The sequence below is a fragment of the Verrucomicrobiia bacterium genome (genome assembly GCA_035574275.1).
GTDB lineage: Bacteria > Zixibacteria > MSB-5A5 > DSPP01 > DSPP01 > DSPP01.
In genome coordinates this window covers 1-51,291 of the sequence record DATLYY010000020.1, presented here as the reverse complement: position 1 = coordinate 51,291, position 51,291 = coordinate 1, and the positions used below count along the sequence as shown (strand labels likewise).

At 56.9% G+C, this 51,291-nt stretch carries 53 protein-coding genes and 1 tRNA gene; 4 read left to right on the top strand and 50 right to left on the bottom strand.

What is annotated here, in order from left to right:
• Positions 1-662: 662 nt before the first annotated feature.
• On the top strand, positions 663-2,348 hold the full coding sequence (locus VNL73_03405) for an AAA family ATPase (protein ID HXF48459.1): 1,686 nt from the start codon (positions 663-665) through the stop codon (positions 2,346-2,348).
• A 108-nt stretch (positions 2,349-2,456) separates the two neighbouring features.
• On the opposite strand, the gene VNL73_03400 is transcribed toward VNL73_03405, so the two are convergent.
• The gene (locus tag VNL73_03400) at positions 2,457-3,476 is read right to left on the bottom strand and encodes a deoxyhypusine synthase family protein (protein HXF48458.1); all 1,020 of its coding nucleotides are present in this window, start codon (positions 3,474-3,476) and stop codon (positions 2,457-2,459) included.
• Between the two features lie 362 nt (positions 3,477-3,838).
• On the opposite strand from VNL73_03400, the gene VNL73_03395 reads away from it, so the two are divergent.
• On the top strand, positions 3,839-5,770 hold the full coding sequence (locus VNL73_03395; GenBank protein ID HXF48457.1) for an aconitate hydratase: 1,932 nt from the start codon (positions 3,839-3,841) through the stop codon (positions 5,768-5,770).
• 87 nt (positions 5,771-5,857) lie between these two features.
• Here the strand turns inward: VNL73_03395 and VNL73_03390 are convergent, their stop codons facing one another.
• The 33 genes from VNL73_03390 to VNL73_03230 form a co-directional block, all read right to left on the bottom strand.
• The gene (locus VNL73_03390) at positions 5,858-6,253 is read right to left on the bottom strand and encodes a hypothetical protein (GenBank protein HXF48456.1); all 396 of its coding nucleotides are present in this window, start codon (positions 6,251-6,253) and stop codon (positions 5,858-5,860) included.
• Between the two features lie 11 nt (positions 6,254-6,264).
• A complete protein-coding gene (locus VNL73_03385; GenBank protein ID HXF48455.1) occupies positions 6,265-7,584 on the bottom strand; it encodes an ammonia-forming cytochrome c nitrite reductase subunit c552 in 1,320 nt (439 codons plus the stop codon).
• Between the two features lie 8 nt (positions 7,585-7,592).
• Positions 7,593-8,042, bottom strand: coding sequence for a cytochrome c nitrite reductase small subunit (nrfH, locus tag VNL73_03380; protein ID HXF48454.1), 450 nt, complete (start codon positions 8,040-8,042; stop codon positions 7,593-7,595).
• Between the two features lie 7 nt (positions 8,043-8,049).
• On the bottom strand, positions 8,050-9,186 hold the full coding sequence (locus tag VNL73_03375; protein HXF48453.1) for a hypothetical protein: 1,137 nt from the start codon (positions 9,184-9,186) through the stop codon (positions 8,050-8,052).
• Positions 9,183-10,559, bottom strand: coding sequence for a cytochrome ubiquinol oxidase subunit I (locus tag VNL73_03370; protein ID HXF48452.1), 1,377 nt, complete (start codon positions 10,557-10,559; stop codon positions 9,183-9,185). Before VNL73_03370 ends, VNL73_03375 begins: the two co-directional genes overlap by 4 nt.
• A gap of 25 nt (positions 10,560-10,584) precedes the next feature.
• Entirely contained in the window at positions 10,585-11,652 is a 1,068-nt protein-coding gene (locus tag VNL73_03365; GenBank protein HXF48451.1) for a hypothetical protein, read from the bottom strand.
• Positions 11,653-11,711: 59 nt separating this feature from the next.
• Complete coding sequence (locus tag VNL73_03360) at positions 11,712-12,155, bottom strand: hemerythrin domain-containing protein (protein ID HXF48450.1); 444 nt, start codon at positions 12,153-12,155, stop codon at positions 11,712-11,714.
• A gap of 21 nt (positions 12,156-12,176) precedes the next feature.
• On the bottom strand, positions 12,177-12,875 hold the full coding sequence (locus VNL73_03355; GenBank protein HXF48449.1) for a redoxin family protein: 699 nt from the start codon (positions 12,873-12,875) through the stop codon (positions 12,177-12,179).
• A gap of 36 nt (positions 12,876-12,911) precedes the next feature.
• The gene (locus VNL73_03350) at positions 12,912-13,979 is read right to left on the bottom strand and encodes a multicopper oxidase domain-containing protein (protein HXF48448.1); all 1,068 of its coding nucleotides are present in this window, start codon (positions 13,977-13,979) and stop codon (positions 12,912-12,914) included.
• Positions 13,976-14,497, bottom strand: coding sequence for an Rrf2 family transcriptional regulator (locus VNL73_03345; protein HXF48447.1), 522 nt, complete (start codon positions 14,495-14,497; stop codon positions 13,976-13,978). Before VNL73_03345 ends, VNL73_03350 begins: the two co-directional genes overlap by 4 nt.
• 152 nt (positions 14,498-14,649) lie before the next feature.
• Positions 14,650-16,620, bottom strand: coding sequence for a cytochrome c3 family protein (locus tag VNL73_03340; GenBank protein ID HXF48446.1), 1,971 nt, complete (start codon positions 16,618-16,620; stop codon positions 14,650-14,652).
• Positions 16,617-19,412 (bottom strand): cytochrome c3 family protein, encoded by a 2,796-nt coding sequence (locus VNL73_03335; protein ID HXF48445.1) that lies wholly within the window; start codon positions 19,410-19,412, stop codon positions 16,617-16,619. Before VNL73_03335 ends, VNL73_03340 begins: the two co-directional genes overlap by 4 nt.
• Before the next feature lie 22 nt (positions 19,413-19,434).
• Positions 19,435-20,871, bottom strand: coding sequence for a NapC/NirT family cytochrome c (locus tag VNL73_03330; GenBank protein ID HXF48444.1), 1,437 nt, complete (start codon positions 20,869-20,871; stop codon positions 19,435-19,437).
• Positions 20,872-20,992: 121 nt separating this feature from the next.
• Positions 20,993-22,270: a cytochrome c3 family protein gene (locus VNL73_03325; GenBank protein ID HXF48443.1), complete on the bottom strand. Its 1,278-nt coding sequence runs from the start codon at positions 22,268-22,270 to the stop codon at positions 20,993-20,995.
• Positions 22,267-23,346, bottom strand: coding sequence for a cytochrome bc complex cytochrome b subunit (locus VNL73_03320; GenBank protein HXF48442.1), 1,080 nt, complete (start codon positions 23,344-23,346; stop codon positions 22,267-22,269). Before VNL73_03320 ends, VNL73_03325 begins: the two co-directional genes overlap by 4 nt.
• A 1-nt stretch (position 23,347) precedes the next feature.
• A complete protein-coding gene (locus VNL73_03315; GenBank protein HXF48441.1) occupies positions 23,348-23,791 on the bottom strand; it encodes a Rieske (2Fe-2S) protein in 444 nt (147 codons plus the stop codon).
• 114 nt (positions 23,792-23,905) lie between these two features.
• Positions 23,906-24,313, bottom strand: a complete 408-nt coding sequence (locus VNL73_03310) for a cytochrome c (protein HXF48440.1) — start codon at positions 24,311-24,313, stop codon at positions 23,906-23,908.
• A 35-nt stretch (positions 24,314-24,348) separates the two neighbouring features.
• Positions 24,349-26,559 (bottom strand): MtrB/PioB family decaheme-associated outer membrane protein, encoded by a 2,211-nt coding sequence (locus VNL73_03305; protein ID HXF48439.1) that lies wholly within the window; start codon positions 26,557-26,559, stop codon positions 24,349-24,351.
• 10 nt (positions 26,560-26,569) lie between these two features.
• Positions 26,570-27,481: a DmsE family decaheme c-type cytochrome gene (locus VNL73_03300; GenBank protein ID HXF48438.1), complete on the bottom strand. Its 912-nt coding sequence runs from the start codon at positions 27,479-27,481 to the stop codon at positions 26,570-26,572.
• Positions 27,482-27,656: 175 nt separating this feature from the next.
• Complete coding sequence (locus VNL73_03295) at positions 27,657-28,424, bottom strand: glucose 1-dehydrogenase (protein HXF48437.1); 768 nt, start codon at positions 28,422-28,424, stop codon at positions 27,657-27,659.
• Positions 28,425-28,727: 303 nt separating this feature from the next.
• Entirely contained in the window at positions 28,728-29,186 is a 459-nt protein-coding gene (locus VNL73_03290; protein ID HXF48436.1) for a universal stress protein, read from the bottom strand.
• Positions 29,187-29,188: 2 nt separating this feature from the next.
• Positions 29,189-29,920, bottom strand: coding sequence for a dienelactone hydrolase family protein (locus VNL73_03285; GenBank protein ID HXF48435.1), 732 nt, complete (start codon positions 29,918-29,920; stop codon positions 29,189-29,191).
• Positions 29,917-30,798, bottom strand: a complete 882-nt coding sequence (prs, locus tag VNL73_03280) for a ribose-phosphate diphosphokinase (protein HXF48434.1) — start codon at positions 30,796-30,798, stop codon at positions 29,917-29,919. The genes VNL73_03285 and prs overlap by 4 nt, the downstream gene beginning before the upstream one ends.
• A complete protein-coding gene (locus VNL73_03275) occupies positions 30,795-31,445 on the bottom strand; it encodes a phosphoribosyltransferase family protein (protein ID HXF48433.1) in 651 nt (216 codons plus the stop codon). Before VNL73_03275 ends, prs begins: the two co-directional genes overlap by 4 nt.
• A 59-nt stretch (positions 31,446-31,504) precedes the next feature.
• Complete coding sequence (locus VNL73_03270) at positions 31,505-31,630, bottom strand: hypothetical protein (protein HXF48432.1); 126 nt, start codon at positions 31,628-31,630, stop codon at positions 31,505-31,507.
• A gap of 11 nt (positions 31,631-31,641) precedes the next feature.
• Positions 31,642-32,118: a CBS domain-containing protein gene (locus tag VNL73_03265; GenBank protein HXF48431.1), complete on the bottom strand. Its 477-nt coding sequence runs from the start codon at positions 32,116-32,118 to the stop codon at positions 31,642-31,644.
• Position 32,119: 1 nt separating this feature from the next.
• On the bottom strand, positions 32,120-32,656 hold the full coding sequence (locus tag VNL73_03260; GenBank protein ID HXF48430.1) for a universal stress protein: 537 nt from the start codon (positions 32,654-32,656) through the stop codon (positions 32,120-32,122).
• An 18-nt stretch (positions 32,657-32,674) separates the two neighbouring features.
• On the bottom strand, positions 32,675-32,977 hold the full coding sequence (locus tag VNL73_03255; GenBank protein HXF48429.1) for a CBS domain-containing protein: 303 nt from the start codon (positions 32,975-32,977) through the stop codon (positions 32,675-32,677).
• Positions 32,978-32,988: 11 nt separating this feature from the next.
• Entirely contained in the window at positions 32,989-33,192 is a 204-nt protein-coding gene (locus tag VNL73_03250) for a hypothetical protein (protein ID HXF48428.1), read from the bottom strand.
• Between the two features lie 116 nt (positions 33,193-33,308).
• Positions 33,309-33,779 (bottom strand): CBS domain-containing protein, encoded by a 471-nt coding sequence (locus VNL73_03245; GenBank protein ID HXF48427.1) that lies wholly within the window; start codon positions 33,777-33,779, stop codon positions 33,309-33,311.
• Between the two features lie 62 nt (positions 33,780-33,841).
• A complete protein-coding gene (locus tag VNL73_03240; GenBank protein HXF48426.1) occupies positions 33,842-34,288 on the bottom strand; it encodes an Hsp20/alpha crystallin family protein in 447 nt (148 codons plus the stop codon).
• Positions 34,289-34,297: 9 nt separating this feature from the next.
• Positions 34,298-34,888 (bottom strand): hemerythrin domain-containing protein, encoded by a 591-nt coding sequence (locus VNL73_03235; protein ID HXF48425.1) that lies wholly within the window; start codon positions 34,886-34,888, stop codon positions 34,298-34,300.
• 22 nt (positions 34,889-34,910) lie between these two features.
• Positions 34,911-35,402 (bottom strand): hemerythrin domain-containing protein, encoded by a 492-nt coding sequence (locus VNL73_03230; GenBank protein ID HXF48424.1) that lies wholly within the window; start codon positions 35,400-35,402, stop codon positions 34,911-34,913.
• On the opposite strand from VNL73_03230, the gene VNL73_03225 reads away from it, so the two are divergent.
• Positions 35,388-35,522, top strand: coding sequence for a hypothetical protein (locus VNL73_03225; protein HXF48423.1), 135 nt, complete (start codon positions 35,388-35,390; stop codon positions 35,520-35,522). The genes VNL73_03230 and VNL73_03225 overlap by 15 nt on opposite strands.
• A gap of 320 nt (positions 35,523-35,842) precedes the next feature.
• Here VNL73_03225 and VNL73_03220 read toward each other — a convergent pair whose 3' ends face one another.
• The 16 genes from VNL73_03220 to VNL73_03145 form a co-directional block, all read right to left on the bottom strand.
• Complete coding sequence (locus VNL73_03220) at positions 35,843-36,307, bottom strand: Rrf2 family transcriptional regulator (protein HXF48422.1); 465 nt, start codon at positions 36,305-36,307, stop codon at positions 35,843-35,845.
• Positions 36,308-36,553: 246 nt separating this feature from the next.
• Positions 36,554-36,627 (bottom strand) — tRNA-His (locus tag VNL73_03215).
• Positions 36,628-36,795: 168 nt separating this feature from the next.
• Positions 36,796-37,578 (bottom strand): cytochrome c oxidase subunit 3, encoded by a 783-nt coding sequence (locus tag VNL73_03210; GenBank protein ID HXF48421.1) that lies wholly within the window; start codon positions 37,576-37,578, stop codon positions 36,796-36,798.
• A gap of 30 nt (positions 37,579-37,608) precedes the next feature.
• Positions 37,609-37,761, bottom strand: coding sequence for a hypothetical protein (locus VNL73_03205; protein ID HXF48420.1), 153 nt, complete (start codon positions 37,759-37,761; stop codon positions 37,609-37,611).
• Positions 37,758-38,282 (bottom strand): cytochrome c oxidase assembly protein, encoded by a 525-nt coding sequence (locus VNL73_03200; protein HXF48419.1) that lies wholly within the window; start codon positions 38,280-38,282, stop codon positions 37,758-37,760. The genes VNL73_03205 and VNL73_03200 overlap by 4 nt, the downstream gene beginning before the upstream one ends.
• 27 nt (positions 38,283-38,309) lie before the next feature.
• A complete protein-coding gene (locus VNL73_03195) occupies positions 38,310-39,182 on the bottom strand; it encodes a heme o synthase (GenBank protein ID HXF48418.1) in 873 nt (290 codons plus the stop codon).
• Positions 39,163-40,266 (bottom strand): COX15/CtaA family protein, encoded by a 1,104-nt coding sequence (locus VNL73_03190; GenBank protein ID HXF48417.1) that lies wholly within the window; start codon positions 40,264-40,266, stop codon positions 39,163-39,165. Before VNL73_03190 ends, VNL73_03195 begins: the two co-directional genes overlap by 20 nt.
• Positions 40,266-41,828 (bottom strand): cytochrome c oxidase subunit I, encoded by a 1,563-nt coding sequence (gene ctaD / locus VNL73_03185; GenBank protein HXF48416.1) that lies wholly within the window; start codon positions 41,826-41,828, stop codon positions 40,266-40,268. The genes VNL73_03190 and ctaD overlap by 1 nt, the downstream gene beginning before the upstream one ends.
• A 1-nt stretch (position 41,829) precedes the next feature.
• Positions 41,830-42,570 carry a cytochrome c oxidase subunit II gene (coxB, locus tag VNL73_03180; GenBank protein HXF48415.1) on the bottom strand — a complete coding sequence of 247 codons (741 nt, stop codon included), beginning with the start codon at positions 42,568-42,570 and terminating at the stop codon, positions 41,830-41,832.
• A gap of 1 nt (position 42,571) precedes the next feature.
• The gene (locus VNL73_03175; protein HXF48414.1) at positions 42,572-43,507 is read right to left on the bottom strand and encodes a c-type cytochrome; all 936 of its coding nucleotides are present in this window, start codon (positions 43,505-43,507) and stop codon (positions 42,572-42,574) included.
• Positions 43,508-43,518: 11 nt separating this feature from the next.
• Entirely contained in the window at positions 43,519-44,676 is a 1,158-nt protein-coding gene (locus VNL73_03170; GenBank protein ID HXF48413.1) for a hypothetical protein, read from the bottom strand.
• Positions 44,677-44,721: 45 nt separating this feature from the next.
• The gene (locus VNL73_03165; protein HXF48412.1) at positions 44,722-45,333 is read right to left on the bottom strand and encodes a cytochrome c; all 612 of its coding nucleotides are present in this window, start codon (positions 45,331-45,333) and stop codon (positions 44,722-44,724) included.
• A complete protein-coding gene (locus tag VNL73_03160; GenBank protein ID HXF48411.1) occupies positions 45,326-45,835 on the bottom strand; it encodes a DUF3341 domain-containing protein in 510 nt (169 codons plus the stop codon). Before VNL73_03160 ends, VNL73_03165 begins: the two co-directional genes overlap by 8 nt.
• Entirely contained in the window at positions 45,828-47,210 is a 1,383-nt protein-coding gene (nrfD, locus tag VNL73_03155) for an NrfD/PsrC family molybdoenzyme membrane anchor subunit (GenBank protein ID HXF48410.1), read from the bottom strand. Before nrfD ends, VNL73_03160 begins: the two co-directional genes overlap by 8 nt.
• Complete coding sequence (locus VNL73_03150; protein ID HXF48409.1) at positions 47,207-50,305, bottom strand: TAT-variant-translocated molybdopterin oxidoreductase; 3,099 nt, start codon at positions 50,303-50,305, stop codon at positions 47,207-47,209. Before VNL73_03150 ends, nrfD begins: the two co-directional genes overlap by 4 nt.
• Before the next feature lies 1 nt (position 50,306).
• Positions 50,307-50,813, bottom strand: a complete 507-nt coding sequence (locus tag VNL73_03145) for a cytochrome c3 family protein (protein ID HXF48408.1) — start codon at positions 50,811-50,813, stop codon at positions 50,307-50,309.
• A gap of 281 nt (positions 50,814-51,094) precedes the next feature.
• Here VNL73_03145 and VNL73_03140 point away from each other — a divergent pair.
• Positions 51,095-51,291: hypothetical protein (locus tag VNL73_03140; protein HXF48407.1), on the top strand; the 197-nt coding region annotated here is incomplete at its 3' end.

Below are 51,291 nucleotides of genomic sequence, written 5' to 3'. Positions count from 1 at the left end.
TGGGTTCGCGGGATTTGGGCGGCATGTGAAGGGGAGGCGCCACCTTCCCTTCAGTTCTATTGGGTTGGCTGCCTTCAAAGAGGCAGCTGCCCTGCGCCGCTTGCGCGGCGCTTTGGTGTTCTATTCCGGCTTTTTTTGGTTGGGCCGTCCGCCCCAAGCCCGGAACGGGCGGCGGCTTTTGCAGACGGGCCTTTTGGGCGCGTCTTATGGTGGCAAGCCGATGGAATGGCTTGGCCTCAGGGGCCGGGTGGAACTGCCGCACTCCCCCGCCCTGATGGGGGAGGGGCTTTTTGGCTTTTCGCCCCCTTTCGTCAAAGGGGGCTTGCGTGGTGTATCATGCTACGCCTTTGGGCCTTGGGGGGAGCCGGTGTGCACACCGGCTCTTTCTCCGAGGCTAAATCCCGCGTCTCACAAATACAGGGATCAGGGATTGGGGATTATGGATTAGTGAAAATCCTTAAAACCCGCCCACGTCCCTCTACTAAAGGCCCACCCTGCGAAATTCACTCTGAAGTTGTTGTGAATTTGTAACCCACCCCCGGGGAGGTTGATTTTTGGGAAAGCGAAAGATAATTTGGCGATAATGGATAACATTGACGGAAAGCTTAAAAGATTGCTCAAAGTGGCTTACGGTTTGATGGGATAGGGCGTAGAGCGATTGAATGAAGATTAACAAGCTTAAAATTAGAAATTATAGAACCCTTGAAAACTTAGATCTTCATTTTTCTACCTACTACTGTGCTATTTGCGGCAAGAACGACTGCGGAAAAACGAATATTGTGCGAGTTCTCCGTGGTTTTATGAAAGAGGAAGACCCTTACAGCTTCCGTTATCAACAAGAGTTGTCAGTAAAGGAAGACTTTTGCAGATGGATAGAAGCTGAACCAAAGCAGCGGAAAATTACAATAGCCATAGAAGTAACCGTTGATAAGAGTGCAGACACGGGTTTGTATGAATTTCTTGCTACCCAGCTCAAACTGGAAAGTCCACCTGATGGCATAACGTTGTGTTTACAACTGGTTTACGGTGGCGAAAGAAATGAGCAGGAAGTTACAGTTCAGATCGGGGAAAAAAAGTTTGAGGGTCTAAATGCACAGGAAGTTTTGAGGAAGTTCCAAACTTCTCGAACTTTTCTATTTTACAATTCAACTGAGTTAGACCCCCGATTTAGATATTGGCGCGAATTTGGCGGTTTTTTCCCTGAGCTATCTGGTCAACATGCAGGCCAGTTAGAATCCATAAAATTATCTATGAACAAGAGGCTGCGCAAAATAGCTAAAGACAGGCAGGAAGAGCTCACAAAACTACTCGGTCGTCTCGAAGAAAAATATAAAGTCAGTTTGTCGATTGAACAATTTGACTTAGATTACTTGCCCTTTAGCTTAACGTTGAGGTCCGGGATTGTCGACGTCAGTCTTAATGATTGGGGAAGCGGAACCCGTAACCGCACGTTAATTCTACTAACGTTGTTTTTGGCAAAGGAAATTAGCCAATCTGTGAAGTCGGCATCAAAAATTACACCAATAATTGTAATTGAAGAGCCGGAGAGCTTTCTCCATCCGTCAGCACAAGCCGAATTCGGGAAAATCATTCAGGATCTCAGCGAAGAATTCAAGGTACAAGTAATTACTACCACACATAGCCCTTACATGCTAAGTCAAGAAAAACCTGAATCCAATATCTTGCTGAAACGTAATGTCTATTACAAACAACTAAAGGAAAGTGTAGTAGTCGATACCTCTGGGGCCAATTGGATGGAACCTTTTGGGCTTGCGCTCGGTGTCGAAAATCAGGAATTTGAACCCTGGCGAAAACTCTTCTTTAGTAAGAAAGATTCAGTTCTTCTAGTTGAGGGAGACATTGATAAGGAATATTTCGAGCTCTTACGCGATCCAGTTCATGGGACTGGACAACTTAAGTTTGAAGGTGAAATTTTTCCATATGAAGGAAAAGGAACTTTGAGCCAGCCGGTAGTTTTGAAATTTATCAAGGACAGGTGCAAGAAAATATTTATTACCTACGATCTAGATGCTGAGCCAGACATTGAAAGGTGTTTAATAGGTTTGGGTTTTGAGAGAAATACACATTATTCTGCATTAGGGCAGAATCTCGCTGGAAAGAAAAATATAGAGGGATTATTGCCAGATCAGGTCACTAGCAAGGTTTTGGGTGAGAACCCGGGCTTGGTTCAACAAGCCATGAACGGTACTTCCGAGGAGAAAAGAACGGCAAAGCAGCGACTTAAGAGATTGCTCTTGGAAGAGTTTAAATCTGTTGCAGTGCCTGGAAATGAGTTTTTTGGGAAATTTTATGAAGTAACAAAAATTATAAATAAAGCAAACCGTTAATTGAATACTTGCGTGACAGAGTCACCTTTTTGCTTTAACTAAAAACTCCGGCACGTCTTTGCCGGGGCGGTAGTGGGGACAAAAGAAGAATGAGGTCGGGTTCTGACGCTATTCGCTTAAAAGGTAGGCGAACATCAAGGGGGCGACGATGGTGGCGTCTGATTCGATGATGAAGCTGGGGGTCTCCTTGGCAATCTTTCCCCAGGTGATTTTTTCGTTGGGGGTGGCGCCGGAGTAGGAGCCGTAGGAGGTGGTGCTGTCGGAAATCTGGCAGAAGTAGGCCCATTTTTTGACGTTTTCGCGGAACAAATCCTGCTCCAAGAGGGGCACCACGCAGATGGGAAAATCGCCGGCGATGCCGCCGCCGATTTGGAAAAAGCCGATGGGGGCTTTGGCCGAAGTTTGCTCGTACCAGTCGATTAAGACATCCATGTATTCGAGGCCGGATTTGACGACGGAGATTTTTTTGATGTTCCCTTTTTTGAAATCCGCCACGAACTTGTTGCCGAGCGTGGAATCCTCCCAGCCGCCGACGAAGATGGGGAGGTTTTTTTCGGCGGCGGCGACCATCCAGGAATCGCGCGGGTCGATTTCGTACAGTTTTTCCAGCGCGCCGTCTTTTATCATCCTGTACATGTATTCGTGGGGGAAAAACCGCTCCCCTTTTGCTTCGGCCTTGCGCCAGTATTCGAGGATGATCCGTTCGATCCGGCGCATCGCCTCTTCTTCCGGGATGCAGGTGTCGGTGACGCGGTTTAAATGGCGATCCAAGAGTTTTTCCTCGTCATCCTTGGTCAAGTAGCGGTAGCCGGGAACCCGTTCGTAGGAATTGTGCGCTACCAAGTTGAAAATATCCTCTTCCAAGTTGGCGCCGGTGGTGGAGATGGCGTGGATTTTTCCTTTGCGAATCATTTCGGCCAGCGTGATGCCGAGCTCGCCGGTGCTCATCGCCCCGGCCATGGCCAAAAACATTTTTCCGCCGCCCGCGAGAAGCTGTTCGTAGGAGCGGCAGGCGTCTTTTACGACGGCGGCGTTGAAATGCTGAAAATTCCGGTCGATGAAGGCGCGGACGGCGGTGAACTGGCTGACTTGGGAAATTTGCGGTTCTTTTTCCAACACGCGTTTCATTTTCGTGGTATAGTTTAACACACCCAAAAGGAATTTGCAAGAATTTTGCGGTTATGCGGCGTGTTTAACCTCCCCTTAATCCCCCCCTTCGTAAGGAGGGGACAGAAAAAACGGGCAGGCACGGGGCCTGTCCCTGCAAAAACAAACAAGGGCGACCACGGGGAGTCGCCCCTACAAAAGACGACCTAACCACTGGTCCCTTCCCGATGCGGGAAGGGGTGGGCGCATTGCAATGCGCCCCTGCAAATACACTTCTTCGCCCTCTGCCAAACCTCAATTGACAGAAACAATCTTCCGATGTAAGATGTTAGACGGTATGGCTGGAGAGATGGAATATTTGAGGCCCGTTGAAAGGATATAAAATGAAGCGGAATTTGGTGCAAAAGATTATCGAAGCGCATTTGGTCGAAGGGGAAATGAAACCCGGCCGGGAAGTGGCCATAAAAATCGACCAGACCCTGACCCAGGACGCCACCGGCACGATGGCCTATCTGCAGTTCGAGGCGATGGGAATTCCAAAGGTGAAAACGCGGCTTTCGGTTTCCTACGTGGACCACAACATGCTGCAGACCGGGTTTGAAAACGCCGACGACCACCGCTATTTGCAGAGCGTGGCGGCGCGCTACGGAATTTATTTTTCCAAACCGGGGAACGGGATTTGCCACCAGGTGCATCTGGAACGGTTCGGCGCGCCGGGGGCGACTCTGCTCGGCTCCGATTCGCACACGCCGACTTCCGGCGGCATCGGCTCTTTGGCCATCGGCGCGGGGGGGCTGGACGTGGCGGTGGCGATGGCGGGGGGGCCTTTTTATATGACGATGCCCAAGATTGTGCGGGTTTTGCTCTTGGGAAAACTGCGCCCGTGGGTGACCGCGAAGGATATTATTTTGGAAATGCTGCGCCGCCTGACCGTCAAGGGGGGCGTGGGAAAGATTTTTGAATACGTGGGGCCGGGGGTGAAATCTCTGACCGTGCCGGAGCGGGGGACGATTACCAACATGGGGGCGGAGCTGGGGGCGACGACTTCCATATTTCCCTCGGACGAAAACACGCTGGCGTATCTGAAGGCGCAGAAGCGGCCGAAGGGATACAAGCCCTTGGGGCCGGACAAGGACGCGGAATATGACGATGAAATTGTCATCGACTTGAACAAGCTGGAGCCCTTGATTGCCCGGCCGCATTCGCCGGATAACGTCGTTCCCGTAAAAGAAGTGGAGGGAACGAAGGTGGACCAGGTCTGCATCGGCTCCTGCACCAATTCCTCGTTCCATGATTTGTCCGTGGCGGCCAAGATTTTGAAGGGGAAAAGGATTTATCCCGGGCTGGACATGACCGTCACCCCCGGCTCCAAGCAGGTTTTTTACAACGTGGACAAATCCGGGGCGCTTTCCGATTTGATTGCCGCCGGCGCGCGCATACTCGAATCGGCCTGCGGCCCCTGCATCGGGATGGGGCAGGCGCCCCCTTCCGGCGGGGTTTCGGTGCGCAGCTTCAACCGGAATTTTGAAGGGCGCTCCGGCACCAAGGATGCGCAGGTGTATCTTTCGAGTCCGGAGACGGCGGTGGCCTGCGCCTTGAAAGGGGTGATTACCGACCCGCGCAAGCTGGGGAAGGGATTCCGCACGCCCACGCCCAAATCGTTTGTCGTGGATGACCGGATGATTTTGGCGCCGGTGAGAAAGCCGGAGGGGGTGGAGATTTTGCGCGGGCCGAACATCAAACCCTTGCCGACCCGCGGGGCGATGGAAGAGACAATTACGGGCGAAGTGCTAATCAAATTGGGAGACAACATCACCACGGATCATATCATGCCGGCGGGGGCCAAGATTCTGCCCTTGCGCTCCAACATCCCGGCGATTTCGAAGTTCGTCTTTTTCCGGGTGGATGAAAAGTTTGTGGAGCGGGCCCAGCAAAAAGGGGGCGGGGTGATTATCGGGGGGGACAATTACGGGCAGGGGAGCTCCCGCGAGCATGCCGCCCTGGCGCCAATGTATCTGGGAATCAAGCTGGTTTTGGCCAAAAGCTTCGCCCGGATTCACTGGACGAATCTGATAAACTTCGGCATCGTGCCTTTGACATTTGCCGACCCCAAGGATTACGACTGGCAGGAGCAGGGGGACAAGCTGGAGGTGGCCGGGCTGACCAACTTTTTGTCCAGTTCGGCGGAGACGATTGAAGTTCGCAACGCCACCAAGCACCGGAACTTCCAAGCAAAGCACGGCTTTACGGAAAGGCAGAAGCAGATACTTTTGGCCGGCGGACTGTTGAATTTCACCAAGGGGCAAGCGGCCTAAAATTGTAAGGGCGAGGCATGCCTCGCCCCCACGGAACACCCCCGGCCCTTCGGGCCCCATCCCCCCTGGCAAGGGGGACAAAAACGACTATTGAGAAAATCCGCGCATGCGGGCAGCAGCATACGGAGCAAACAGGGTTGCAAGCAGCACAAGTATCCAGACGCGCCCCTTGAAAACGTCGTAGTCCGCCAAGAGTTTTTCCCACGGGTTTTTGAAGAGGTAGTGCCCCGCGCCGAATTCGAACAAGACCGTCAGCACCAGCCAGAAAAAGCCAAGCCCCAAGGCCTGCTGCGCGGAAGCGGGATGAATCCAGCCGATAAAAAACCAGGCCACGGCAAAAATCAAAATGCTTAAAGTGACGCTGCTGATAATGTGGGCGGCGCCGTTCCCGACGAGCGGCACCAAGAGGTAATTGCGCACCGTTCCGTTGAGAATGGCCAGCGGAACGAGGATGAGCCAAATGGCAAATGCGCGGAGAAGCATCGGCCGGCCCCTTACCTGACCTGCCGGGCGGCAATCTCCCCCTGCCGGGCGTAGTCGATCGCTTCGGCCAGAATGCGCGCCGCTTCCTGCGGGGCGTGGAAGCCCATCGAGTTTTCGGCGTTGATGAAATCGAGCCGCCACTGGGCCTTGCGGTGAAAAGCCAAGGCCTCCTGCAAGCGGGCATCGGGAACGCCCCGCCCCTTGGCCGCTTTTACGGCATCCATCATCTGCAAAAGCGCCGCCTCGGCCCGGGTCATCAAGTCCCGCGTCCGTTTTTGAATCGTTTCGGCCCGGTCCAAAATCTCCTTCTCCGGGTAATTGTGGCATTGCTGGCAGGCGCGGGAGACATTTAACAGCGGACTTTTGACATGGTGGTCGCTGATTTTTACCGCCCCTTCCCTTTTGTACGGCATATGGCAATCGGCGCAGGCCACGCCGCTTCGGGAATGAATCCCCTGGTTCCAAAGTTCGAATTCGGGATGCTGGGCTTTTAGCACTTGCGCGCCGGTTTCCGGATGCAGCCAGTCCTTCCAGCCCACCTCGTCGTAGTAGGCCTCAATCTGCTCCACGCGCAAGCCGTTCTGCCAGGGATAGGTCACGAGCTTCTTCTCCCCTTTGAAATAGTATTCAACGTGGCACTGGCCGCAGACAAAGCTGCGCATTTCCTGACGGGTGGCATCCCGGTTCGGGTCGTAATCCTTTATCCCTTGACTGGCCTTCAGCGCTTTGATGCCGTTCAAAAAGCCCGGGCGGGTAACGCGAAGCTGCATCGTTTTCGGGTCGTGGCAGTCAACGCAGGCCACCGGATGGCTGACCAATTTGCGGGCTTCAGCCAGAGGCATGGCGCAGATTTTCTCAAACCCGGCCATCAAGTCACCGTTTCCGGCTTGGCGGTACACTTCCGCCATCCCCCCTGCGTGGCACTGCAGACAGGCACCGGGCTGTTTGAATTTTTTGGTCCGCTCGGTCAAATCCTGGTCGGTAAGGGAAAAGAAATGCCCCCGCTCCTCGCGGTAATCGACGCCGAAGGGGTAGCCGGCGAAAATGCGCCTTAACCCCGGGTCGGCCTCCAGCTTTTGAAACGCCTCGCTGCCGCCGTAGCGGGTGCGGGCGGTGTCCACGGTGCGCTTGTAGCCGTCGTACTGGCGGGGGAAATTCTTCCCCCAGAGCGCCGGGTCGACATCCCTTTCGGAAAGTTCGGCCAGCTCAAAAAAATGTTTTTCCGCCTCCCGTTTGCGCTCGTTGATGCTCATCAGAAGCCCGACGACCACAATCGTCGCCAAGGCCACCAGCGCGGTGACGCCGATATAACTCCATTTCGACCCGTTCATTTTTCCTCCTACTTTCGTCCCCCGTGCCCCACCGTGGTGTGACAGCGGACGCACAAAACGCTTTGTTCTTCGGTTTCATCATGCTCGGCAATGTCCTGCACCGTTTTTTCGTGGCAGCTGATGCAGTTGCGCTGCAAGACCATGGCATTGGCCGGTTTGATTCGTATCGGCTCGGGGAAATCCATAAAGGTAAACCCCTTGGAATGGTTGTAGCCGTTTCGCAATTTGGTGACCAGTTTGGGAACGAGGGAATGCGGCACGTGGCAGTCGTTGCAGGTGGCGGCGGCATGGTGGTTTCCCTTCTGCCAGGAGTCGTAGTTGTCCCGCATCACGTGGCAGTTCACACAGGCACGGGGGTCGTTGGACAGGTAGGAAAGCCCCTCGGCGTAGTGAAAGGTGAAAGCGGAGAGCCCCAAAAAAACGCCGGCGAGCATGGCGAGGAGAATCCTTTTTCCCATTGAAAGATTACGAACCGGCCGCCGCCGGTTTTCCCTCCACGGCGATGATTTTTCGCACCATCCAGACCACCACCCCTACGCCGAAGATGAACAAAAGCAGGAACAACGCGATTGGCGAAAGCTGCATTTTGACCGGTTCGGCGGTGACGTCCAGAAATTGCTTCAATTCCAGATTCTGAACCAACTGACGGCTTACGGCATTCAGCGCCAAAACAACTAATTGCATGAGCGCAACCAGCAGGGCCGCGCGTTTGCTTACCGATTTGCGGAACAGCCACAGGCAAACCCAGACCAGCCCCGGGCCGATGGCGGTAAGCAGGGTCAAGATTCCGAGCGGAATTGCAAACATGGTTGCTTTGATTTCCGGATGCCAGGTGCCGAAAACATACCAAGAGCCGAAGAGGGCGAACCAGACGGTGCCAATCGTGTAGATTACCAGCGCGAAAGAACCGGCCCACATTCTATAAGCGTCCGATTCTTTACGGGCAAAAACTCCCGCATCCACGAAGGCGTAGGCGCCGGTGGTGGTCAGGGCGAGCCCGAACATCATGAGCCAGCGGGGCAAAAGGGTGGCGTCGGCCGTGTTCAAAGCCGTTCCCAAAACGGCCCCCGCAACGCCGGTCTTTTCCGCCAATTCGGGCCAGCCGCCCAGATTGGTCATCAAGCTGAAGGCGTTGGAAAACAAAAAACCGATGGCAATAAAGAAAATTGCGGAAATCCATCCCGACGCCTGACGGAAGGGGGTGAGGGTTTGTCCCTCCTTCAAGCCGTAGGCGTAGATGTAGACGCCGTAATAGGCCAGAGTCAAAAGAAGAATCACGGAAAGCCAGAACCAGGCCATCAAAATGGTGGCGGGATAAAAAACCTGGTAATAGGATACCTGCGTGAACAATAAGGGAACAATGCCGAAATTGACCCCCAAGGCCACCCAAAGGGGCATTTGCTTCATCAAGCGGGCCGACCAGATACGGCCGTTCTCCCCCCGTTTCCAGCGCATCAACAGGGCGAGCAAAATTCCGGCATACCACAGGCTCATTGGAATCATATGTAAAATGAATCCCAACACCTTGAAGAAAACCAAAAACCAGTACGGCGCGGGGGAACCGAGGGAACTCGTGGGGCCGATTAGATCGGCGGGATTCACTTTTCCTCTCCGAAATACATCCCGGCCGGATGGGCCGGGGCGATGGAGATCAGGTATCGGGTCAGAAGCTCCGATTCCTCCGGCGTTCCGGCCCAGGGGGGCATAAAGAAGTGCATTTTTTCCGGCTCGCGGGAGACCGTGCGAATCATCTCCACCGTCCAGCCCCGCATCAGGTGGGAGGCCGCCGACATGCCGTTTTTGGCGGCGTGGCAGTTGTTGCAGGCGTACTGGAAGAGCATTTCACCCAGTTCGACTTGGTTTGATTTGGGAAGTTCAAGTAATTTTGCCTCGTTGATTTTTCCATCTTCGAGTGTTTGCGGAAAGCGGGCCGCCACATGCGCGCGCAGCCAGTTGCCGCTTTCGAGATAGCCGTTGGCCTTCAACGCCGGGACTTCCTCGGCCAGAACCTGATTTCCCAAGACGACGTTATAGACAATGAACGGCTTGCGCACCGCTTCGCGCACGAACTCGCCGGTGGAAAAAGCGGCAAGCCCCATCACGAAGAGCACGATGGCAAAACCGGGGGTGAGCCAGCCCGGATTTTTGTACGGCCCGAAGTAAAGCAAAAGAAAAACCCCGATGGTCAAGGCGAAAATTATCGCCATCATGATGTTGAGCGTGCTGGCGGCCGCCAGGGCCGCCTGGGCCGATTCCGGCAGGTAGAGAAACCAGCCGATCCCGCCGAGGACAATCAGGATTGAACCCAACAGGGCCGGGCGGGCGGAGCGGGCGGCAATCAGGTCCCGCATCGCCGGGTCCTTTACTTTAAAAGCGGCGTGCAGATAGACATAGAGGGAGGCCAAGAGGAACGACCCGCCCGTGCGGGAGAGAACCTGCGGCACAAACTGCGGGTTGAAAAAGCCGGTCCAGAAGTCCTTGTCCTGCGGCCAGCTTCCGGGATGGAGCATAAAGGCGGTGATGCCGGTGATTAAGACCAAGCTTATCCAAGCCGAAGCGGCGTAGATCCAGCCGACTTGAGTGTGCGTTTTGGCATCCAGCCGCCCCCAGTAGTAGAAGAAAATGAACGCCGAGACAACTTCCAGAACGAAGAAAACATACTCCATCGCCCAGCCGAAAACAAAAGCGTGAATGAGCGTTTCGGTGGCCAGAGGAGAAGCCAGCCCGATGGTCCACCAGATGCCGACGCCAGTGATGGCGCCGTACACCACGGTGATTAGAATGAAAAACCAGGCATGCTGGCGCAGATAGGAAAGATAGTTGGTGTTTTTGGTCTTGTAGGCGAAGCTGGTTTCCACCGCCAGAAAAAGCCCGCCGCCGACGGCGTAGTGGGAAACCAAAACGTGCAGGACGGCAATTATGGCGATGAGCATCGGCGCATTGAGGAACGGAACATACCACCAGGGGTAATGCACGCTTACTTCTCCCTCCGCGCCGGCATCACTCGTATATATAATAAAAGGTCAGCCGCAAGGCCACATCCGCATCCTTTTTCAAGCCGGCCGGGCTTTTGTCCGAGAAACTGTTCAGCCAGAAATTCGGCATGAAATGGACGTTTTTGACCGGCATGAAATCCAGCCCGGTAACAAAGAAGTATTCATTGAAGCCGGAATCGGTCACCTGCGTGTTCGGATTGAAAAAATCGAAGCGGCCAAAGGCGGCGAGCTTTTCAACCAAGGGGACGGGTCCCCGGGCAAAAAAAGCGATGCCGAAGGGGGTTTTGTCAGCCCCGGCACTGCCTGCATTTTCCTGGGTTTGATACACCGCCTCCACCCCGCCGGTCAAACGGGCCGTTTCATAGGCCGCAAACCCCTTCAAGGTGGAAATATTTTTATCCGCCGCCGGCTCGTAGTCGCCGTACGCCTCCAGAACCATCCCTTTTACCGGCTTGGCGGAGAACGCCCCGTAAAATTTTTTGTACTTGTTGGTCTCCGCTTTCTGCCCCGTGCCGTTGCCAATCATAAAGCCGTAGCCGTAGCGGCCGGCGGCGTCAAAATTCCCGCGCAGCACGATTCCCAAATCCGAAGCCCCGCCCAACCCCCCCATACCGCGAAAGTCGGCTATGGTTTTTTCCACCGAGCGGTAGTTCCAGACCTTTTCCGTAAGCCAGCTCCAGGTCGGCGCCGGATACAGGCCGATGGCGGCGTTGCACCTTGGGATGATGTTTTTCCACTCGACGTAGGCGGCCTTTAAAAAATCGCCGAATTTCCCGTCGGGCATCGGCGATTTGTCGTTCACTTCCAGCATGAAGCGGGAGAAAAACTTTTCGCTCAAAGTATGGTCGTAATAGAGCTGCAACCGGCGGAACTGGAAGGCCTGAAAGTCCTTGGCCACCGTGGAATACTGCGAAGGGGAGGCCTCGACAGCATTGCCGTGCAGTTTGTAAAAATAATCTCCGAAGGCGTATCCCCAAACTTTTCCGGCCGGTTTTTCCTGTGCCCAAAGAGATGGGCAGGCAAACAGGCCGAGAAGGATTACCACTGTAAATTTAAACCAACGCGCAGGCATAGAGCGCTCCTTTCTTTTGTAAGGCAAGATATTCAAGATTACCGATCGGGAAAGCTTTTTTAGAGAACGGCCACTCCCCGCGCTTCGGCCCAGCGGCAGGTGAGCTTGGCCAACTGTTTTTCGTCCAACACCTGCCGGGCGCGGGGGAAAAGGATGCGCTCCTCCTTGGCAAAATGTTCGCGGGCCGATTCGATGGCGGCCAGCACCTGGTCCAAGGCCTCCGTTTTCCGCGTGCAGGACTCCACCCCCAGAAGAGCCCCTTCGATCCCCCTGTGCTCCCGCTCCATCACCTGCAGGGGGCGCCGCAGGAACCGATCCGATTCCAGCAGGGGAAAAAGGAGTTTGTCTTCGAGTTTGGCGTGGGAGATGAGGGCATCGGCCAGCGGCCGGGCCAGCTTCTGCACGTCCTCGAGCGTCCGGGCTTGACGGGTCGATTTTTCGTACCAGTCAAACAGCGCGTAAAAAACGCCGTGTTCTCCCAACAAGCCGTCAATGATATCCATCCCGTTTCTCTTTTTCCAAACCTACCGGTTGCGCACAATCCAGCATCCGCTTCCCTCCGCGCGCGGAACGGTGACGGGCCGCCCTTCGGCCAGCTCCAGCACGGCGTTTTTCAAATAGGCGTTTTTGATTTGCCCCAAATTTTCCACCGAATCGTCAATCGGGCCGGAATAAACCACCCGTCCTTTTTCATCCACCAAAAAAACCTCCGGCGTTTTTCGGGCGCCGAATTTTTTCACCAGCCGGTTGGTGGAATCGACGATGTAATCCAGCTTGAAGCCGATTCCCTTGAAGAAGTGTTCAATCAGTTCCACCGACTCCCCCTTATTGGGGAAGACCGCCACCAGCTTGATATTCTTTTTGGGGGCCAGCGACATCAGTTCCATAATGGAGTGCTTGTGGGCGTCCGTGCAGGGGCAGAGGGAACCCAAAAAGAAGTAGACCGTTCCCTTCCCCTCTTTTGCAAGCTGCTTCTCCCCTGGCCGGACAACCGCCTCCGACTGGAAAGAAGCGGGCCGATTCTGAAGCGGGAAACTGACGGCTTTGGGATTGCCGCAGCGGTCGATGCTGTCGCCTTTAAGCGAATCAGCTGCCCCGGCCGCTCCGCCCGCCACAGCCGTTGTTGCAAACACAACCAAAACCAAAAGGAAAAGAAGAAAAGGCCGGCGATGCCGTTGTCTTCCGGAAGAGTCCCCCTTCCCGCATCTTTTCATCGCAGTCATTTTCAGATTACCGGCCTTTCTTCCGCCCCGCTCCCGTTATTTCATCGCCACTTCGTCGCCGGAGGCGTCAATCAAACCGGCCGCCCCGGCTTCCACATCGGCGAATTCGTGGTCCACGAAGGTGTAGATCCCCTTTTCCGGCACGACGAACTCCACGATGGCGCCGCCGGAGGAGGGGAGCATGATGGTTGCCGCGCCGCGCATTTCATTTTGCGGATGCCCTTCCATCCAAACCCGGTCAAACAGGGTACCCACGACGTGGAAGCTGGAGGTGCCGCAGGGGCCGGCGTTCAACACGTACAAACGGACGCGCTCGCCCGCCTTGGCCTTCAAGGGCTCCTTGACGTGACGGAACGGCTGGCCGTTGAAGCAGACGAACATCGGCTCTTTTTTCTTGGCGGTGGCCATATCGGTGACGTACATCCCGGATTTCAGCTTGGCCAGATAGAGTTCGGACTGGAAGACAGCATACTCACGGTCCACCTTGGTGGGGTAGCCGTCCTTCGGCTCCACGATGGTCATCCCGACCATTCCGTAAATCATATGCTGCAGAATGGCCGGCGAGCCGCAGTGGTACATATAGACGCCGGGATAGTTGGCGGTCCATTCAAACTCGATGGTGGCGCCCGGAATCACCTCGCGGTATTTGTCCTTGGGATTGACCATCGCCGCATGGAAGTCGATGGAATGAGGCGACGGCGGGGAAATGCCGACCGTCTCGTTGGAGCGGTTGGTCATTTTGAAATAGACCTTGTCCCCTTGCCGAACATGCAGAACCGGACCGGGATAGGCGCCGCCGAAAAGCCAGCCGACGAATTTGATGGTATCGTTGACAACCACTTCGGCATGATTTACGTCGATGCGCACGTGATGTTCGGTGGCGTTCGGCACCGGCTTCACTTCCGGCGCAATCGACAAAGCCGCTCCTTCGTACAGCGGCCCGGAGGCCGGCTCCATCGACATTTTGGATTCCGGCGAGCCGTACACCATGTTTTTGGTGTCGTCGCCACTGGCACTTCCGCCGCAGCCGGCCAGCGCGAAAATCCCAAAGGCGGACAACGTTGCCGCCAGAAGAATTTTCGCCAATGGATTGATGCTCTTCATAACTCCTCCTTGGTTTGTGGTTTTTGTACTGTTTTTCCTTCTTCGTTTATGTCTTTTCGCAACGAGGCCTTTTTGCTGCCGTTGTCGTTTCTTTTACGGGAAAGCATTTCCGCCGCCTCCGCCACGGAAATAGAGGCCAGTTTGGCCACCACATCCCGGCGGGTTTCAACCCAGTAGTCGTGGAAGGCGCAGGTGGAATCCCCCGGGCAATGCTTGGATCCGTCCAATACGCAGACCCCTTCGTCCACCGGGCCGTCATAGGCCCGCACCACATCCAGCAAGCTCACCTCTCCAGCCGGGCGGGCCAGCGAATACCCCCGTTCAGCCCCCAAATGGGAGCGTAAAACGCCGGCGCGGGTCAGGGTTTGAAGAATTTTGGCCAGAAACAAAGTAGGGATTTTGGTCTTCCGGCTGGCCTCTTCGCGGGGGATTATGGCCCCGACCGGCCGCGTGGAGAAATAGACCGCCACCCGCAGGGCATTCTGGCATCCTTTGCTTAAAGGCAGTATTTTTATCATTTCAATCTCTTCGGAGGAGTTGCCCACTCCTCTGACTCCTCTAATATAGGAGTATCGGCGGGCTTGTCAAGAAAAATTACGGGAATTTTTAATTGGCGGCTTTTACGATCGGCAATTGGCCGGGGCTTTTCTGAAGGGGAGCCGTTGAAACTTCAGCCGGGCTGTTTTTCGGCTTCCACGGAGGCGGCTTTCTCCCCTTCCGGACGGTGCGCCCGGCCGGTCATCCAGGCCCAGTTCATCGGGTAGACCCCCGGCTTGAAGATGACCGCGTAGAAGTGCCAGACGAAGATGGCCAGCGTCGCCAGGACCGCTTCGTAAAAATGGATGGCGGTGGCGACGTCCGTGGACCATTTGGGCAGGAAGCGCAGGAAAAAGTCCTGGAACCAGAGAACGAAACCGGTCAGGGCCATTATAATCCCCCCCCAAACCAACGCCCAGTACTCCGATTTTTCGACGTAGCCGTAAGCCGGTTCCGGGGCGGGCAAAGGGGCTCTGCCCAGATAATACTTCAGGTTTCCGACCAGTTGGGCCAAGTCCGCCTTTTTCGGCATCAAGGCGAAAATGAAGCGCCGGCCGGACTTTGAGAAGAGAACATGCCCGAGGTGCAGGGCGCCGTCGGCCAGAAAGAGGACGGCAAAAATCCGGTGCAAAAGGGAGCGCAGCTCCTCATCCTCGCCGAAAAGCCAGGAAAACTGCTCCGGGTAGGTGAGGGCAAAGCCGGTGAAGGCCAGCCCGAAGAAGCTGACGAACAGACCGGCGTGCTGGATGCGCTGCCAAACGGTGAACTTTAAATAGAAGTGCGGGCCGGTCGTTCGCCAGCTTCCCCAAACCGAACGGAGCCAGTCCGCCGCGTTGTGCAAAAGCATTCCGCCGATGACAACCACAATCAAAACGATATAGATGGCGGTCACCCAGCCGACCACCTTGGCGCCCGTATCGCCGTCGTGCGTGGAGGAAAGGACGTGGATTTTCCCTCGCGCAAAGTTTTCCGACGCCCCCGGATGGCAGCTGCCGCAGGTGGTCGCCAGATTGGCCGGATGGATGAGGGAACGGGAGTCGCTGGAGGGATAGATGTTGTGAATCCCGTGGCAGGAGGCGCAGTTGGCCACCACATTGGAGCCGAAACGGGAGGCGAGCCCATGGTAGCTGTCCAGATAGGTGGAGATCCGCTTGGCGGGCAGGCCGTACTCTTTGGAAAGCCCCTCGCTTTCGTGGCATTGGATGCAGGTGGTGCGTGCCAGGGCCTGCGCGGCAACCGGCGAGGCCGGGTCGATTACTGTTTTGATGGTGTGGATGCCGTGGCAGTCCGTGCAGGCCGGCGAGCGGGAAAGCCCGGCCTTCAAGGCCTGGCCGTGGATAGAGGCGGTGTATTCCTCGGCAACTTTGCCGTGGCACTGGCCGCAGGTCGCGGGGACGTTCGCCTTGAAAATGGTGGACTGCGGGTCGCTGGGGGGGAGCAAATCGTGGCTTTTGTGGCAGTCCGAGCAGACCGCCGCCTTTTCATCCCCCTTTTCCCTTGCCCGGCCGTGCACCGATTCCTTGTAATTGAAAAACGGCTGGGCGGAGAGGATGCCGGTCTGCTCCGCCACGAATTTCAAATCGCCGTGGCACTTTCCGCACAAGTCCGGAATGTTACGGCGGGCGGTCGGGGAGGCGGGATCGGAAGCGGGCCGAATGGCGTGCGGCGTATGGCAGGAGACGCAGGTGGGGGATTGCAAATTCCCCTTGGCACGGGCCGTGGCGTGCACGCCGCGGCCGTACTTTTCCACCGTTTCGGCATGGCAGGAAGAACAATCCACCGGTTTCAACTTTTCCGGGTGGGGGATTTCGGTGATATCGGAATGGCAGTCCGTGCAGCCGAAGCCGCCGTGCACGGAGCTTTCGTATTTCTTCAGGTCAACAAACAACGGGACTTTCTGTCCGGACGGCCCCGTTTTGCTCAAATCGGCGTCTGAATGGCAGGAAAGGCAGTCCTCGTTGCTTATGCCCTGACTCCAGGCGAATGCGGTCAAAGTCAGAACAAAGAGAGCCGCCAGCCCGGCTATCGGTTTTCCGGTCAAACGTTCAAAATCGAGCGTGCGAAACCGCCCAACCCGTCCGCCTATGCCTCTTTTCTTTTTCACCGGTATCCGAATATCTGCGCCCAGATAATAAGCAAAACCAAAATAATTCCAATCGAGAGGGCCGCCCAGCCGAAGATTTTCATGGTCTTGACGACCACCGGCGGCAGCGGGTCCACCAAGCGTTTTTCCAGCTCGCCGGAGGCCACCAGTTCCTCGTATTCCCGGGGGCGGTCGGCTTTCAACTCCTCCACGGGGACCCGCCCGGTGAAAATCACCGTGTCCATCGGGAACTTGTCCGGCCGGAAGTGGGTGTTGAAGAAATGCACGGTGAAAATGAACCCGACCGCCAGAAGCGCCTCGTCCGAATGGATGATGGTGGCGACGTTGATAAACCAGCCCGGGATCAAATGGGTGAAGAACTCCGGAAACCAGAGCACCAGGCCGGTCGAGCCGATAATCGTCACTCCCCAGAAAACGGCGAAGTAGTCGAACTTTTCCCAGTAGGTCCAGCGGCCGTAGGCCGGCCGGGGTCCCAGCCCCAGAAACCACTTGGTGGTCTGCCAGAACTCCACGGCGTCCCGCTTATTCGGCAGCATGGAGCCGGCGCCGGTCAAAAATTCCTTCCAGCTCTTCCCCTCTTTTCTTTTTCTCCGGACCAAATCAAAAATATGAGCGGAAAAATAGAAGAAGGTTATCAGGGCGCAGATGCGGTGGATGTAGCCGGCGGATTCGAAGCCGCCCAAAATGCGGGATAAAAATTGCGCCCAGCCCAGATAGGAGAATTTCAGCATCATCCCGGTCAGGGCCAGCCCCAGAAAGCTGATGATGACCAGAACGTGCAGCCGGCGGGGGAGCGAGTCGAACCGCAGGTATTCCTTGCCGTGGGGCTGGACTTCAAGCTTTCTCCTATGCTTCAGGGCCTGAAAGGAGCGGGGGAGCCACAAAAGCGTGTGCACCCCGAAGAAACCGAAGGTGCCGACCAAAAGAAAGGTCATAAACCAGAAGGTGTAGAAAAGCACCGGGTATTTTTTCCGGTCGTGGTGGGTGGCGTGGGTCAAATAGCCGGCGAAGCGCCGGTGCGAACCGGGATGGCACTTCCCACAGGTGGCCACAATGTTCTGCCGGGACAGGTGCGAGGCCGGCTCCCAGGGGGGGAGGATGTCGTGCGCGCCGTGGCAGTCGTAGCATTTCGCCGCCGCCGTGTACCCCAGTTTGGAGACCTTGCCGTGGAAGGTGTCGAAATAGCTTTCCGCCACATCCTGGTGGCAGCGGCCGCACTGGTTGATGATGCCCAGTTTGAACCCCTCTTTATCCGTGCGGGTAATCGTGTGCGCGCTGTGGCAGTCGTGGCAGAGGGGGAGCGGCTTGTCCGTTTGCGCCCGGCCGGGAAAGTGAATGCTTTTGGCAAACTGCTCGTAAATGCCGTGGTGGCATTGGGCGCAGGTTTCGGCGATATGCTTGCGGCTGACGCTGGAAGCGGTGTCCGCGCTGGGAAGTTCGTGGTGGGGGGTGTGGCAGTCCGTGCACATGGCGGTGACCACCAGCCCGCTTTGCAAAAGCCCCTTGCCGTGAATACTTTCCACATAGTTCTTGACCACCTTCTGCTTCTCCCCTGTCAGGCGCAAGGCCGCCTTCTCCCCCTCCCGGTGGCACTGCCCGCATAGGTCCGGCACGCGGGTAGGATAGGTGGGGGAGTTCGGATTGCGGTGCTCCTTGATTCCGTGAACGCCGTGACAATCCCGGCAGAACGGCGCGTTCGGGTCTCCCCGCTCGTTCAATTTCCCGTGCGTGCTGGCGGCGTAGGTTTGCACCACCTCGGCATGGCAGGTGGAGCAGTCCACTTTGGTTTTTATCGTGGCGCAGGGGCGCTTGTGAGTCGGGCTCGCGCCCGTGTGACACTGGGCGCAGGCCGTGTTGCGATGGATGGAGCCCTTCACTTCCAGCGTATCCACGAAGAGCGAAACCCGTTTGCCGTCCCGCTGGGTGAACAACTTCGGGTCGGAATGGCATTTCAAACAGTCCCGGTCCGCCATCCCCAGTTCGTAAAATACCTTGCGCACCCGGTGTGGGGCGTGGCAGTCCACGCAGACCGGCACCTGGTTGGGGGCTTTTTCCCAGAGTTCCCCGCGGATTACCTTTTGATGCACCTGCTCGATCATTCCGTGGCACTTTTCGCAGGTTTTGGGGACGTTCTCGCGGAATATGCTGGAACGGGGATCGGTGTGGGGCAGGATGTTGTGCGAGGTGTGGCAGTCCGTACAGACGGCGGAAACAGTCAACCCCTTTTTGAAAAGCCCCTCCCCGTGGATGGAGACGGAGTAATGGGTGAGAATGCTGTCCTGCGGGATGTCGTAGGTGCGGCTGACCTCGGTACCCTCTTTGTGGCAGCGGCCGCAGAGGAATGGAACGTTGTAGCGCCGCACCCTTGAATCGGCGGCGTCCGCTTTTTTTATGTCGTGGGAGCCGTGGCAATCCCAGCAGCGGGGGGCCAGCCGGGCGCCGGAGCGGACCGCCCGGCCGTGCAAACTCCCGTCGTAAATTTTTTCCACGTCCGAATGGCAGCCGCCGCATTGCGGCGGCGCCGGATTCTCCTTGTGGGGGATTTCCGTGCCGGCCAGATCGGCGTGGCAATCGACGCAACCGAGCGAAGCGTGTACGGAGTGCTCAAATTTCTTTGGTTCAACAAAGAGGGATTTGCTTCTTCCATCCGGCAGCGTCTTGGAAAGTTCCTTGTCCTGATGACAGGCAAGACAGTCCTCGTTGGAGGGGCCTTGGGCGAAGGCGGAAGGGAAAAAGCCGAACCCCGCGAAAAAAAAAGCCCCGAAGAAGATTCGTTTCTTCAGGGTCTTCATAATCGGCGCCTACGCTTTCAAACTATCGAATGGGAAGCGTCTCGATGACCGGTTTGGGGTTTTCCTCATCCACAGCCAAAAGGGAATGGCACTGGTCGCAATCCTGACGGATCGACTTCCCTTCCTTTGATGTGTGGTTGTCATCGTGGCAGCGCCAGCAGCCCGGAAAATTCTGGTGGCCGATGTTGTTTTTGTAGGTCCCCCAGGTAATCTTCATTTTGGGAAAGATGTTATTGGCGTAAATTTCGGCCGTCTTCTCCGCCGCTTTCAAAACATCCTCTTCCCAAGCCACGGCCAAGGCCGGATAGTTTTGTTTGTAGTAACCCACCAACCCCCCTTTGATTTTCGCCAGGGCAGCGGGCTTGTCCGGATACTCGGCCTTCAAAAGCGCGACCGACACTTTTTTCAAATATGGCAAATTCGGGTTCATCTGCCGCGCCAGCATCGCCTCATCCACGGCCTCTTCCGGAAGCCGGTAGATATGAGTGGGACGGTTGTGGCAGTCCACGCAGTCCATCGTCCGCACGGGAAGCTTGGCCAGCGAATCCGGGGAGGGGTTGAAGTCCGGCGTTTTGTATTCGGTGACGTTTCCCCACAAATCCTTCAGCCGCACCCAGGGGATCACCTGCCGTTCGGAATCGGTGGCGATGTAGGTGATTTCGTTGGCGATATTCATATGCCAGTGAATCCCCTCGGCGATGCCGGTTTTTTTGTCCCCCCCGCCGGTGCGCAGAAGCAGGACGGTTTTGAGCGGGGTGTTTTTTTCATCTTCCGAGAATTTGGTGATCACCCGCAGCTGCTCGCCGTGGAACTTCTGCGGCCAGTGGCACTGCTCGCAGGTTTCGCGGGCCGGGCGGAGGTTGGCGACCGGCGTGGGGATCGGTTTTTCGTAGGTGTTCAGCATGACGGCAAACACCTGCCGCACGCCGGAGATTTTGCTCTTGACGAACCAGGGGGCCCCCGGCCCGATGTGGCAGGAGACGCAGGCCACCCGGGAATGGGGGGACAGGGAGTAGGTGACGAACTCCGGCTCCATCACCTCGTGGCAGACCTTGCCGCAGAAAGTCACGGAGTCCATGAACTCCACCGCCTTGTAGGCGGCCGTGGACAGCACGGAAAGGAAAATGGCCAAAACGGCCACCAACCAGGAAATCCGGCGCCGCAAATCCGGCCGATTCAGGTCCAGTTCGATTCGCGGCAGGGCCAGCTCCCGCGGGAGCCCCTTCTGGAGGTGCTGCCGGCGCCGCTCCAGGGCCAGCCCGACCGGAATCAAAGCCACGCCGACGATCAAAATGGCCGGCAGAATCAAATAAACCAGAATTCCGATATAGGGATTGATGTGAAAACCGAGGATGTCGATGGCCAGAATGGTGATAATTAAGGCCGCCGAGACGAAAGCGGCCAAAAGGCCCGAGAAACTGACCAGGTTGCGCGAGATTCGCGAAAAAAAGCCTTTCATGACTGTCGGGCCCCTTCGGCCGCCAGAACGGCGGCCGGCTTTTCATTCTTTTTCGTTTGAACAACTGATTTTTTCATATCGTACTTTCGGCCCCCATATAAACAAGTGCGGGGCAGGGCTGTCAAGATTTGACCGAAGGATTTCCCCTTTCCCTGTCCAGCTTGCGGATTTTCAGCCACAAGCCGATGCACAAGAACAGAATCAAAACGCCCGAAAAAATCAAGCCCTTGCGGCGGATTTCGAGGTCTTCGAGCGAGACGAGCGAGGCCTTCTTTACCCGTTCCGCCTTCGTCATGCCGTCCTGAATCAAGGCCCGGAAATCGGCCAGATTGAAGGCATGCAGTTCCGAGCGGGAATGGACGATGACGTCCTCGCAGGCCCGCAAATCAAACTTGGTCAACCCCACCTTGACGCCCGCCACCTCCGCTTTTTTCACCAGCCCGCGGGCTTCTTCCGTTGCAGCCTTCAGCGAATCGAGCAACGCCTTGAAAACCGCCGCGGTTTCGTATCCTTTGCTCCCGGACTTGTGGCATTGGACGCAGACCGCCCCTTCCCCCACGCCCAAAAATTCATCGGTCGGCGGAAGCACTTTGTGGTTGCCGTGGCAGGCGGCGCACTGCGGCAGTTTTGCCTTTTGGAACGGCTCCTTGTGAGGGGATTTTTCAAACAAATCCCGGTTGGAGGGGTGGCATTCCCCGCAGGCCCCCGCCACGTCCGAAAGCCCCGGCGGGGAGGCCCCGTGGTTGCCGTGGCAGTCCGTGCAGGCCGCCGCGGACAACTCCTTTTTTTCCAAAAGCAGCTTTCCGTGCACGCTTTCCAAATAATCGTGATACTGGTTGGTCGGAATTTTGTAGGCGGCCATTCTTTTTTTGTCGGCGTGGCAGCCGGCGCAGGTCTTGGGAACATTGGTCTTGAAAACCGGGGAGCGGGTATCGGTGGGGCGCAGAATACCGTGCACGCCGTGGCAGGAGATACAGGTGGCGACGTTGGTGTCCCCCTTGGCCAGTTGCTTTCCGTGAACGGAGGTTCTGTACTGCGCCAGCTGGTCGGTGGGAAGTTTGGGGTTATAATGCTTCATGTATTCCACATCCGAGTGGCAGCGGGCGCAGAAGGAAGGAATTTGCTGCGGTTTGGGAACGCCGATGAATCCCCTGGCCGGACTCATTGACAAATCGGGGTCTTCCTCCTTCGGGTCGCCGCCGTGGCAGCCGGCGCAGGAAATTCCCCGCTGGTAATGCACGTCCGCTTCGATATGCAAGGTGGGCGTCTTAAGATTTTCCTCCATCTGCCGGTGGCATTCGAGGCAGGTGTCCTGGGCCCGGGCCGAAAAGATAAGCAAGCCGGTCAGTGCCGACGCGTAAGAACCGGTTCGGACGAATTTTTTGAACCAACGCTTCATTTTGTCGCCGGCCATAGATATCCCAGAATCGTAAACACCACCATATAGACCACCACCCCCCAGCCAATGCGGCTAATCCAGCGGCCCGAGCGCCCGGCCGGATTTTTGTCCAGAAGCGGAACGAAAAGCAAAAGAATGCCTCCCACCGTGAAGGCGGCGATTCCCACCAGTTCGCCGGGAATGAACAAAATTTCCGCCGGCAGAAACTTCAGGGTCTGGAACATGAAGACGAAGTACCATTCCGGCTTGATGCCGGCGGGGGCGGGGGCCAAGGGATCCGCTTTTTCCCCCAGTTCCCACGGAAAAATGGAGGCCAAAACCACCAGTAAAAGAAGCGCCAAAAGCCAGCCCAACAGGTCGCGCAAAAGAAAATGGGGAAAAAAGGGGATGCTCTTTTTATTCGGGTTATTCTCGAGAGCGGGCGGTACGCTCATCCCCTGCAGTTGCACCAAAATCAGATGCAAAAGCAGAAGAAAAGTGGCCGCCGCCGGCAAAATCGCCACGTGGAAACCAAAAAATCGGGTCAAAGTGGCACCCGACACTTCCTCCCCGCCCCGCAAAAACACCAGGACGGAATGCCCCAAAATTGGAATCTGTCCGGCGATGTCCGTTCCAACCTTGGTGGCAAAGTAGGCCAGTTTGTTCCAAGGGAGCAGGTAACCGGAAAAACCGAACGCCAGACATAAAAACAAAAGAAAGGATCCCGAAAACCAGGTGAGCTCGCGCGGTTTGCGGTAGGCCTTCATGAAAAAGACCGAAAACATATGCACGAAAAGCGCCCCGATGAGCAAATTGGCCGACCAGGAATGCAACGAGCGGATGAGCCAGCCGAACTTCACCTCGGTCATGATAAACTGCACGGATTCGTAGGCCGCCTCGGCGCTGGGCCGGTAGTAGAGCAAAAGCAGAATGCCGGTGGCGATCTGAATGGCGAAAAAGAACAAGGTCATTCCCCCCGTGTAATACCAGAGGGAATGCTTATGGTCGGGAACCGTTTTTTTCTTGATGAGATAAATGAGCGGCGCCAGATCGACCCGCTCGCCGACCCATGAATAGAGGGCGGGGAAAAGCCGCATCCTACGCCCCGCGGCTGGGGCTGACGATTACGTTGTCGCCCGATAGGGTGACCGGATATTCGGTGAGCGGACGGGGGGGCGGGCCGGCGACGTTTTTGCCGGTCAAATCATAGTGGCCGTTGTGACAGGCGCACCAGATGTGGCCCAAATCGGAGCGGTACTGCACGGTGCAGGAAAGATGGGTGCAGACGGCCGAGAAGGCCTTATACTCCCCTTCGGCGGTGTGCACCAGAATCCCCGGGCTGTCGCCAAGGGGAAAAATCTTGCCGGAGTTGGGGGGGAGTTCCCCCGTTTTGGCCGCCGTCACCGAGCCGCCGAACGCTTCCGACTTGGCCGGCGGCATCACGAAGCGCAAAACCGGATAAAAAACGGCCCCGAGGAGGGCCAGAAAACCCCCTCCGAGAAAAAAGTTCAAAAACTCCCGGCGGTTCTGTTTGTCCAACATCTGCCCTTTTCCTGCAATCGTTAGGCCGCGCGCCGGCGAACGTCCTGCCGGCCTGGAACATTGAACCGGCCGGAGCCCATCCTGCTCCGGCCGGTCGAAGTACTGGTGTTACACTTATTTGGCCCCTTTGGCGCTGTCCGCTTTGGCACTTCCTTCGGCACCCTCGGACTTGGCCGGCTTGCCGGGCTTGGTCAAACTTTTCACGTATGCCAGCACCGAGTCCATCTCCGCAGCGGAAAGCTTTGCCTTGAAGGCGGGCATTTTCCCTTTTCCGTCCGTGGTGATTTTTTTCCAGGCCGCCAAAGTATCGGCAGTTGCCGCCACTTCACCCCAGTTGCGGATGGTGGCTTTCAACATCGTGGCCATTTTGGCCACTCCTTCCCCCTGCTTGCCGTGGCAGGAGGCGCATTTCTTGGTGTACACCTCCTTGCCGGAGGAAACGGTCTTGCCCTCCTGCGCCCAAACTCCGGCCGCCAAAAGCGCCAAGCCGGCAACGGCGACGATGATTCTTTTATTTTTCATTGTCTCACTCTCTCCTTTCCAGTTTATACCCCCGCCTAAAACGCGTAACTCAATTTCAAGGCCATAACGTGGGCTTCGTAGTCCGGAACCTGGGCGCCCAGAAAAATGGAGCGGGTGGCGCCGGTGACATTCGTGAAGGGCTCTACCGGGTCGATGGCCCAGTCGGTCTGGATATACTTTTCGTACCAGTAGTCAAATTTAAGGGCCGTTTGACTGGTGATACGGTAAGAAAGCTGCGAACCGAGGCGGTGAAGCTTGTAATAAACGCTGGGGAAGCTCACCGCATCGCCGCTTGGATTCCCGCCTGGGACAAAGGTGGAAATCAACTCGCTTTTGCTGTAAGAAAAACCGTAATTTCCGCCCCACGTCAGCTTTTTGGGCCAGACGTCGGCCGAAAAACCGAAGCCGTAGTTTTCAAACTTGTCCCGCAGAGCGCCGCTCCAGTCGTTGTTGAGCGAGTCGTACCCTACGTTGGAATAAACCGGGCGGTAGCGGGATTCCGTCTCCCCGCGGTTGTTATCCTGTCCGACGTCGCCGAAAAGGGTTAGTCGGGGGACCGGAGTATAGGCAAAATCGACCCCCCAACCCAGATTCCAGAACTTCTGCAAGCCGTAGGCGGCAGCATAATCATCCTGGGCGAAGCTGACGTTTAAGCCGACGTCCACTTTGTCGATGGGGGAAAGCCGGCTGGTCAACTCCACTTTATCCCGCCGCCGGTTATACACGTCGAAGCGGCGCAGTTCGTCCAAGGACATTGCCACGTTGACAACCGCCTCCCCTTCGGGAAACGATTCCTCGAAGAAATGGGGATGGTATTTGGCGGTGTCCGACTTCCTTTCCGAATGAACGTAGGAACTGCGTACGGTGACCCAGTTGGCGGGGCGCAGGTCCAAAGTGCCGGTGTAGATATCCTCGTTGGAGGCCTCTACTTCCCGGTGGTTGCGGCTGATTCCTTCGCGCAGGTAACCGACCGATGCGCGGGCCTGCGGGATGATTTCATAGCCGGCCTCCACGCCGCCGCTTCTTTTGATGTATTCGTACGGCAGGCTGGCCCGTCCGCGGGTGCTCAAACTGGCGTCGTAACCCACATAGCTGGTGAACAAGAGCTCGGGAGTTTCGTTGGCGAATTCATAGAAACGGGCCTTCCCCTTTAACGTCAGTTTTTCCATCGGCCGGGAGGAAATCTGGTAATTGAACACAAAGGTCTTGAATTCCCCTTCCAAGCTGGTGACAATCGTGCCGTCCTCCCGCCGGCGGATGACCAAGCCGGTGTCGGAGATGGCGGAATTGATGGTGTGCGGCAAAAAATCTTCGTTTTGCTTGGCGATACCGTAGCTTACGACCGCCACGCTGCGGGTTTTATACGGGAGATTGTAGGTGCCCGTGAAGGTGAAGTTGTGGGCCGTGTTGTCCGGATAAAGGGCCATCCGTATCCGTCGGGGGGCGCCAACCGAATCGGGTCTGGCCCGGAAGGCATTGTCCCGAATCAAGGTTTCGGTTTTGTTGTTGAAAATCCGCCCGGAATATTCCAGGGCGGCCGAATAGTTCTTGCGGGCCAGCTCGGCGGAGGCGGAAAAACGGTGGGTTTCATAATTGATCGGCTCCGGCAGTTCCACCGCATTGAATTGGATGGCCGTGCCGAACTGCTTTCCCCCCTGTTTTCGTTCATTGATGTAACCGGCTTTCACGGTTACGTCCGACCGGGGTTTCCACTCGGAGACGGCTCCACCCGTGTTGCGCCGGGCCGCCAAATCGAAGGGCTGCGCTCCGGAAAGGTAGCTTTGCAGCTTGGCGGTGACCGCCGCGGTGCTGCCCGTTGACAAGGCGGCCTTGACGCTGTCGGGGAGCGTGAAAACCCCTCCCCCCGCATTCAGGTAAAACTGCCTGGTGGAAGTGGAATAAAGGTGCGGGGTCTGCGACCAGGTGACCTCGTTTTTCCATTTGCGTACCAAGCCGAAGCTCGCCTTGGCTCCCTGGTCGGTTTTTCCCAGCTCGCGCGCAGAAACATTGAGATAGTATTTCCCTTTCGTCAAATCGAAGCCGAAACGGTTCAAGAGCATATGCTCCTCTACCCGCCGGTATTCCTGAAACTTGGCCGAGCCGGGGTTTTTCAATACCTGCCAGAAACCACCTTCAAAGTAGCCGGAGGTTTGGTAGGCCCCGCTTCCCGCCGTCGTGGTTCCTTCCTGGGCGAAAGTGAAGGCCGCCCAGCCGGCCGTCAGTATGGTCAGAATGAGCTTTTTCATCTCCGCCTCCCTATCGCAGAAACATCATCCCGGAGGGATGGTTTGAGCCGTGAATTTGCGAATGGCAGTTTACACAGCCCCGGTCAATGGCGTGCAGCCGGGACTCCGAATATGGCGTGGTGGGATGCCGCGACTCGATATGGCAGCGCTGGCAGAGCCGCGGACGCTTGACCACGAGCAGGTTGTCGTGGTTCGAGCCGTGCGGGTTGTGGCAGGAAAGGCAGTTTTCCCGCACCGGCGGATGCTCCCAGAGCATCGGCCCCGCTTTTTCCGTATGGCATTTTAAACAGTTTTCGTTCGGCGAATTTTCAATCAGCATCGCCGGGTTGGGGGAACCGTGCGGGTTGTGGCAGTCCACGCAGGCCAGCTTCCCCTCCATCAGGGGCATGTGGGAGGATTTTTGGAACTGCATTTTTTTCATTTTATGGCATTCAAAGCAGACCTCCGGCGCGGTCGGCTTGGCCAGCTGGTTTTCCGGGGATACGTTTTTCATCACCGTGTGGCAGTCCACGCAGGCCACCCCGCGCCCCTCGTGCATCGAGCCGGTGAAATGGGTCTGTGCTCCCTTTTCGTGACACTGCAGACAGACGGCGTTCCAGTCCTCGGAACTCTCGCCATCCTCCTTTTTAAAGGTCCAGTGGCGGCCCTTGTCCTCCGGCTCTTCGATGTGGGCCGAGCCGGGGCCGTGGCAGGCCTCGCACATGTTTTTTTCCAACTCCGTCTGGGCGTTTTGCTCCACGCCGAAGTGAACGGTATGCTGGTAGTCGGCCGCTATCTCTTCCGCATGGCATTCCATGCATTTTTCGCTGCCGACGTATTCCCCCTTTACCTCCTTGGGGTCGGAGGCGGAAAGCCCCCAGGCGACGAACGCCACGGCGGCCAGCGCAAAAAAGCCGGAAGAAAACCATTTCAATTTTGTCATGACGCCCTCCTGTCTTCCGATAGATGTGTGTGGTGAAAATTAGCGAGTGACGGGTCTGCCGCCCGTTTCCTGAGGCCCCTCTTCCTATGCGGACTGGAACGTTCCATCAGGTCAACTGAAAATATGATTTGTATCATCTTTCTGTCAAGAAAAATCGAACCGTTTTTCAAACTTTTCATCGGGCCGTGTATCCCCCATCTATCACCAGCTCGCTACCAGTGACGAATTTGGATTCCTCGGAGGCCAGATAGAGAATCCCGAAAGCAATGTCGTCCGGCTCGCCGATGTGGCCGAGCGGATGCAACGAATCAATCATTTTCCGCCCTTCCTCCACGTTGCCGGTCGATTGCAGGTATTTTTCCACCATCGGCGTCCAGATGAAACCGGGGTGGATGGAGTTGACACGGATTTTATCCTTGGCGTAAAACAAAGCGTCCGTTTTGGTCATGGAGCGCAAAGCCCCTTTGGAGGCGTGGTACGGGGGAACGTCCGCGGCGCTGATGATACCGTAAATGGAGGAGAGATTGATGATGCTGCCGCCCCCCGCTTTTTGCAGGAACGGGACCGCGTGCTTGGTGCAAAAAAACGCTCCTTTCACGTTGACCGCCTGCACGCGATCCCACTCCCCTTCCGTGATTTCGTGGGTCGGCTTGCTGACCCCGGCGATGCCGGCGTTGTTGACCAGAATGTCGATCTTTCCAAAAGTTTTGACAACATCAGCAAAAACTTTTTCAACCTCGGATTCCTTCGAAACGTCCAGATGCCAGAATTGGGCCTTCCCCTTGGAGCGTTTGATTTCCTCCACCAGCGCCCGGCCTTCGCTGTCCAAAACATCTGTAACGGCCACCGCCGCTCCCTGCCGGGCCAGAAGCAAACAGGCCGCCCGGCCGATTCCCAACGAACCGCCGGTGACAACGGCTACCTTTCCATCCACGCGTCCCACCTTAGCCCGCCGGACGGACATAATGACAGCCCGCGGTCCGGGATAGAAATTCTGTCATTCGGTCGTCCACTCCTTTCTATTCAATGGACTCACTTTATCCATTGAGTCCAGAAAGAATCTATTTAAGTATCGGCGGCCTGTCAAGCTTTTTTTACTCTTTTCTTTCGATTTCCAGTTAAATGCCGACCGTTCGGGTCGGAATTGGATTAAACGGAAGAGATTCAGGCAAATGTATGGAAGACGGAAAACCGTGCGGCTGGCGAAAACGCTCCCCGGTGAAAACCGACCCTTAAGGGCAATCCATCAGCGTTTTCTTTTGCCGGAGGCCCGCACTAAAAGCACCGGGCAAGTGGCGCCGTGCAGGACCTTGTCGGCGATGCTGCCGAAGGCCCAGCGCCCAAGCCCCGAGCGGCCGTGCGTGCTCATCACGATGAGATCGGCCCGTTTGGAGCGGGCGTAGTCGAGGATGACGTCGGCCGCCGGGCCGACTTTTACCACGGCCTGGGTTTTCAATCTCTTCCACTCCGATCGGCGGGCCACCGAATCAAGATACTTTTGGGCTTCGTTTTTACGGATGCGCTCCACGGCGGCCACCTGCGTGCCGGTGTTTAAAACGTCGATGATCGGCCAGACCGCTTCAATAAACGTTACGCGCGTTCCCGGGGACCGGGTCAGCGGAAGGGCTTGTTTAAGGGCCGCCTCTGCCAGCTTTGAGCCGTCCAAGGGAACGAGGATATGCCGGTATAAGACGTTTGTTTTCATCTCTATCTCCAAAATTTTGTGGTTTTGATCTCTGTTCGTCCGTCAGAAACCTGAATGGAGCTTTTTTTGTCCCCTTCATCCTTTTGCAGATGTTTTAAAAACCACTCCGCTGCCAGCCGGGCCACCTCTTCGAGCGTCCCAGGCTCCTCAAACAAATGGGTCGCCCCAGGAACCACCACGATATCCTTTACAGCCGAGAGCCGTTCGTACGCTTTTCGGTTCAGCCGTATAACCTCGTGGTCATATCCGCCCACAACCAGCAGGGTGGCCGCCGTCACCCGCTCCAAAACGGCAAACGCCAAGTCCGGTCGTCCACCGCGCGAAACCACGGCCTTAATGGTCGGGCCGAGGCGGGCGGCGGCCCGTAATGCGGCCGCCGCGCCGGTGCTGGCGCCGAAATATCCGACGGGCAATTCCTTGGCTGCCGATTCCTCCATCACCCACCGGGTGGCGGCAACCAGCCGCCGGGTAAGCAGCTCGATATCGAAACGGGCCGCATAAACTTGGTCCTCCTTTTCCGTCAGCAGGTCAAAAAGAAGCGTTCCAATTCCGGATTGCCGCAGGATGTCGGCCACGTAGCAGTTGCGCGGACTCTTCCGGCTGCTGCCGCTGCCGTGGGCGAAGAGAACCACCCCGAGGGAGTGGGACGGAAGTACAAGCTCCCCTTCCAAGACGTCGGCATCGATGGGGATATGAACCAGATTTTGCTCTACAAGGGGGGCTATTTTTTTCATGCGGGCTGTAATAAATGGTCTCGAATAAGAGGAGCCACGGAAACTTTTTTAATGCGGCGATCGGGCGGAATTTGCGGGATCGTGTCGGTCACGTAAATCCGTTTCACTCCAAGTCCCCAGAGCTTTGTCCAGAGGTTTCCAGTAAAGATGCCGTGGGTAACCAACACCAGAATTTCCTTTGCGCCCGCCTCTTGGAGGGTCTGACAGCAGGCGACCAAAGTTTCCCCGGTGTCCAAAATATCATCCACAACGACGGCGAATTCCCCCACCTCCCCCTGGAGTTCCGAGGTCACCCCTTGCGCCGTCCGGGTTTTGGTGAAGTAAGCCAGGGGCATCCTCAAACCCAATTCCTTGCGCAAGGCCTCGCAGCGGAAAACCGCCCCTTCATCCGGGGCTACCAAGGTGGCGTCGGGAAGGGCCTGCTCGGTGATGATTTTGGAAAAAAGGGGGGCCGGCGAAAGGGAAACGACGGGTATGGAAAGAAGGCTCTCTGCGCGATGGCTGTGGATATCGACGGTGATCACCCGGTCCACCCCGCTGGCTTGCAAGAGCGCTCCCATCCAGCGGGCAGCCAAACTTCGTTTCGGTTTTATTTTATCCTGCCGGGTATAGGCCAAGTAGGGCAGAAGCAGGGTGAGTTCGCCTGAACGCTGGTGTTTGATGGTATGGGCCAGCAAAAGAATCGACAACAGCCGCTCATCCGGAGGGGCCACCGAACCCAAAATCAGACAATCGCTTCCGGTCACGTCGGCATCAATGGACACCTCCAGTTCCTGATTGGCGAAACGGCTTACCGCAAAGTCCCCCGCCTGCAGGCCCCAGCCGGCGTAAAGCTCGCGGGCCAGTCCGGAAAACTCGGGATACGCAAACAGAATCATCCCACGCTCACCCCTTCCATCATGGCTATGACCTCCTCGTCGCTCACCTGTGAGAAATCGTCGTAGTAGGCACCTATCGCGCCCAGAAAATTGTCGGGCAGATGCACCACCACCACGTCGTCCACCTCTTTTTTCAAACGGGCCACCGTATCAAGAGGTGCGACGGGCACTGCCACGACCAGCTTGGCCGGACGGCGATTTTTGACCGCGAGGAGCGAAACGCGTAACGTAAGCCCGGTGGCGATGCCGTCGTCAACGACGATGGCAATTTTTCCCTCCACGGAAACGGGCTTGCGCTCCCCCAAGTAAAGCCGGCGACGCCGGCGGGCTTCCTCCAGTTTCTCTTTTATTTGGGTCTCAAACCAGGCCGGCTCAAGGTTTCTTTTTTCCTTCTCGTTGTACAGCACCTCCCCTTCCTCGGAAACGGCGGCCACGGCATATTCCGGGCTGTAAGGGTGCCCGATTTTACGGGCGATGACCAAATCCAACGGAGCATTCAAGTAGTTGGCCACTTCCAAGCCGATCGGCACCCCGCCGCGCGGAAGGGCCAAAACCACTACATCATCCCCTTTATATTTGCTCAGCGCTTCGGCCAGCTTCCGCCCGGCATCGGCTCGGTCCGCAAAGCGGGTGATGCTGCTTTGCATCCCCGCCCGGAACTCCCGTCGGGATGGCGGCGAGAAATGGGCAGCGCGTTCATCAGTTTTCATTCTTGCTCCAATCCATCCGAGAGAAGTGGAAAATTGGCCGCCGGAGCGGGGGAAGGCCGCGTGTACGCCGCGACCGGCCCCCGCTTTTCCGAGACCGGAACGTTGTTCCGTTGGGCGGCCATAATCGTCCTCCCTACAGCTGCGCCACCTGCTCGGTCAACTGCCGCACGCGGATACCCTGGTAGGTTTCCACCACCTCGTCGGAGGAAAGATCGGGAATTTTTTTCCCTTCCTTCTTTTCAGCGTGCAGGGTGAGATCGCCGATGGACAAAATTCCCGCCAGTTTTCCGTCCGGGTTCACCACCGGCAGCCGGCGCACCTGATGTTTTTCCATCGATTGCAAGGCCGTATGAATGTCGTCATCCGGGGCGCAGCCGTACACCCGCTTGGTCATGACGTCGCGGACTAAAACATCGGAGGCCCGTTGGTTTCTCGTTCCCAAAGCGATGGCGATATCCCTGTCGGTGATTACGCCAGTCACCCGGTTGTCGAAATCGACGACCGGCAAGAACCCGCAATCGTTCACCCACATCAATTCCACCGCCGAGGCCAGGTTGGCATCCGGACGGCAGTATTTGGGGGTGTTCACCATAATGTCACGGACTTTCATATTAACCTCCTGTCAATTGGGGTTTAGTTTTTTCCGTGGAATTCTCCAGAATCCACGGCGATTCTTCGACATTACGGGGGCGGCCCTTCAAAAATTGGAAACCCGTTCTTGATGGAACTCCGTTCGGAGACCCGGGCTGCGCTCTTTGCCAACGGCCTCCTTCGGTTCGGAATTCAGTTGCTTCTCCCAGAGGCACGGGGGGCCAGATGATAAAATCGATGAAATGGGCGCGGACGTAGCCGGTCACAGCCTCGTTGATTTCTCCGATTTCCACCGCCGCCCGGATGAGAAGGCCCTTCCAAATCGGCCGCTCGGCAACCGAAAGCAGGTAACTGACCGCACTGCGCACCCGTTTTGGCCACTCACTGTCCACGCAAACTTCCCGATGCCGGGTTCTTATGAACCCTTCCAACGGCTGAACTACTCCCAAAAGCGTGATGTCGGCACCCACCATACCCGCCAGACGGGCAGCAACCGGCAAAGCCGCCTCGGCGGCTTCCGAACCGTCCAAAGGCACCAGAATATGTTTGGTCGGCATTTTCCTCCTCCCTTCCGGTTACACGCTGACGTCGCCCAGTGAAATCATCCCGACCGAGCTTCCATCCCGGCCGACCACCGGTAGACGACGCACCCGGCCGGACATTGCGTCCCGAACCCGGAGGTCCGAGGGCTTTTGGTTTTTTCCCGCCAAAGTCATGCAAATGTCCCGGTCGGTAATTATTCCGACCACTTTTCCCTCCTGGTCCACGACAGGGAGCAAACTGCAATTGCCGACGGACATCGTTTCCGCGGCTGTAATCAAGTTGGCGTCGGGCCGACAGTACCTGGGGGTCTCCACCATAATATCACGGACTTTCATCTGTCCTCCTCTCAAGCCGTTTTTTCCGGCTGCCGCAGTGATTTTGTCCAGGGAATGACAATTCCAAGGATGATCGCCAGTTGAAAGGCCGTTTTCCAATCCGGTGTGGCATAGCCGTGGAAGATTACGTTCCAAATCGAGGTAACCGCCACAGTAACAGCGAAAACCACGACAAACGTGAACGCGAAGTCAATCAAGAATTTCTTAAAATTCATCGTCCACTTCCTCCATTTGGCCGCCAGAACGGGGGTCTGCCCCGCTACCGGGTGAAAACCCCCGTTTTCCGAAACCTGCCTGCAGGGGCAGTGTGGCGGCCATTGCTCAACCCCCGTTATGCCGGCACGGCCGGAAACGGCCGTATCCGGATTTCTTTGTACGCTTCCACCACCTCCTCGCAGGCCAGCTCGGGCATTTTCGGGCCGACCCTCACCTCCGCCACCAAGACGATGTCGTCCATCGATAAAATCCCCATCAGTTTTCCATCCCGGTTCACGACCGGCAGCCGGCGCACCCTTCCTTTTTCCATCACCTTCAGAGCGGTATGGATGTCATCATCGGGAGCGCAAATATGAACCTTGGGGGTCATGACCTCCCGCACGGAAACCGAGGAGGCCCTCCGGTCCTTCGTTCCCAAAGCGATGCAGATATCCCGGTCGGTAATCACCCCCACAACCCCCAGTTCATCATCCACCACCGGGAGTATGCCGCAGTCGTGGGACCACATTTTTTCCGCCGCCGCCGCCAGGTTCGAATCCGGATGGCAGAAGGCCGGAGCCTTGGTCATTATGTCACGGACTTTCATACCAGTCCTCCTTTCCTTTTCCCCGCCCCGGCGGACCGCCGGGGCGGGGAATTTGGAGCGGGCTAATCCTCCACCAGAATCGGAATCTCCTTGGATTTGACCTGTTCCGATTTGGGCAGGGTGATTTCCAGTACCCCGTCTTTATAGACGGCTTTCACCTTGCCCGGTACTACGGCCGCCGGCAGGGTGAAGGAACGGGCAAACGAGCCCCAGCTCCGCTCCATCCGGTAGAAGGTTTTTCCCTTTTCTTCCTTGTCCTTTTTCTTTTCCCCCCGCAAGGTCAAGACGTTGTCTGAAAGGGAAATGGAGATATCCTCCTTGGTCATCCCGGGGACTTCGGCCTTGACGACGATGTCGTCTTTGGTCTCGGCGATGTCCACGAAAGGAAACCATTCCTCCGAGAGAAATTCCCGGAAGCGGGAAAGGGGACGGGAGAAAAACCGTTCCACCTCCCGGGGAAAATCGAGCTCGTAGTCGAACGGCTCGCGCTGCAGCATTAATTTGGTCATGACTCCTCCTTATTTTTGGATTCTTTCGAATCCGGTTTCCGGTACGCCGCTTCCCGCGGCTTGCCTTTTATTCTTTAGAACGAGTTTTCTTTCAGCCGGGAGGGCGTACGCGCTCTCTTTTTCAAATTGTTCCATCCGCCGCACGATCCGCCGCTCCACTTCCTCTTCCGTAAAGCGGGAATCCAAAAGCGACAAGTAGACCTGCTCCTCCTTGTCGAAATGCAGTTTCAGAATCGCCACCAGTTCCCACCCGGCGCGCTGAAACTCCGGAATGGTTTCGGAACGGATGCCGCGGGCCATCTCCGCAAGCCGGTCGATATAGGCGGCGATGTATTCGTGGTCGATTTTCATCGTGGCGCTGGTCTTAACCCCGGTACCCCGGCTGTTACCACAGAGGTAATCGATTTCCGTGTAGAGGTATTTTTCCTCGGCGGCGGCATGATCCTTTATCTCCCTTTGAAGGAAATCGATTTCCCGCCCCACCACTCGCTTCAAGTCCTCCTGCGGCACCCGGGGGAGCGCGTCCAAAACCTCCTCAAATTCTTGGATTTTTTTCATCAACAGGTCATGTTCTTCTCGTAGCGTGTGGGTCGGTTTCATTGCATTCGCTCCTTCCTTGCCCCTACTCCGACCATCGGGCCTCTTCAAAGGTTTCCATTTTTTCCACGATGCGTGTTTGCACCTCTTTTTCCGTGAGGCGCGAATCCAAAAGCGGCAGATAGACCCGCTCCTCCTTGTCAAAATGCAGCTTCAAAATCGCCACCAGCTCCCATCCCACCCGCTGGAACTCGGCAACCCTTCTCGGGGATATGTCCAGGCGCATCTCCGCCAGCCGCTCGATGTAGCCGGCGATATATTCATGGTCGATCTCCATCGTGGCGGTGGTGCTGAAGGCGGGATTGTCCGCAAGCGCGTTAACCTCGGGATACAAGGAGGCCTCTTCGGCGGCGGCGTGGCTTTTTACATCCTCCCGCAGAAAGAGGACCTGCTCCCGCACCACCCGTTCCAGCTCCGGCTGGGAAAGGTGGGGGAGCGTGGCTAAAACCTGCTCGAAGTTTTGCACCTTGAGGCGCAACTCGTCGTGGTGCTCCCGGAGGGTATGAGTCGGTTTCATGGGGTCTTCCTGTTGAGGGAAAAAAAGCGCCTCAAAAACCCTCCCTTTCCAAACGACCACAACCCGAACCGGCGGCCGCTTTTGGTTTCGGACGGGGGAATCAACCGGTTTGGGCTGTGATCGGAAGGAAAGACAACGGAATGCTTTAAACTCTTGGACTTGCGGTTGAAAAACGGCAGGGTATTCCAGCCGGGGAAAAAGTAATAAAGCCCCCGGTTGCGCAGCCGGAAGTTTTTGATTTTCATGGCGGCCTTCCTCCCTTCAATTCCCCGCCCCCGTTGGAAGTTTAAAATTTTCCCGGACCGGCGCCCGGCAGGGTTGGGTGGATGGCCTGTGGGTCAACTCGGTGGAGTTGGCAGGCACCGGTCCGGGGTCAAGGCCCCCCTTGGGGAGATCGCAAGCGCGGGATGCAAGCCCGGCAAAGGAAAAACAAAATACGTTCATACGGGCTCCGCCAGTTTGTAGTTGCCGTTGCCGCGGCGGGTAAAAAGCGTCCGGGCCACCTCGGAAACGGATACGGAAGAGAGACTTTCGGTCATTTTTTTCTGCGCGGCCATCCGCCGGTGGTGCACGGCGCAGACCCGCTCCCCCGGGCAGAGCTTGTAGTCGTCCAAGAGGCAGCCCTCGTGCCCCAAGGGACCGTCGTAGGCGGTCACCACGTCCAAAAGGGAAATCCCTTTGGGTGCCCGGGCCAGTGAATAACCGCGCTTGGCGCCCCGGTGGGAGCGCAAAAGCCCGCCGCGGGTCAGGGTCTGCAGGATTTTGGAGACGAAGGCGTATGGGATTTGGGTGCGCCGGCTGACCTCCCGCCGGGGAAAAACCGTACCGGGCGGTTCGAGTGTGAGAGAGGCCGCCGTGCGGATGGCATACTGGCACCCCTTGGAAAGCGGCAGCAACCGGGCCATTTCAGCACCATCCTCTCTTTCAATGGATTATAATAATCCATTGAATCCACCCACAATTTATACGGCGGAAAGACGGCTGTCAAGCCTTTTCTGGAAATTTTTCAAATCGCCGACCGCCGCTGTCGGCATTCGGTCCGGGCCGTTGCCGCCCGGCAACCCGCCGGTCGTGTGGAAAGCCGGGGACCGGCTTTCCGCACGACCAAGAAATCGCAATCAATCGCCGGCCTCTAATCGCTGTTTTAAATGGGTGGGCAATGGGATTCGAACCCACGACCCCCAGGGCCACAACCTGGTGCTCTAACCGGCTGAGCTATGCCCACCATGGGAGGGATGTTCAACAAATCCTCATTGGAAGGATAATAGGAAACCACCTTCCGCGCAAACGCCCTCTGCTCGTGCGAAGAAAACCGGATCTCCTTTTCCCCGCCAAAAAAGAAAGGCAATCCGACGGATTGCCTTTAGGAAATCTGTCCTATTTTCAACGCGAGCTACAACAGATAAATCGTCGTGAACAGAAACACCCAGACGATATCGACAAAGTGCCAGTACCAGAGGGAGGAGAGAAAGCCGAAATGCCGCCCGGCCGAAAAATGCCCCAGTTTCAGCCGCACCCAGACGGAGGCCAGCAAGACCAATCCGACGGAGACGTGCAGGCCGTGGAAACCGGTCATCGAGTAGAACTGGCTGCCGAAAACCCCCTTGTTGTGGACGAACCGGTCGAATTCGTGCAGGTGCCCCCATTCATATCCCTGAATGGAAAGAAAGACAATCCCCAAAAAGAGGGAGAACAAAACCCAGCGTTCGGAGGCCATCCGCTTGCCGCTGACCAACGCTTTGTGGGCCCACTCCATGGTGAAGGAGGAAAAAACCAGAAGCAAGGTTGCGATGGCCGGCAGCCGGGTATCCAGATGCGGCGCCCCGGCCGGCGGCCAGACGTCGAAATGGGCCCGGGTGTAGAAATGGTGGGCGAAAAAGGCGCCGAAAATCATCGCCTCCGAAATCAAGAAAAACTTCATCCCGTTTTTCAGCCAGTCGTATTCCCCCGCGTCGTAGGACACGGCGTATTTCTCCCGAATGACCGAATGCACCCAGCCGCTCATGGCGAAGAGGGTGATTAGGGAACCGACGGCCAAAAGAACAATGCCGGCCTCTTTGGAACCCCAGGTCAAGACAATAAAGCCGAACGGCAGAAAGCCGGTCCCCAGGGCCAGAATGGCGGGCCACCAGCTGCCGTGCCCGGCATGGGCAGTTTCGGAATGCGCTTCGCTCATAAACTCCTCTCCAGCCCGGCCCCTGTTTCCCTACTTGGGCGGGGCCGGAACGAAATGATAAATTTTCATCAACACAAAACTTGCCGTCATCAAAGCCAACGCCAGAAGAATCAAAACCGTCCCCAGCCGCCGGTTTTTCCGCCCGATTTTTAGTTCCCGCTCTTCAAGGGCGACGGTTTTCATTTTTCCTCGTGCAGTGGTTTTTGGAAGAGGGTGTAGTTCAAGGTCACCCGTTCCACGTTGGAGTCCAAATCGGAACCGATGGAGAAAACGACCGGCATGGTCACTTCCTGTTTGGGTAAAAGGGTCTGGTCGTCGAAACAGAAACATTTTTTCAGGGCAAAACGGGTGGCCGCCCCCTCCGGCAGAATCGAATGCACGGGGCGGAAGCGGATGGTATCGTTGGACAAATTGACGAAGCGGTAGGCCGTTTCGGCCTGTTCCCCCAGCCGCACCTCCTTGGTCGGCTCAACCCCCTCGAAGACGATCGGCGCCCCGCCCGCCACCACCCCCATAAAAAGCACCTCGACTTCGCGGCCGGCCGTTTTGGCATCCGCCACCTTTGCCCCCGTGTTATTGGGGGAAAGTCCGAATCCCAGCTTCCGGCAGAACAGCTTGAAAGCCGGAACATTGGCAAAGGCGAAAGCGAACATCAAAACGCCGAACGCCCCGAACGCCAAGCCGAGTTTCTTATTTTTTGTCATCTCTTTTCCCTATCCACCAAGGGTATCCTACAAGCTTTTATGCCAGACCGCATCCGCCATGATTCCCAAAAACAGAACCAAAAGATACACGATGGAGTAGCCGAAAAGTCCCCAAGCCTCGGCAAAAGCTCCGCGACGCCAGATGCGGTACGCCTTGTGCAGGAAAATGCCGTTCAAAATGAGGGCCACAAGCAGATAAACCAGCCCGGCGCGGACAAAAAGCAAAGCCAGGCTGAAAGCGACCATCCACAAAGTGTACACCAGAATCTGCCGGGCGGTTTCCCGATCCCCCTTGACCACCGGCAGCATCGGTATTTTGGCCCGCTCGTAGTCCTTTTTTACGCACATCGCGAGGGCCCAGAAATGGGGGGGCGTCCAGAAAAAAATGATCAGAAATAAAATCCAGGGAGTCAGATTCAGCCCCCCCGTGGCGGCGGCCCAGGCAATCACCGGCGCCATCGAGCCGGCCGCCCCGCCGATGACGATGTTCTGATACAGCCGCGGCTTCAAATAAAGGGTGTAAAAGAAAGCATAATAGATAATTGTTCCCAAGGCCAGGATGGCCGAGAAAAGATTGAACCGAAACGCGAAAAGCAAAACCGCCGCCACGCCGATGGTGACGGCGAAAAACAGGGCCGCCCGAGGGGAAAGGTTTTTCAGCGGGAGGGGACGCTTCCTTTTGGTACGGTCCATCACCGCGTCGATGTCCCGCTCAAAATACTGGTTCAAGGCGTTAGCCGACCCCGCGGTCAAAGACAAACCGAAGAGGACGAGCCCGAAAGCGGCCGGCTCGGAAAGAAGCGAGCCCTCCATTACCAAAGCGGCCGCCCCGGTCAGAACCACCAAAAGCAGGATGGTCGGCTTGGTCAAGTTGATAAAATCAAGCAACCGGGGCTTCATACCGAGCAGGCTGGGATTCCCAGCGGAAGCGAACTTCATAGGTTAAAATCACCATAAGGGCGAACAAACTCAAGCCGGTGGCCAGATGCGCCAAGCTCATCCCAAAGGGGGCCTTCATCATCAAGTTGCCGATTCCCAGAATAACTTGCAGGGTGACGAAAACCGCGCTCCCCCGCGCCGCCAAGCGGGCCCGCGGCGTGGTGGAAACCTTGAGCGCGGCTATGTGCGCCCAGATGACCAACCCGGCGGCAATAAAGGCCCACCAGCGGTGAAAAAACTGGATCAGGATTTGGTTCTGAAAGACGTTGTTGATGGCCGGCTGGTACACGGAAGACCAGAGGACATGGGCGGGAGGAATCCAAAAATCCCCGATTTTGGGAAAGGTGTTGAACACCAGTCCGGCGCGGCTTCCGGCCACCAGCCCCCCGGAGACAATCTGGATGAAAACAAAAAGGGTGGCCGCCCAGGCAAGCAGCACAAGCCCCTTGCGGCCGGTGCGCTCCAGGATCGCTCCCTCCATCCGCGAAAGTTTCAGGGCCATCCACAAAAGCACGCCGAAAAACCAGAAGGCCGTCCCCAGATGGGCCGCCACCAGTTCCCCCTTCAATTCCTCCTTCACCACCACCCCTCCCAAAATCGCCTGCCCGACCAGAAGCATGGCGGCAAAGATGAGGTGGGCCCCCACCTGCCGGCGGAGCGAAACGTTGCGGAACCCCCGCACAAAGACGGCCAGAAAAACGATTCCGACCAAAGCCGCCAGAAAGCGGTGGCCGTATTCAATCCAGAACATTTTTTTAAACTCCGACATTGGGGTTTCGACGAAGGAGGGAGGGGTGACTTTCTGATAGCTTTCAAAAACCGTCTGCCACTCGGCCTCCGTTGCCGGCGGCAGCAGGCTGCCGTTGATCAGGGGCCAGTCCGGGATGGAAAGCCCTGATCCGGAAAGCCGCACCACCCCGCCCCAAAGGATTAGGACGAAAACCAATAGAGCCAAAAACAAAAGCCAGCCGGCGATGCGGACTTCCCCGGCGGCTCCCGCTTCGGCACTGGGAACCCGGGCGGCTTTGCGGAAGGTAAATGGCATTATGCGATCTCGGGGATCTTGGCGAAATTTTCCACCGGCGGCGGGCTGGAGACCGACCAGTCCAGAGTCCTTTGCAAAGGATAGGCGCCCCACGGATCGTCGGCGGCCCGCTCTCCTTTGCGCAAGGTTTTGAACATGTTGTAGAGCAAAAGCATCCCCCCCGCAAAAAGCAGGATATACCCGAAGGAGGCCACCTGATTCCAGAACTCAAACTCCGGCCGGTAGGTATAGATACGGCGAGCCATCCCGACGATCCCCAGCCAGTGCATCGGCAAAAAGGTGATGTTCATTCCCAAAAAGATAAGCCAGAAAATCACGTTCCCCAATTTTTCATCCAAAATCCGCCCGGACATTTTTGGAAACCAGAAGAAAACCCCGGCCAAAAGCGCCATCACGGAGCCACCGAACAGGACATAATGCAGGTGGGCCACCACGTAGTAGCTGTCGTGCACCTGCACGTCAAAGGGAACAACAGCCAGCGTCAACCCGGAAATACCGCCCATCACGAAAAGGGCGATGAATCCCAAAGCAAACTTCATCGCCGTGGTGAAGCGAATCTGCCCGCCCCAAATGGTCGCCAGCCACGAAAAAATTTTGACCCCCGTTGGCACGGCGATCACCATCGTCATAAAGGCGAAAAAGGCCCGCAGGCGCGGGTCGATGCCGGAGGTGAACATGTGATGGGCCCACACCATAAAACCGATGACGCCGATGGCCGCCGTGGCGTACACGATCCCCTTGTAGCCGAAAATCTTCTTGCTGGAAAAGGCGGGCAGAACGTGCGAGACGATTCCCATCCCCGGTAAAACCATGATGTACACGGCCGGGTGGGAGTAAAACCAGAAAAGATGCTGCCACAAAAGCGGGTCCCCCCCCTCCGAGGGGCGGAAAAAGCCGGTGCCAAAGGCCCGATCGGTCAAAGCCATGGTCAACGCCCCGGCCAAAACCGGCGTGGCGAACAAAATCAAGGTGGCGTTGACGAACCAGGTCCAGACGAAAAGGGGCATCTTGAAATACGCCATCCCCGGGGCGCGCATGTTGATGATGGTGACCAAGAAATTAATGGCCCCCAAAATACTGGAAAGCCCGACCAAATGCAGCCCCAAAATCCACATATCGACGCCCGCCGTTCCGGAAAACTGGCGCGAAGCCAAGGGCACGTAGCCGGTCCACCCCGCCTGCGCCGCACCGCCTTGGACGAAAAAGCTGCCGAACATCAAGAAGGCCGCCGGGATGACCAGCCAATAAGAAAGGGCGTTTAACTTTGGGAAGGCCATGTCCCGCGCCCCGATTAAGAGTGGCACAAAGTAGTTGCCGAACCCGGCAAGCGCAGGAATGATGACGAAGAAAATCATCACCGTCCCGTGCATGGACAAAAACTGGTTGTACAGGTCGGGATTTAAAACCTTTAGGTCGGCGGCTGAAAGCTGGGCGCGCAAAAGCCCGGCGAAGGCCCCGCCGAAGACGGCCATAAAGAGCGCCGTGACCAGATACAGAATACCGATGTCTTTATGATCCGTGGTGGTGAGCCAGCGGACGAGGCCTTTGGGGCGGTCGCTCATCTTACTGGCTCCCTGCCGCTTGGGCCGGCGGCGCGGCCCCTTTTTTCTTCATAAGCCACTGCTCGAACTCTTCCGGCGTCACCACGTTTACGTCGATGTACATTTTGGCGTGCAGCTTGCCGCAAAGCTCGGCGCATTGCCCCTTGTAGCGCCCAGGATTGTCGGCCTGGAACCAGGCGTGGGTGATGCGTCCGGGGTTGGCGTCCTGTTTTACGCCGAAAGCCGGCACCCACCAGGAATGCACCACATCCACGCTGGAAAGATTCAACGTGACCACCTTGCCGGCCGGAACCACCATTGCCTCCTCGGCGAATTGAACCCCGTATTTTGGATAGCGGTATTCCCAGAAGAATTGATGGCCGATGACCGCAACCACCAGGTCGCTTTTGGGGGGGACCTCCATCGCCCGCATCGTCTTAAAGGTCGGTATAGCGGTGACGGCCAAGGTCAAAGCCGGTATCACCGTCCACAATACCTCCAGCCGTAAATTCTCGTGAAAAGTGGCCGCCTGCCCCCCCGGCTTGGCCTTGAAGCGGAAAATGGCGTACACCAGAAGCACTTCCGACAAAATCAGAAACGGCAGAAAGGCCGCCATGGAGAAATAGAAATTGGAACGGACGGCCCGGGCCAGGGGGCCTTCCGGGCTGGTCAGCCAGTTGGTAATCGGCTCGTCGGCCCAGCCAATGGCGGCAAAACCAAAAAACACAAAACCGCTCAAAAGAAAAATCCGGATTTTTTTCATACTACCTTTCTTCGGCCAACTCGGCAACAAATCGATATAAAGCATCCAGTTCGGCAGCTGTCAAGAGCTCCCCCGGCATCAGCTTTCCCGGCAGCCCCCCCACAACGATTCTTTCGAACTCCTTGCGGTTCTGCAGCCACGAAGCCCGTGGATTCTGCAACGAGGGAGCTTTGGCATAGCGGTACGGAAAAACGGCCAGTTTGGCCACCGGCTGCCCCCCTTCGCCGTAGGCCCCATGACAGGAGGCGCACTTCCGCTCGTAAATTTTTCTCCCCTCGCCCGAAGGCAACCGTGAAAGTTTTTTGCCGGCCGCCGGTTCGGCCTTTGCCGAGGCCCGAAGAGCCAGAACAATCGGAATTCGCGGCCCCTCCTTGACCGGTTCCGCCGCGGCGGCCGCCGCAGCGCCGGCCGGAGCTCCGCCACCGCCGGAAAGCTGCGCGACTACATCCGGCGGGTCGTTGGCCGGGCTCGGAATCAGGGTGCGGATGTAATGAATAATGGCGATTCGATCGTTGGCTGGCAACAGCTCAAAAGAGGCCATCGCCGTCCCCGGCGAGCCGACTTTGACGGTGTTCCAAAGCTGACTGGGAGCCGTGCCAAATTTGAATTTTTCCGTGGTGAAATTGCGCGGCCGGGGATTCAACTCCGGCGCCCGGTCCCCGTCTCCGTGTCCGGTCGGCCCGTGACAGGAGGCGCAGTTGACGGCGTAGAGCATCTTTCCCTGGGCCACCAGCTCCGGTGCGGAGTTGTACAAAAGCGACAAATCGACCGTTTGCGCCTGGGCGGGGGGTTGGGACCCGGGGGTCGCCGCTGTTTTCTTTCCCTCCTCCCGGCCGATTTTGAAAAAACTGACGAAAGCCCAGAAAACCAAAGCCGCCGAGAGGGCAAAAAGCGGCAAGTAGATGAACGGGTTCGATTTTTCTATTTTCTCTTCCATTTTTGCTTCCATCATTGTTTCCAGTTCACGCTGGCCGCAAGCTTCGGATCCCGGTGGGCCAGAATCGAGTGCTTTCCAAAGAAGCGCAACAAACAAATCCCGAAAAGGGAACCGAAGGCGGCAAAAGTCCCCAGTTCAATCCAGCCGAAAAGCGGCTTGGGAGGGCTCACCACCGGCCCAATCATCAGATACAAATCGAGAAATTGTCCCAAAATAATGAGAGAGGCGGCGGTCAGGACTACTTTTTCGTTCCGCTTCCCGTCCCGACCCATCAGAAGGAAAAACGGAATGAGGAATTTCAAAAAGACGATGGCCAAAAAGAGATACCCCCACGGCCAGGATTTGCGCAGAATCAAATAAAAGGTTTCATCCGGCAGATTGGCGTACCAGATGAGCATGTACTGGGAAAAGCCGATGTAGGCGGAAAAAACCGAAAAGGCGAACATCCAGTTGCCGATATCCTGCAGGTGGTTGGCGTTGAAGAACCCGGCCAGTTCCCCCCGCCGCCTAAGCCAGATGGCAACGATCGCCAGAAACGCCATCCCGCTTTGGAAAAGCCCGGCAAAGCAGTACACCCCGAAAATGGTGGAATACCAGTTCGGCTCCAACGACATGGTCAAATCGAAGACCGCCAGGGTGAACGTGATGCCGAAAACAGGCAGGAAAATGGAAGCCAGCCGCGAACTTCTTTGGGAAAGCCCGGCATCCCCGCTTTCATCCTGCGAGAGGGAGTTCTTGATTAACAGCCAGCCGAACAGGACCCAAACTCCGAGAAAAATAAAATTGCGGACAGAAAAAAAGGTGAGATTCAAATACGCCAGCTTGTCGGCCCCCAACGGCGCGCGCACGCGGGCCTGCTCCGGGTGCGCCCAAGCATAGATATCCTGCACTCCCAGAAGCATAATCGCCAAAGGCACCAGCGCCACCGGCAAATAGGAGGCCATCCCTTCGGCGATCCGGCGCACGACGACCGACCAGGAGGCCCCGGCGGCATGGTGCACCGCGGTGAAGAAAAGCCCGCAGAGCCCCCAGAACAGGAAGAAAACGTACCCCAGAAGCCAGGCCGACCAGGCCCGGGTTGGATCCAGTTTAAGCCCAACCACAAATACGATGAGTCCGGCGCCTCCCAAAGCGAAAAGGGCCTGCTTCGCCCGGGAAGAAACCTTCACCGGCCCCGGATTTTTTATCGCTGTTGACGGGCTTTCGTGCATTTTTTATCGCTCCGGCCAAACTTTCGGAGCAGCCGTGTCCGGCTCATCTTCCGAAAAATCAACCCCCAGCTTTTTCATCAACTCCAAATCGGCGGGCGTGGGGCGGGCCGCCCGCTGGAGAACGCGGACATAGTGCACCACCGCCCAGCGCTGCGCCGGGTCCAGTTGGAACGCGTAGCTCGGCATGGTCTGCTGGCCGCGGGAAATCACGTGGAAAATCCTCCCGTCCGGCCAGTTGGCCACCCGCTCGGTCAAAAGGGAGGGGGGCTGCGGAAATTTGGGAACGATGTACCCTTTTCCATCCCCTTTAGCCCCGTGGCAAACGATGCAAAAGGTGTTGAACGATTTTCGCCCGGCCTCCAGGACATCTTGTGTCATGGGCAAAGGATTAGTGAGTTCGGCGGCCACCTTCAACGTATCACCGATTTCGTAGGGGTACGCCTCCCAGTCCCGCGGCACCGTGCCGGAAACGGGCAGAAACATCTGCCGCTCCTGCGCTTTTACGGCCGGGGAGTGGGCCATGTTCGGCATGTACTCCAGCATCGGTTTGGACTTCTGCCGCGAACAGCCGACAACCGCGATAACAACTATCACCGGGAGCACGCGTTTATACACGGCGCACCTCGCGAGCCCCGGTCTCCTTCAAAAAACGTTCCTCCTCCGCGCCGGTTCCAGCCGTCGGCACCACCAAGGCAAAGCGGTCGTCGGTGAGCCGCAAATCCAGAATCTTCGGCCGGTGCCGCGGCAGCCGGCAGGCGCTCCAGAGCGCCACCATCGTGGTAAGCCCGGCGAAAAGCACCGTGCATTCAAAGGTGATGGGAACGAAGGCCGGCCAGGAAATGAACGGCTTTCCGCCGACGTTTAACGGCCAATCCACGGCCGAAGTCCAGGACATAAACAAAAAGGCCAAACTCCCTCCGGTGATACCGGCAAACAAAGTCGCCCAGGGAATCCAGGAGCGCTTGATGCCGATTGCCTCGTTTATGCCGTGTACAGGATAGGGCATATAGGCATCCAGGTTTTTATATCCCCGCTTGAGGGCCGCCTCTCCCGCTTTCAAAAGTTCGTGCGGGTCGTCGAATAGACCCACCACGGCACCGGCAACCGGCTTAGCCATGCAGGACCTCGGAATGTTTGTGCGATTCCTTTCCGGAAGGATTGACCAAAACCCCCTTCACTTCCGCAAGCGAAAGGGACGGCAGAAAGCGTGCGAACAGAAAAAAGAAGGTCATAAAGAAGCCGAACGAACCAACGGTCATCCCGATTTCGTAAATGGTAGGGGCGTAATTTTCCCAGCTCGCCGGCAGAAAATCCCGGTACAGCGAAGTGACGATAATGGTGAAACGCTCAAACCACATTCCGATGTTGACGAAAATGGAAACGATAAACATGGTTGCAATATGCCGCCGGGCCCAGCCGAACCAGAAAATCTGCGGGATGATAAAGTTGCAGACCACCATGATCCAGTAGCACCACCACATCGAGCCGAAGGCCCGGTTCCAGAAGGTGAAACGCTCGAACGGGTTTTCTGAATACCAGGCGGTGAAGGCCTCCACCATATAGGCATACCCCACCATCCAGGAGGTGACCAGAATGATTTTGTTCATCATCTCCAGATGGTGCATCCCGATGTACTCTTCGAGCCTGAACACCCGGCGCAAAACGACGAGCAACGTCATCACCATGGCAAAACCGGAAAAAATCGCCCCCGCCACGAAATAGGGGGGGAAAATGGTCGTGTGCCAGCCCGGGAGGATGGAGACGGCGAAATCAAAGGAGACGATGGAATGCACGGACAAAACCAGCGGCGTGGAAAGCGCCGCCAGAAGCAGATACGCCTTTTCGTAATGGTTCCAGTCCCGGGCCGAGCCGGTCCAGCCCAACGAGAAGATACCGTACAAAAGTTTCTTGATTTTCGATTTTGCCCGATCCCGCACGGTGGCCAAATCCGGCACGAGTCCCTGATACCAGAAAACAAGCGATATGGTGAAGTAGGTGGAGACGGCAAAAACGTCCCAGAGCAAAGGGGAGCGGAAGTTCACCCACAAAAGCCGCTCGTTGGGATAGGGGAAAAGCCAGTAGGCGTACCAGGTGCGTCCAAGGTGGATGAGCGGGAAAAGCCCGGCGGTCATCACGGCGAAAATGGTCATCGCTTCCGCGGAGCGGTTGATGGAGGTGCGCCAGCGCTGCCGGAGCAAATAGAGAATGGCGGAAATCAACGTCCCCGCATGCCCGATGCCAATCCAGAAAACGAAATTGGTGATGTCAAAGGCCCACATCACCGGGTTGCGCAAACCCCAGACGCCGACCCCCTTCATCTGTTGCACGGCCACCGCCCAGACACCGAAGGCCAGCGCGGCAAGGGAAACGAAAAGCCCGAGATACCAGAGCTTTCCCGGCCGCTCGATAGGGCGAAGCACGTCGGCGGTCACGTCCGTCATTGTGATGCGCGCCGGAATCAAAGGGGCCCGGGTGGTAGTGTCGGCATTCATGCTTCTTTGTCCCCTTCCCGGTTGCGAATTTTGGTCAGATAGGTGATGGCGGGCTGGGTGTTCAGCATGTCAATCACTTTATAGCCGCGCTCCTCCCGCACGGATAGCTTGTGCGCGCGGCTTTCCGGGTCATTCAAATCGCCGAAAACTATCGCCTCGCCGGGGCAGGTCTGCTGGCAGGCAGTGACGATGTCCCCGTCCGAGAGTTTTTTCCCCAATTCCTTGGCCCGTTCCCTCCCTTCTCGGATGCGCTGCACGCAGAAGGTGCATTTTTCCATAATCCCGCGGGTGCGCACGGTCACGTCCGGATTTAACACCAGCTCAAGCGGCGACTGCCCCGGCTCGTCGTAAAAATGGGTGTACTGGAAAAAGTTGAAGCGTCGCACTTTGTAGGGGCAGTTGTTCGAGCAATATCTCGTTCCCACGCAGCGGTTGTATATCTGCTGGTTCAAGCCGTCGGCCGAGTGGGTGGTGGCCAAGGTTGGGCAGACCGTTTCGCAGGGGGCGTTGTCGCAGTGCTGGCAGAGCATCGGCTGGTGCACCACCTCCGGGTTTTCCGGCTCGCCGGAGTAGTAGCGGTCGATGCGCATCCAATGCATCTCTCGTCCGCGCAAAACTTGATCCTTGCCGACCGCGGGGATGTTGTTTTCCGACTGGCAGGCAACCACACAGGCATTGCAGCCGATGCAGGCGTTCAAATCGATCGCCATCCCCCACTTTTCCGCCTTGTACTCGTGCGGCTTCCACATCGAGGGCTGCCGCTCGAAAAGGGGATGTTCGAAATGCCCCGCCTTCGGGTCTTTGCGGTATTCCTCCAAGGACGCTTCCTGCACAATCGGCCGGTGTTCGATTAAATGGTGGAGCTGCACGCAGGCCAAAGGATGGCTTTTGCCGGTTTTGGAAATTTCGACCGGGAGCGCGGCGGTCAAAAGCCGGTTTTTTTGAATTTTTCCCCAGCCGAAACCGTTCACACCGACCCCGTCGCCGTACCGCCCCGCCCGTTTCCTTCCCCAGCCGACCGCCACCGCCAAAACCGCGGGGTGCAAGCCGGGCTGGATGTGCACCGGAATTTCCGCTTCGACGCCGGAAGCGGAAAGTTTGACCACGTCCGATTCCTTCAGGCCGAGCTCGTCGGCTGTTTTGGGGGCGACGGAGACAAAATTATCCCAAGTGATTTTGGAAACCGGATCAGGCGTCTCCAAAAGCCAGGCGTTGTTCTGATGGCGGCCGTCATACTGCAGGCCGTTGGCCCACAAAACGAGACGATGACGCGTATCCACTTTGGCCGGGCGGCCGATTTGCGCCAGCGATTCAATTTTAAAGCGGCGGGGGGTCGCTGTAGCGTCCTCGTTGCGAGCCGAAAAGACCCCGCGCCGCAAACCGTTTTTCCAGAAATCATCAAACGTCCCCGCCAAATTGTAGCGGGCGTAAATCTCTTTTTGCCAAACGGACTTTAAATACCCGGCAAACGTCTCATTGGAAACACCCAAGCTTCCCGCTTTGGCCCCGCGGGCGAACGAGAGCAGCGAATCCTCAAAACTGCGGGAGTCGAAAATTTTTCCGATGGCCGGCTGCATCAGCCCAAAAACCCCTTTTTGCGGCTCGGCATCCCCCCACGATTCAAGCGGGTGCGTCGTGGGCAAAACGTAGTCGCAAAGCTCTCCGGTTTCGTCCACCCGGTCGCCGAGATAGACCACTTTCTTGACCGACCGCAACGCCTCGGCAAACCCGGCCGAGGGGGGCAGCGAATAAACCGGATTGACGCCGGCCATTACCAAAACTTCGATTTTCCCCGCTTTCATATTGGCGATTAAATCCAAAACGTCGCCGAATGAACTCTGCGACTGGTTGCTGGACGAAAGCGCACCGTCGACCGTTACCCCTTCGTTTTCCAACGCGGAATTCAGGAAGTTGACGGCAATCTGCAGCTCGACCGCCGAGCGGTCTTTCGAAACCATTCCGGCGGCATAGACCAAACTTTTTCCGCGGGCCTTCCAGAGCTCGGAAACGGTTGCTTTGATGCTCCCCTCCGGCAGCCCAACTTCTTTCTCAACCGTGGCGGCTGAATACGGCCGGAGAGCGGAAACCACCGTGCCGTTTCCGGCGAAAGCCGACTTTCCTTGAATAACCACCAGTTCGTTGGCCAACCCCAGGGCAACCTTGACCAAATCCTCCGGTTTGACTTGATAGTGCACATCGGCAGAACTTCCGGTAAGCGAAAGAATCGGCTCGAAGGAGATGACCTTCGACATCGAGCCGTCTTTGATTTTCCGTCCGGCGGCAAAGCCGCGGGCGAATTCCACCGGGGAATGGCTCCCCGCCAGCGGGTCTCCGGCGAGCAGCACCAAAACCTCTGCTTTATCAAAACGGTAGCGCGGCAGAATCGACTCGCCGTAGCAAATACCCTGTGATACCCGAATCTCTTCTTCTGAAATGGCGTCGTACGTAATGTGACGGGTGCCCGGGAAGGCGTTCAGAAAATCAGCAATCAAGCGTCTCCGGGCGGGCCCGTGAATGGTGCCGGTGAGCAGCCGAACTTTGCCCCCCGCCGTTTTGAGCGACTGGGAGATGTCGGAATCCGCCTGTCCCCAGGAAACCTCCTGTTTCATTCCACCCGGGCGTGAAAGTTTGACCGGACCTCGCAAACGGTCCGGGTCGTAGAGGTTTAAGACCGAGGCCTGGCCCGTTGCACACAGTTTCCCGGCATTTAATGGATGATCCGGGTTCCCCTCCATTTTAATCGGTCGCCCTTCGCGCGTTTTAACCAGAACGCCGCACCCCGCCGCGCATTCCCCGCAAGTGGAGGCATACCAAACGGGCACGCCGGGGATGATTTCTTCCGGCTGGTTGACGTAGGGGATTAATTTTTCAACCGGTTTGCGGGCGCAGCCGGCGGCGGCGAACACCGCGGCGACTCCGGCCAGCTTGAGCATGTCCCGGCGGGAAAAAGCCGAACCGTTTTTATCCAGTTCATCCATCACGGTTTCCGGTTTGGAGAAAAACTCCTCCTGCCGGGCCTTTTCGACTGCCGGATCGCTGGAGAAATCCTCCAAGCTCACCCAGTACCGCAATTTTTTGTGGCCGTTTTCGCTCATCTTAATTGTGACAGGTGATACATTCCGTGGAGGCCTTGTTCTGCCGGTGACAGTCCACGCACCAACCCATGTTCAATTTCTGAACTTGAACGATTTTATCCATCGTTTCAACCGGCCCGTGGCAGGTCTGGCAGGCGATTCCCTTTGCCAGATGCCACCGGTGAGAAAAGTAGGTGAAGTCCGGGAGCGAATGCACCCGCACCCAGGAGATGGCCGTATCCGCTTTGTAGGCGGCGGCCAGCTTGACCACGTTTTCCTTGGTGACGGCGACCGATTTGTGGCAGCCCATGCAGGTGTTCATCGGCGGCACGGTGGCATGCCGGCTTTTCTCCGCCGGCGCGTGGCAGTACAAGCAGGGAATTTTGTTGTCCCCGGCGTGAATTTTGTGCGAAAAGGGAAGCGGCTGTTCGGGGGCATAGCCGACGTTGGTGTTCAACTCGGCAATCACCCACCCGCCGTACCCCAAAATTGCCAGAACCGCGAGGGTCACCTGCCATTTCCGACCCATTTTTTGCCTAAAACTCCTCTCCGCTTCGCTCTGTTAAGCGCCCGACGCTTGTGAAATTTATAACAAGCGGACTTAAAAAAAATTTCCTGTGCCCTGCTGCCTAATTTTCACTCCACCAAAAAGCCGAACTTACAAAGCCCCCTCCGGCCTGTCAAGCCCAAAAACGTCTTTTTTTCTTGACAAAATTGCCGGCCGCCGATTAAATTTTTTAACGGGTGGGATAGCCCAAAAAAACAAAAAAAAACAACCCCTCAATACGGGGGAAAAAGAAAGGAGGAGCAATGAAACGCTTTCGGACGTTTCTTGGAGTGGTCGTGGTGTGTTTGTTCGGTTCCATCGCCTTTGGCGCCGTCCCCCAGCTCATCAACTTTCAAGGTATCCTGAAGGACGGCGGTGGCAATCCAGTGGCGGATGGCTCGTATTCCGTCACCTTCACCATCTATGATGCCGCCACAGGGGGAACCACCCTTTGGACGGA

Bases quoted from the DNA above. Each gene is read 5' to 3' on its own strand.
- VNL73_03270 (HXF48432.1), bottom strand. From the start codon at position 31,630: ATGGCCGCCCAACGGAACAACGTTCCGGTCTCGGAAAAGCGGGGGCCG.
- VNL73_03255 (HXF48429.1), bottom strand. From the start codon at position 32,977: ATGAAAGTCCGTGATATTATGGTGGAGACCCCCAGGTACTGTCGGCCC.
- VNL73_03290 (HXF48436.1), bottom strand. From the start codon at position 29,186: ATGAAAACAAACGTCTTATACCGGCATATCCTCGTTCCCTTGGACGGC.
- prs (HXF48434.1), bottom strand. From the start codon at position 30,798: ATGATTCTGTTTGCGTATCCCGAGTTTTCCGGACTGGCCCGCGAGCTT.
- VNL73_03230 (HXF48424.1), bottom strand. From the start codon at position 35,402: ATGAAACCGACTCATACCCTCCGGGAGCACCACGACGAGTTGCGCCTC.
- VNL73_03330 (HXF48444.1), bottom strand. From the start codon at position 20,871: ATGAAAGGCTTTTTTTCGCGAATCTCGCGCAACCTGGTCAGTTTCTCG.
- VNL73_03360 (HXF48450.1), bottom strand. From the start codon at position 12,155: ATGGATATCATTGACGGCTTGTTGGGAGAACACGGCGTTTTTTACGCG.
- VNL73_03225 (HXF48423.1), top strand. From the start codon at position 35,388: ATGAGTCGGTTTCATGGGGTCTTCCTGTTGAGGGAAAAAAAGCGCCTC.
- VNL73_03325 (HXF48443.1), bottom strand. From the start codon at position 22,270: ATGAAGCGTTGGTTCAAAAAATTCGTCCGAACCGGTTCTTACGCGTCG.
- VNL73_03365 (HXF48451.1), bottom strand. From the start codon at position 11,652: ATGCCTGCGCGTTGGTTTAAATTTACAGTGGTAATCCTTCTCGGCCTG.
- VNL73_03345 (HXF48447.1), bottom strand. From the start codon at position 14,497: ATGATAAAAATACTGCCTTTAAGCAAAGGATGCCAGAATGCCCTGCGG.
- VNL73_03175 (HXF48414.1), bottom strand. From the start codon at position 43,507: ATGGAAGAGAAAATAGAAAAATCGAACCCGTTCATCTACTTGCCGCTT.
- VNL73_03160 (HXF48411.1), bottom strand. From the start codon at position 45,835: ATGGCTAAGCCGGTTGCCGGTGCCGTGGTGGGTCTATTCGACGACCCG.
- VNL73_03405 (HXF48459.1), top strand. From the start codon at position 663: ATGAAGATTAACAAGCTTAAAATTAGAAATTATAGAACCCTTGAAAAC.
- VNL73_03400 (HXF48458.1), bottom strand. From the start codon at position 3,476: ATGAAACGCGTGTTGGAAAAAGAACCGCAAATTTCCCAAGTCAGCCAG.
- VNL73_03150 (HXF48409.1), bottom strand. From the start codon at position 50,305: ATGAGCGAAAACGGCCACAAAAAATTGCGGTACTGGGTGAGCTTGGAG.
- VNL73_03335 (HXF48445.1), bottom strand. From the start codon at position 19,412: ATGAAGACCCTGAAGAAACGAATCTTCTTCGGGGCTTTTTTTTTCGCG.
- VNL73_03275 (HXF48433.1), bottom strand. From the start codon at position 31,445: ATGCAAAGCAGCATCACCCGCTTTGCGGACCGAGCCGATGCCGGGCGG.
- VNL73_03315 (HXF48441.1), bottom strand. From the start codon at position 23,791: ATGTTGGACAAACAGAACCGCCGGGAGTTTTTGAACTTTTTTCTCGGA.
- nrfH (HXF48454.1), bottom strand. From the start codon at position 8,042: ATGGGAAAAAGGATTCTCCTCGCCATGCTCGCCGGCGTTTTTTTGGGG.
- coxB (HXF48415.1), bottom strand. From the start codon at position 42,570: ATGAAAAAAATCCGGATTTTTCTTTTGAGCGGTTTTGTGTTTTTTGGT.
- VNL73_03310 (HXF48440.1), bottom strand. From the start codon at position 24,313: ATGAAAAATAAAAGAATCATCGTCGCCGTTGCCGGCTTGGCGCTTTTG.
- VNL73_03200 (HXF48419.1), bottom strand. From the start codon at position 38,282: ATGACAAAAAATAAGAAACTCGGCTTGGCGTTCGGGGCGTTCGGCGTT.
- VNL73_03240 (HXF48426.1), bottom strand. From the start codon at position 34,288: ATGACCAAATTAATGCTGCAGCGCGAGCCGTTCGACTACGAGCTCGAT.
- VNL73_03305 (HXF48439.1), bottom strand. From the start codon at position 26,559: ATGAAAAAGCTCATTCTGACCATACTGACGGCCGGCTGGGCGGCCTTC.
- ctaD (HXF48416.1), bottom strand. From the start codon at position 41,828: ATGAGCGACCGCCCCAAAGGCCTCGTCCGCTGGCTCACCACCACGGAT.
- VNL73_03285 (HXF48435.1), bottom strand. From the start codon at position 29,920: ATGAAAAAAATAGCCCCCCTTGTAGAGCAAAATCTGGTTCATATCCCC.
- VNL73_03350 (HXF48448.1), bottom strand. From the start codon at position 13,979: ATGAAGAGCATCAATCCATTGGCGAAAATTCTTCTGGCGGCAACGTTG.
- VNL73_03250 (HXF48428.1), bottom strand. From the start codon at position 33,192: ATGAATTTTAAGAAATTCTTGATTGACTTCGCGTTCACGTTTGTCGTG.
- VNL73_03300 (HXF48438.1), bottom strand. From the start codon at position 27,481: ATGACAAAATTGAAATGGTTTTCTTCCGGCTTTTTTGCGCTGGCCGCC.
- VNL73_03385 (HXF48455.1), bottom strand. From the start codon at position 7,584: ATGAACGGGTCGAAATGGAGTTATATCGGCGTCACCGCGCTGGTGGCC.
- VNL73_03195 (HXF48418.1), bottom strand. From the start codon at position 39,182: ATGAAGCCCCGGTTGCTTGATTTTATCAACTTGACCAAGCCGACCATC.
- VNL73_03260 (HXF48430.1), bottom strand. From the start codon at position 32,656: ATGCCGACCAAACATATTCTGGTGCCTTTGGACGGTTCGGAAGCCGCC.
- VNL73_03245 (HXF48427.1), bottom strand. From the start codon at position 33,779: ATGAAAGTCCGTGACATAATGACCAAGGCTCCGGCCTTCTGCCATCCG.
- VNL73_03145 (HXF48408.1), bottom strand. From the start codon at position 50,813: ATGGGTCGGAAATGGCAGGTGACCCTCGCGGTTCTGGCAATTTTGGGG.
- VNL73_03395 (HXF48457.1), top strand. From the start codon at position 3,839: ATGAAGCGGAATTTGGTGCAAAAGATTATCGAAGCGCATTTGGTCGAA.
- VNL73_03390 (HXF48456.1), bottom strand. From the start codon at position 6,253: ATGCTTCTCCGCGCATTTGCCATTTGGCTCATCCTCGTTCCGCTGGCC.
- VNL73_03210 (HXF48421.1), bottom strand. From the start codon at position 37,578: ATGAGCGAAGCGCATTCCGAAACTGCCCATGCCGGGCACGGCAGCTGG.
- VNL73_03320 (HXF48442.1), bottom strand. From the start codon at position 23,346: ATGCGGCTTTTCCCCGCCCTCTATTCATGGGTCGGCGAGCGGGTCGAT.
- VNL73_03235 (HXF48425.1), bottom strand. From the start codon at position 34,888: ATGAAACCGACCCACACGCTACGAGAAGAACATGACCTGTTGATGAAA.
- VNL73_03190 (HXF48417.1), bottom strand. From the start codon at position 40,266: ATGCCATTTACCTTCCGCAAAGCCGCCCGGGTTCCCAGTGCCGAAGCG.
- VNL73_03220 (HXF48422.1), bottom strand. From the start codon at position 36,307: ATGGCCCGGTTGCTGCCGCTTTCCAAGGGGTGCCAGTATGCCATCCGC.
- VNL73_03205 (HXF48420.1), bottom strand. From the start codon at position 37,761: ATGAAAACCGTCGCCCTTGAAGAGCGGGAACTAAAAATCGGGCGGAAA.
- nrfD (HXF48410.1), bottom strand. From the start codon at position 47,210: ATGAATGCCGACACTACCACCCGGGCCCCTTTGATTCCGGCGCGCATC.
- VNL73_03265 (HXF48431.1), bottom strand. From the start codon at position 32,118: ATGAAAGTCCGTGACATTATGGTGAACACCCCCAAATACTGCCGTCCG.
- VNL73_03355 (HXF48449.1), bottom strand. From the start codon at position 12,875: ATGACTGCGATGAAAAGATGCGGGAAGGGGGACTCTTCCGGAAGACAA.